Genomic DNA, 54,865 nt, shown 5'->3' with positions numbered 1-54,865 from the left:
TGCTCACCCACCTCGGCATCGACACCGTGCAGCTCAACGGCGAGGGGTTCGAGCTGCTGGTCAGCAAGGGCGACCAGGTGAAGCGCGGTCAGCCGGTGGTCAAGTGGAACCCGGCCGCGGTGGAGGCCGCGGGCAAGTCGCCGATCTCCCCGATCGTGGCGCTGGAGGCGTCGGCGGACGCGCTGAGCGGCGTCGCCGAGGCCGGCGAGGTGGCCAGCGGCGGCGAGCTCTTCAACTGGAACTGACCAGCCCGACCGAGTGATTGGCCGGACAACGCCCCGCCCGCCGTGCTTCGGTTGGGCGGGGCGGCAGTGCCGGGTCGAGAGGATTTGAGAAAGACATGGAGAAGACGCTGCGCGGCGTGGGTGTCAGCCACGGGGTCGCGATCGGCCCGGTCCGGCACATGGGCACCGCGGTGCTGGAGCCCGCGGCCACCCAGATCCCGGCCGGGGAGGCCGAGCGGGAGCAGGCGCGGGCCAAGCAGGCGGTGGACGCCGTCGCCGCCGACCTGGTGGCCCGCGGCAACCTGGCCGGCGGTGAGGCCCAGGCGGTGCTGGAGGCCCAGTCGCTGATGGCCCAGGACCCGGAGCTGATGGCCGACGTGGAGCGTCGGATCGCCGTCGGCAGCAGTGCCGAGCGCGGCGTCTACGACGCGTTCGCCGCCTACCGGGCGCTGCTCGCCTCGGCCGGCGAGTACCTGGCCGGCCGGGTCGCCGACCTGGACGACGTGCGCAACCGGATCGTCGCCCGCCTGATGGGCGTGCCGATGCCGGGCCTGCCGGACAGCGACGAGCCGTACGTGCTGCTGGCCCGGGACCTGGCGCCGGCCGACACCGCGCTGCTCGACCCGACGCTGGTGCTCGGCTTCGTCACCGAGGAGGGCGGCCCGACCAGCCACTCGGCGATCCTGGCCCGGGCGATGGGCGTGCCGGCCATCGTCGCGCTGCCCGGGGCGACCGGGCTGGCCGAGGGCACCGTGGTGGCGGTGGACGGCAGCAGCGGCGAGGTGCTGCTGGACCCGAGCGCCGAGCAGCAGGCCGAGCTGCGCCGGGTCGCGGCCGAGCGCAAGGCCGCGCTGGCCGCCTCCTCCGGCCCCGGTCGGACCTCGGACGGCCACCTGGTGCCGCTGCTGGCCAACGTCGGCGGCCCGGGCGACGTGCCGGCCGCGGTCGCCGCCGGCGCCGAGGGCGTGGGCCTGTTCCGCACCGAGTTCCTCTTCCTGGACGACTCGAAGAAGGCGCCGAGCGAGGACGCCCAGCTGACCGCCTACCGCCAGGTGCTGGAGGCCTTCCCCGAGGGCCGGGTGGTGGTGCGGGTGCTGGACGCCGGCGCCGACAAGCCGCTCGACTTCCTCACCCCCACCGACGAGCCCAACCCGGCGCTGGGCGTGCGGGGCCTGCGCACCCTGCTGGAGCACCCGGACGTGCTCCGGACCCAGCTGCGGGCGCTGGCCCGGGCGGCCGAGGGCCTGCCGGTGCACCTTGAGGTGATGGCCCCGATGGTCGCCGACCGGGCGGACGCCAAGGCCTTCGCCGAGGCCTGCCGGGCGGCGGGTCTGGCGGCCAAGTTCGGCGCGATGGTGGAGATCCCGTCGGCCGCGCTGCGGGCCCGGGCGATCCTGGAGGAGGTCGAGTTCCTCTCGCTGGGCACCAACGACCTGGCCCAGTACACCTTCGCGGCCGACCGCCAGGTGGGTGCGCTGGCCCGGCTGCAGGACCCGTGGCAGCCGGCGCTGCTCGACCTGGTGGCCGCGGCGGCGGACGCGGCCAAGGCGGCCGGCAAGAGCTGCGGGGTCTGCGGCGAGGCGGCCGCCGACCCGCTGCTGGCCTGTGTGCTCACCGGTCTGGGCGTGACCAGCCTGTCGATGGGCGCCGCCTCGATCCCCTACGTGCGCAGCACGCTGGCGAAGTACACCCTGGCGCAGTGCCGGCGGGCCGCCGAGGCGGCCCGGGCCGCGGACAGTGCCGAGGAGGCGCGGGCGGCCGCGCAGCAGGTGCTGTCGGGCGAGTGAGCCGACGGTACGTCAGCTGAGTGAGGGCCCCGCCGGACGGCGGGGCCCTCACTGCGTGTCAGGCGCGGCGGTCGCGGCCGAGCTGCTCGAAGAAGCGCAGGTGGTCGAGGTTGTCGACGGAACCGGGGTTGACCGCCTGCACCAGCGGGGTGCCGGCCAGCAGCCGCTTCACCGGGACCTCGATCCGCTTGCCGGTGAGGGTGTGCGGCAGGCCGTTCACCGCGATCACCTCGTCGGGCACGTGGCGCGGCGAGAGCTGCTCGCGCAGGGCGCTGCGGATCCGGCCGCGCAGCTCGTCGTCGAGCACCGCGCCGGGGGCGAGCACGACGAAGAGCGGCATCCAGTAGCCGCCGTTCTCCTCCTCCAGGCCGATCACCAGGGATTCGGTGATCTCCGGGAGGCGCTCCACCACCTCGTAGATGTCGGCGGAGCCCATCCGGACACCCTGGCGGTTGAGCGTCGAGTCCGAGCGGCCGTGGATCACCACGGTGCCGCGGGAGGTGACGGTGATCCAGTCGCCGTGCCGCCAGGTGCCCGGGTAGGTGTCGAAGTAGCTGTCCCGGTAGCGGGTGCCCTCGGGGTCGTTCCAGAAGCCGGTGGGCATCGAGGGCAGCGGCTTGGTGACGACCAGTTCGCCGACCTCGTCGGTGTGCGGCTTGCCGGAGACGTCCCAGGACTCGACGGCGGCGCCCAGGCACGGGGCCTGGATCTCGCCGAGGTACACCGGGAGGGTGGGCACGCCGCCGACGAAGCAGCTGCACACGTCGGTGCCGCCGCTGACCGAGGCGAGCCAGACGTCCGGCTTGACCTCGTCGTAGATCCACTGGAAGCCGTCGGGCGGGAGCGGGGAGCCGGTGGTGCCGATGCAGCGCACGGAGCTCAGGTCGAGGTCGCGGCCGGGGTGCAGCTCGGCCTTGCGGCTGGCGATCACGTAGGCGGCGGAGGTGCCGAGCACGGTGGCCCGGGTGCGGGCGGCGACCTCCCAGAGCGCGCCGGTGGTGGGGTGCCCCGGGCTGCCGTCGTAGGTGACGACGGTCGCCCCGACCAGCAGGCCGGCGACCAGGAAGTTCCACATCATCCAGCCGGTCGAGGTGTACCAGAAGAACCGGTCCCCGGGGCCGAGGTCGACGTGCAGCGCGGCCTGCTTGAGGTGCTCGACCAGGATGCCGCCCTGGCTCTGCACGATGGCCTTGGGCAGGCCGGTGGTGCCGGAGGAGTAGAGCACCCAGAGCGGCTGCTCGAACGGCACCTGGGCGTAGTCCGGCTCGACCTCGCCGGCGGTGGCGGCCGCCCAGTCGAGCGCGCCCTCGGGGGCGTCGCCGCCGAGCAGCGGCACGTGCACGAAGGTGCGCACCGAGGGGAGCTCGCGGCGCAGCTCCTCGACCACGGCGGTGCGGTCGTGGTCCTTGCCGCCGTAGTGGTAGCCGTCGACGGCGAGCAGGGCGGTGGGCTCCAGCTGCTGGAACCGGTCGAGCACACTGCGGGCGCCGAAGTCGGGGGCGCAGGAGGTCCAGATCGCGCCGATCGAGGCGGTGGCGAGCAGGGCGACCACGGCCTGCGGGATGTTCGGCAGGTAGCCAGCCACCCGGTCGCCGGGGACGACGCCCTGGGCGCGCAGGGTGGCGGCCAGGGCGGCGGTCTGGCGGCGCAGTTCGGCCCAGCTGACCGCGACCGGCTCGGCGGTGGTCTCGTCCAGGTGCAGGATGGCGGGCCGGTCGGCGTTGGCCGGGTCGTCGGCGAACCGCAGGGCGTGCTCGGCGTAGTTGAGGCGGGCGCCGGGGAACCACTGGGCGCCGGGCATCGCCGGGTCGGGCAGCACGGCGGTGGGCGGGGTGCTGAAGCGGACGTCGAAGTACTCGGTGACGGCGGTCCAGAACCGGGTGAGGTCCTCGGTGGACCAGGCGTGCAGGTCCGCGTAGCGGGTGGCCGCGGCGGCGTCGTCCGGGGCCGGGGCGAGCGGCGCGGCCGGGGCGCCGTAGCCGGCGGCGGCCCACTGCTGGAAGGCGACCAGGCGGGACGCGGCGGCCCGCGCGGGGTCGGGGCGCCAGAGCGGCTCGGTGGGGTCGGTGCCGTTGTGCGGGGTGGTCACGGTGTGGTCTCCCGGCCGGAAGGTGCGCGGGATCTTCGCTTCTGGCGTGGCCCGCGACGCTGCGTGCTGACGGTGCAGACCCTGCCACGTGATCTGCTGCCGCGCCAAGGGGGTCCCGACCCACTGCGGGTGGATAACCTGACCGTATGTCGAATTTCGCACGGCGTGAGCGGGCCCGGCTGGCCGAGCTGCTGACCGCGGCCGGACCGGACGCGCCGACGCTCTGCGCGGGCTGGCTGACCAAGGACCTGGCGGCGCACCTGGTGCTGCGCGAGGCCAGGCCGGACGCGGCCGCGGGGATCGTGCTGCCGTTCCTGGCGGCGCGGACCGAGCGGGTGCAGCGGCAGTACGCGGCGCTGCCCTACCCGGAGTTGCTGCGCCGGTTCCGCACCGGGCCGCCGCGGTTCTCGGCCTTCGCGCTGCCGGGGGCGGACGAGGCGGCGAACACCGTCGAGTACTTCGTGCACGCCGAGGACGTCCGGCGGGCGGCCGACGGTCCGTCGGATCCGGCGCCGGTCGACCCCGGGCTGGCCCGGGTGCTGTGGCGGCGGCTGGGGCTGACGGCCCGGATGGAACTGGGCAAGCGCACCCCGGTGCGGCTGGTGCTGGAACTGCCGGACGGCCGCAACCTGCTGGCCGGGCGGGGGCTCCCCGGCAGCGTGCGGGTGGTCGGCGAGCCGGGCGAGCTGATGCTGTTCGCCTTCGGCCGGGGTGCGCGGGCCCGGGTGGAGCTGCGCGGGCCGGACGCGGAACTGGCGCGGCTGGCGGAGCGGGTGGCGGTGCCGGTCAGCTCTTGAGGTGGTGGTCGTACCCGCCGGCGAACCAGGTGGCGCAGACCTTGGTGTGGAAGGGGAAGGCCAGCGGGATCGCGGTGTCGACGAGCTGCCAGCCCTCGGTCTCGTCGGTGGGGACGGAGGGCGGCAGCGCGTCGAGGTCCTGGGCGGGGAGCAGGGCGAACAGGCACAGGAAGGCGCCGCGGGTGTCGCTGGCGGTGTCCACCAGGGTGACCTGGTCGGCGCGGGCGTGGATGCCGGTCTCCTCGCGCAGCTCGCGGACGGCGGCCTCCTGCCAGCTCTCGCCGAGGTCGATGTAGCCGCCGGGCAGGGCCAGCTCGCCGTAGCCGGGCTCGATGGTGCGGCGGATGACCACCAGGCTCTGGCCGCCGTCGGGCCGGTTGACCGGCAGCAGCGCGACGGTGACCGGCAGCGGGTTGCGGTAGCTGATCTCGCCGCAGCCGGGGCAGGTGCGCGGCCAGCCGTGGGTGTCGGCGGGGTAGGCGGTGCCGCACCAGTGGCAGTGCCTGCCGGGGCCGAAGGTCGCGGGTCGGGTGGCCTGGTCGGTGCTCATGGGGTGGATGGTAGTGGTGGAGGCGGACGGTGGTGAGGGCCTTGGAGGATTTCCCGGCGGCGCTGACCGCGCGGCCGCTGGTGCTGGACGGCGGGCTGTCCGACCAGGTGGCGGCGGCCGGGCTGGACCTGTCGGACGAGCTGTGGACGGCGCGGCTGCTGGTCGAGGACCCGGGGGCGCTGGTGGCGGCGCACCGGGCGTACGTGGCGGCGGGCGCGCAGGTGGTCACCACCGCGAGCTACCAGGCGAGTTTCGAGGGCTTCGCGCGGCGCGGGATCGGGCGGGCGGCGGCCGGGCGGCTGCTGGCGTCGAGTGTCGGGCTGGCCCGGGCGGCGGGCGCGCGGTGGGTGGCCGCCTCGGTCGGGCCGTACGGCGCGGTGCTGGCGGACGGCTCGGAGTACCGGGGGCGGTACGGGCTGACGGTGCGTCAGCTGGAGCGGTTCCACCGGCCCCGGCTGGAGGCGCTGGCGGCGGCCGGCCCGGACGTGCTGGCGCTGGAGACGGTGCCGGACGTCGACGAGGCGGAGGCGCTGGTGCGGGCGGTGCGCGGGCTGGGGGTGCCGGCCTGGCTGTCGTTCACGGTGGCGGGCGGGCGGACCCGGGCGGGGCAGCCGCTGGCGGAGGCGTTCGCGGTGGCGGCGGGGGTGCCGGAGCTGGTGGCGGTGGGGGTGAACTGCTGCGCGCCCGGGGAGGTGGGCGGGGCGGTGCGGATCGCGGCCGCGGTGACCGGGCTGCCGGTGGTGGCGTACCCGAACAGCGGTGAGGAGTGGGTGGACGGCGGCTGGCGCGGGCCGGCGGCGGGGCCGGCGCGGTTCGCGGGCGACTGGCTGGCGGCGGGGGCCCGGCTGGTCGGCGGGTGCTGCCGGGTGGGGCCGGCGGGGATCGCCGGGGTGGCCGAGGTGGTGGCGCGGTGCGGCGGCGCCGGCGGGTAGCGGTGCTACTGCCAGGTAGCCGTGGGGGGAACGACCGAGAACAGGTGGGCGACGTGCACTTTCGGCGGGGCGCCTGGCAGACTCAGGGCGATAGCCCCCCGTCGGCATGACCATGAATCGTGCGACATTGTCGAATGGCCATCCCGATAGCCCATCCCGATTAGCACTGTCGTCAGTGGAGGTCCCCATGCCCGGCCCGATCCAGTCGCTCTCCCGGGCCGCCGCGATCCTGCGCCTGCTGGCCGGCGGCGAGCGTCGGCTCGGCCTCTCCGAGGTGGCCAGCTCGCTCGACCTGGCCAAGGGCACCGCGCACGGCATCCTGCGCACCCTCCAGCTGGAGGGCTTCGTCGAGCAGGACCCGGAGAGCGGGAAGTACCAGCTGGGCGCCGAACTGCTGCGCCTGGGCCAGAGCTACCTGGACGTGCACGAGCTGCGGGCCCGCGCCCTGGTCTGGGCCGACGACCTGGCCAGGGCGTCCGGCGAGACGGTCTACCTCGGGGTGCTGCACCAGCACGGCGTGCTGATCGTGCACCACGTCTTCCGGCCGGACGACACCCGCCAGGTGTTGGAGGTCGGCTCGATGCAGCCACTGCACAGCACCGCGCTGGGCAAGGTGCTGCTGGCCTACGACCCGGTGGCCCGGGGGCAGTTGGGCGAGGGGCCGCTGGAGTCGTTCACGCCGCGCACGCTCACCTCGGTGGACGACATCGACGCCGAGTGCGCGCTGATCCGCGAGCGCGGCTGGGCGGACGTGATCGAGGAGACCTGGGAGGGCGTGGCCTCGATCGGCGCGCTGATCCAGGACCGGCGGCGCAACCCGGTGGGCGCGGTGTGCATCAGCGGCGCGGTGGAGCGGGTCTGCGAGGACGGCTTCGTCCGCCCGCAACTGGTCGCCTCGGTGCGCGACGCGGCCCGGGCGATCTCCCGCGACCTGGGCGCCAACCGGTTCTGACCAGCCCCGGGAGGGGCGCCGAACGGCGGGCAGCGTTGCTGCCCGCCGTTCGGCGTTTTGTCCATATTTTCAGCCATTTGCTTGTTAGCGTCGCCAACCACCACCCCAGCCCGGGCGAGGGGAGGGTCACAGCCAGGTCACCGGCCTTGACGTGGGCACCTGCGGGGGTGAAAACTCCCGCATAGCGGACGACAATGTCGAACGGTGGTTGAGGGAAGAGCCTGGACGGGCCGATCCACCGCCCAGCGGTCGCCACCACCGCCGCAGGGACACCTCCCAGAGACGGGAACCGCCTGCTCACGCCGGCCGCTGTCCCCCCAAGGCCGGTTCTCCCCCACCCGCCTCTGCCAACGGGCGCCACGCACCAGGCAAACGGCCATACGGACAAAGGAGTCTTTGTGTCCGCCATCTCCAACGGCGACATCTTCGTCGGTGAAACGCTCGGCACCGCCGCACTGATACTCCTCGGCGGTGGCGTCTGCGCCGCCGTCACGCTGAAGAAGTCCAAGGCCCAGAACGCCGGATGGCTCGCCATCACCTTCGGCTGGGGCTTCGCGGTGCTGATCGCCGCGTACATCTCCGCGCACAAGTCCGGTGCCCACCTGAACCCGGCCGTCACCCTGGCCCTCGCCGTCAAGACCGGCGACTGGAGCCACGTGCCGCTCTACATCGGCTCCCAGCTGATCGGCGCGATGATCGGCGCCGTCCTGGTGTGGCTGACCTACCTGGGCCAGTTCCAGCAGAACGAGGAGCCGACCCTCGGCATCTTCTCGACCGGGCCCGAGATCCGGAACCCGATCCAGAACCTGCTCACCGAGATCATCGGCACCATGGTGCTCTGCCTGCTGATCCTCACCTCCGGGCTCACCCTCGGCGACCAGCTCTCCGGCATCGGCATCCTGATCACCGCCTTCACCGTGGTCGGCATCGGCCTCTCGCTCGGCGGCCCGACCGGCTACGCGATCAACCCGGCCCGCGACCTCGGTCCGCGCATCGTGCACTCGCTGCTGCCGATCCCGAACAAGGGCACCTCGGACTGGAGCTACGCCTGGATCCCGGTCGCCGGCCCGATGATCGGCGGCCTGCTCTCCGGTCTGCTCTACAAGGGCCTGTTCTAGGTCGACACGGCCAGCCCGTCTTCCCCTCCCCCACCTCAGAGCCGAGGATCACCGCATGACCGCCAACGTGACCGCCAATTACATCGCCGCGATCGACCAGGGCACCACCTCCAGCCGCTGCATCATCTTCGGCGCGGACGGCCGGATCGTCTCCGTGGACCAGCAGGAGCACCGGCAGATCTTCCCGCAGCCGGGCTACGTCGAGCACGACGCCGGCGAGATCTGGACCCGGGTGCAGTCCGTGGTCCGCGGCGCGCTGGAGAAGGCCGGCCTGACCAAGGACGACATCCGCGCGATCGGCATCACCAACCAGCGCGAGACCACCGTGCTGTGGGACAAGAACACCGGCGAGCCGGTGCACAACGCACTGGTCTGGCAGGACACCCGCACCGAGGCACTCTGCCGCGAGCTCGGCCGCAACGTCGGCCAGGACCGGTTCCGCCGGGAGACCGGCCTGCCGCTGGCCAGCTACTTCGCCGGCCCGAAGATCCGCTGGCTGCTGGACAACGTCGAGGGCCTGCGCGAGCGCGCCGAGGCCGGCGACATCCTGTTCGGCACCATGGACACCTGGGTCATCTGGAACCTGACCGGCGGCGTCAACGGCGGCAAGCACATCACCGACGTGACCAACGCCAGCCGGACCATGCTGATGAACCTGTCCACGCTGGCCTGGGACGAGAAGATCGCCGACTCGATGGGCGTGCCGCTGAGCGTGCTCCCCGAGATCCGCTCCTCCGCCGAGGTCTACGGCCACGCGGTCGGCGACCTGGAGGGCGTGCCGGTCGCCTCGGCGCTCGGCGACCAGCAGGCCGCGCTCTTCGGCCAGACCTGCTTCAACGTCGGCGAGGCCAAGAGCACCTACGGCACCGGCACCTTCCTGCTGCTGAACACCGGCGAGAAGGTCGTGCACTCCTACAACGGCCTGCTGACCACGGTCGGCTACCGGATCGGCGACCAGAAGCCGGTCTACGCCCTGGAGGGCTCGATCGCCGTCACCGGCTCGCTGGTCCAGTGGCTGCGCGACCAGTTGGGCATCATCTCGACCGCCGCCGAGATCGAGACCCTGGCCTCCACGGTGGAGGACAACGGCGGCGCCTACTTCGTGCCGGCCTTCTCCGGCCTGTTCGCCCCGTACTGGCGCTCCGACGCCCGCGGCGTGATCGCCGGCCTGACCCGGTACGTGACCAAGGGTCACCTGGCCCGCGCCGTGCTGGAGGCCACCGCCTGGCAGACCCGCGAGGTGGTGGACGCGATGGAGAAGGACTCCGGCGTCGAGCTGACCGCCCTCAAGGTGGACGGCGGCATGACCTCCAACAACCTGCTGATGCAGAACATCGCCGACGTGCTCAACGCCCCGGTCGAGCGCCCGTTCGTGGCCGAGACCACCGCGCTGGGCGCCGCCTACGCGGCCGGCCTGGCGGTCGGCTTCTGGCCCGACCTCGACACCCTGCGGGCCAACTGGCACCGCGCCGCCGAGTGGACCCCCCGGATGGACGAGGCCACCCGCGAGCGCGAGTACAAGAAGTGGCTCAAGGCGGTCGAGCGCACCATGGGTTGGGTGGAGGAGGACGACCAGGAGAGCTGAGCAGTAACCGGCCGGGGCAGCGCTGCCCCGGCCGGACGCATTGCCCCGGCCGCCCGCAGCGGCCGAACCGGAATTCTCGAGAGGAGACCCGGCGCCGCCCGCACCGCGGCCCGGAACACACACCATGGCAACCATCCCGACCCTGGGCGCCGAGCGCACCCCCGGCCGCACCGCTTCCCGCGCCGAGACCCGTGAGCTGCTGGGCAAGGCGACCTACGACCTGCTGGTGATCGGGGGCGGCATCCTCGGCACCGCGGTCGCCTGGACCGCCTCGCAGGCCGGTCTGAAGGTGGCCATGGTGGACGCGGGCGACTTCGCGGGCGCCACCTCCAGCGCCTCCTCCAAGCTGGTCCACGGCGGTCTGCGCTACCTGCAGACCGGCGCGGTCAAGCTGGTCGCGGAGAACCACAAGGAGCGCCGGGCGCTGGCCACCGACGTGGCCCCGCACCTGGTCAACCCGCTGACCTTCTTCGTGCCGGTCTACAAGGGCGGCCCGCACAGCGCCCCGAAGCTCGGCGCCGGTGTCTTCCTCTACTCCGCGCTCTCCGCCTTCCGGGACGGCATGGGCCGGGTCTCCACCGCGGCGCACGCCGCCCAGCAGGTGCCCGCGCTGAAGACCGAGGGCCTGCGCTCGGTCGCGGTCTACGGCGACCACCAGATGAACGACTCCCGGGTGGCCGTGATGACGGTCCGCGCGGCCGTGGACGCGGGCGCCGTGGTGCTCAACCACGCCGAGGTGACGGGCCTGCGGTTCACCGGCACCCGGGTGACCGGTGCGGAGCTGAAGGACCGGCTGGACGGCACCGAGTTCGGCGTGAGCGCCCGCCTGGTGCTGAACGCCACCGGCCCGTGGGTGGACCACCTGCGCAAGATGGAGGACGCCGGCGCGGCCCCGTCGATCCGGCTCTCCAAGGGCGCTCACGTGGTGGTCAAGCGGCGCAGCCCGTGGCGGGCCGCGCTGACCATCCCGATCGACAAGTACCGGGTCTCGTTCGCCATCCCGTGGGAGGACCACGTCCTGCTCGGCACCACGGACGAGGAGTACACCGGCGACCCGATGGACGTGCGGGCCACCGAGGCGGACATCGACCAGATCATGGGCGAGGCCGGCCACGCGATCCGCGACGAGCACCTGGACCGCGACCTGATCACCTACGCCTTCGCCGGCCTGCGGGTGCTCCCGGGCGGCCCGGGCGACACCGCGGCGGCCAAGCGCGAGACCGTGGTGACCGAGGGCCGCGGCGGCATGCTGTCGGTGGCCGGCGGCAAGTGGACCACCTACCGGCACATCGGCCGCACCGTGCTGGAGAAGCTGGCGCACGTGCGCGGCACCGGCATCGGCGAGGACATCTCGCCGATCGCGGCGACCGTGCCGCTGCCGGGCGTGGGCGCGCCGAACGCGGTGGCGCACCGCCTGCTGGTGGACCGCGAGCCGGGCTCGCGGATGGAGCCGCTGGTGGCCAAGCACCTGGCCAGCCACTACGGCACGCTCTCCTTCGACATCGCCCGGCTGATCGCCGACGACGCGGCGCTGGGCGAGCCGATCCACCCGGACGGCCCGGACGTGTGGGCCCAGGTGGCGTTCGCGGCCGACAACGAGTGGGCGTACACGGTGGACGACGTGCTGCGCCGCCGCACCACGATGACGGTGCGCGGCCTGGACACCCCCGAGGTGCGGACCCGGGTCGAGGAGTTCCTGGGCAAGCGCTCGCACGGCTGATCAACGGCTGGTCAGCTGACGCGGCGTAACATGAGGGACGGTCACCCCGTACGTGGGGTGGCCGTCCCTTTCGCGTCGACACCTGGGGAGAGTTCCGCCACCGTGACCAGGCCCCCGCTCCCGCACGACCACCAGCGGCCGGTTCCCGGCCTCGCCGTGACCAGCACCGACGTGCCGGACGGCGGCACCCTGGGCCAGGCCCAGGTGCTGGCCGGCGGCAACGTCTCGCCGCAGCTGAGCTGGTCGGGCTTCCCGGCCGAGACCCGCAGCTTCGCGGTCACCTGCTTCGATCCGGACGCGCCGAGCGGCAGCGGCTGGTGGCACTGGGTCGTCTTCGACATCCCGGCCACCGTGACCTCGCTGCCCACCGGCGCGGGCAGCGGCGAGTTCGCCGGGCTGCCGGCCGGCGCGGTGCAGGCGCGCAACGACTACGGCTCCAGGGACTTCGGCGGCGCGGCCCCGCCGCCCGGCCACGGCCCGCACCGGTACGTCTTCTCGGTGACGGCGCTCGGGGTGGACCGGCTCGGCCTGGACGCGGACACCTCGGCGGCGGCGATCGGCGCGACCGCCGGCTTCCAGGCGGTGGCCCGCGGCACGATCGTCGCCGAGTACGAGGTCAAGTAGCCGGGAACGGCGCGAGCCCGCCGGTCCCCCGCTTCGGGGGCCGGCGGGCTCGCGCCGCTTCAGGGGTGTTTCGTCAGTGCGGCTGCGCCGCGGGCTCCAGGACGAAGACCGGGATCACCCGGTCGGTCTTCTCCTGGTACTCGGCGTAGTCCGGCCAGGTCTCGCAGGCCCGCTCCCACCAGAGGGCGCGCTCGGCGCCGTGCACCTCACGGGCCGTCATGTCCTGGCGGACCGCGCCGTCCTGGAGCTCGGCCCGGGGGTCGGCCGTCAGGTTGTGGTACCAGACCGGGTGGGTCGGCTTCCCGCCCTGGGAGGCGACCACCGCGTAGTGGCCGTCGTGCTCGACCCGCATCAGCGCGGTCTTGCGGATGTTCCCGCTGCGCGCGCCGATGGTGGTCAGCACGATCACCGGCCGGCCCCGCAGGGTGGTGCCCTCGGTGCCGCCGGAGGACTCGTACAGCTCGACCTGGTTGCGCACGAACTCGCTGCTGCTGGGGACGTACTCGCCGGTCAACGGCATGTCGGTCTCCGTCCGTCGTGGGGAAGCTGGCAGGGCCCCATCATGCCCCGCCGGCCGACAGTTCGTCAGATGACGGAGCTGCGTCAGACGACCAGGCTGAGCGGCAGGATCAGCGCGATCGCGACCACCGAGATCACCGTCTCCATCATCGACCAGGACTTGACGGTCTGGCCGACGTCCATCCCGAAGTACTCCTTCACCAGCCAGAAGCCGGCGTCGTTGACGTGCGAGAAGAACAGCGAGCCGGCGCCGACGGCGAGCACCAGCAGCGCCGAGTGGGTGCTGCTCATGCCGTGGGCGAGCGGGGAGACGATGCCTGCGGCGGTGATGGTGGCGACCGTGGCGGAGCCGGTGGCGAGCCGGATCAGCACCGCGATCAGCCAGCCGAGCAGCAGCGCGGAGACGTGCAGCCGGCCGGCCCAGTGGCTGACCGCGTCGCCGACGCCGACGTCCACCAGGGTCTGCTTGAAGCCGCCGCCGGCGCCGACGATGAAGACGATGCCGGCGATCGGGCCGAGCGCGGCGGCCGTGGTCCGCCCGATCCGGTCCTTGTCGAAGCCGGCCGCCCGGCCGAGCGTGACCATGGCCACCAGCACGGCGGCCAGCAGGGCGATCAGCGGCGAGCCGACGAAGTCGAGCACCCGCTGGAGGTGGTCCTTGGGGTCGTCCACCACCACGTCGGCCAGCGCCTTGCCGAGCATCAGCACCACCGGCAGCAGGATGGTGGCCAGCACCGCGCCGAACCGGGGCGCGTGCTCGGGGCGCTCGCCCTGCTCCTCGACCACCGGCGGCAGCTCCAGCGGGCCGACCCAGCGCTCGGCGACCTTGGCCCACAGCGGGCCGGCGACGACCAGGGTGGGCACGGCGACCAGCAGGCCGAGCGCCAGGGTGGTGCCGAGGTTCGCCTTCAGCGCGTCCACCGCGACCAGCGGGCCCGGGTGCGGAGGCACCAGGCCGTGCAGCACGGACAGGCCGGCCAGCGCGGGGATGCCGACCCGCAGCACCGGCAGGTTCCCGCGCCGGGCGACCACCAGCACGATCGGCACCAGCAGCACCACGCCGATCTCGAAGAACAGCGGCAGGCCGAGCACCGCGGCGATCAGCGCCATCGCCCAGGGCAGCGACCGCTTGGAGGCCTTGCCGAGCACGGTGTCGGCGATGATGTTCGCCCCGCCGGAGTCGGCCAGCAGCTTGCCGAGCATCGCGCCGAGGCCGATCAGCAGCCCGACGCTGGTCACGGTGGCGCCGAAGCCGGTGGAGAAGCTGGCGGTCAGCTGGTCGAAGGGGGCGCCCGCGGCGGCGGCCAGCAGGCCCGAGCCGACGGTCAGGGCGAGGAACGGGTGCAGCTTGAACTTGCTGATCAGCAGCACGATCACGCCGATGCTGAGCAGCACCGACAGGAGCAGCCGGCTGTCGCTGTGGCTGTGCTGGAGCGCGGGGGCGGCGGCCAGCAGGGTGGGGGACGGGGTCACGCGAGGTCTCCATTGACGGGCCGCAGCAGGGCGGCGGCCTTCTCGACGAGGTCGTGGGGGGTGTCCCGCTCGCCGACCGGGAGCACGGCGCCGGGCTCGTCCGCCTGGAGCGGTTCGAGCAGCGCGTACTGGGAGTCGAGCAGCGAGGCGGGCATGAAGTGGCCGGTGCGGGCGGCGATCCGGGCGGCGATCAGGTCGTGGCCGCCGTCCAGGTGCAGGAAGCGGACGTCGGCGCAGCCGGCCCGCAGCAGGTCGCGGTAGCCGCGCTTGAGCGCGGAGCAGGTGACGACGCCTCCGGTGCCGGCCCGGCCGCGTTCGTGCAGCCAGCCCGCGATGGCGCGCAGCCAGGGGGCCCGGTCGGCGTCGTCCAGCGGGATCCCGGCGGACATCTTGGCGATGTTGGCGGCGGGGTGGAAGTCGTCCGCCTCGGCGTAGGGGAGGCCGAGGCGGTCGGCGAGCAGTCGGGCGACGGTGGTCTTGCCGACGCCCGCCACTCCCATCACCACGATCAGCTGGTTCTCGGCGTTGAGAGCCATGGGTTCGCTCCTTGTACTGGCTGCGGTGACGTCACTATCGCCGGAAAGGTATGACTTATTCAAGACAGCGACATTAAATCGTCATACTTATATGTGAGGGCCCGGCGGGGCCCTAAGCTGGCCCGATGGAGATCCAGGGGCTGCCCGGCAAGCTGCTCGCCGAGTTGGGGCCGGCCATCGCCGCCGGGGAGCTCGCCGAGGGGGCGGTGCTGCGGATCGAGGAGCTGGAGGCGCGGTTCGGCGTCTCCCGCACCGTGGTCCGCGAGGCCGTCCGGGTGCTGGAGTCGATGCGGCTGGTGGCCTCCAAGCGGCGGGTCGGCATCACCGTGCAGCCCAAGGCCGACTGGGACGTCTTCGACCCGCTGGTGATCCGCTGGCGCCTGGCCGGCGCCGACCGGTCCGCCCAGCTGCGCTCGCTCGGCTCGCTGCGGGTCGCCGTCGAGCCGGCCGCCGCGGCCCTCGCCGCACAGCACGCCTCCCCCGAGCAGTGCCGCGAACTGGCCTCCCTGGCAGCCGAGTTGACCAGCACCGCGCGGGCCGCCGACCTGCCCGCCTTCCTCGCCCACGACATCGCCTTCCACGCCCTGGTGCTGCGCGCCTCCGGCAACGAGATGTTCGCCCACCTGGGCGACACGGTGGGCGCGGTGCTGACCGGCCGCACCGAGCACAACCTGATGCCGCACCAGCCGCGCGAGTACGCGGTGCGGCTGCACCGCGAGGTGGCGGACGCGATCTGCGCCGGCACGCCCGAGCAGGCCGAGCAGGCGATGCGCACCATCGTCAGCGGAGCGGTGGCGGAACTGGCCGAGGAACTGGACCGGACCGCCCAGCGCCCCGTTTGACCGGGCGCTGCCTGGGCAGGCAGTGGGCGCGGGGATGAGCGGTCCCCGCCGACCAGCCCCGGGAGTTCCGCCGATGCCCCGTGACCGCCGCCGGATGCCGGACGAGGTGCGCTCGGCCAGCGTGCGCACCGTGATCTTCCTGGCGATGACCACCGTCTTCCTGATGTACTCCACGATGGCCTCGCTGGACCACGCCAGGAAGGCGCTCACCTTCGGCCTGCTGCTCACCGGCCTGGGCGTCTTCGGCATCGTCTGGTGCCTGCTGGAGATCGTGATCTCCCGTCAGATCGCCGCCCAGCGACGGCGCGGGCCCGGGCGGGACGCGCCGTTGACGGGCAGCCGTCAGCCCCGGCGCTGACGGACGGCGCCGGGGCTGACGGGTGGTTCGGTGAAGCCGACGGACCGACGGGTCAGCGGCCGACCGCGTAGCCGTACTGCACCGGCCAGCGGGGCTGCGCGCCGAGCTGCGCGGCGGCCTGGTTCGCCCAGTGCGGGTTGCGCAGCAGCTCCCGGCCGAGCAGCACCACGTCCGCGCTCCCGTCGGTCAGCACCTGCTCGGCCTGCTCGACCCCGGTGATCAGGCCGACCGCGGCCACCGGCAGGCCGGAGCCCTCCCGCACCGCCCGGGCGAACGGCACCTGGTAACCGGGCGCGGTCGGGATCCTGGCGTCCGGCACCAGGCCGCCGGTGGAGACGTCGACCAGGTCGACGCCGGCCGCCGCCAGCTCCTTGGCCAGGCGCACGCTGTCCTCGCCGGCCCAGCCGGTGCGCGGGTCCTCGGCGTTCTCGGTCAGCCAGTCGGTGGCCGAGGTGCGGAAGAAGACCGGCAGCCCGGCGGGCCAGGCGGCGCGCACCGCGGCCACCACCTCCAGGGCGAACCGCGCCCGGTTCTCGAAGGAGCCGCCGTACTCGTCGGTGCGCCGGTTGCTGTGCGGGGAGAGGAAGGAGTGGATCAGGTAGCCGTGCGCGCCGTGGATCTCGACGGCCTGGAACCCCGCGGCCAGCGCCCGGCCGGCGGCGGCCCCGAAGTCGTCGACGATCCGGCGGATCTGGGCCACGGTCAGCTCGTTCGGCTCCGGGTGGTCGCCGAAGGCCTCACCGGTCGGGCCGACGGTCGGCCAGCCGCCGTCGGCGGTCGGGATGCCGGCGCCGCCCTGCCACGGGCGCTTCGAGGAGGCCTTGCGGCCGGCGTGCGCCAGCTGGATCGCCGGCACCGCGCCCTGGGCGGTGATCGCGGCGGTGATCCGGGCCAGCGCCTGCTGCTGGCGCTCGTTCCACAGGCCGAGGTCTCCGGGGCTGATCCGGCCCTCGGGCGCGACGGCGGTGGCCTCCATGATCAGCAGGCCGGTGCCGCCGGCCGCCCGGGCGGTCAGGTGGGCGAGGTGGAAGTCGGTGACGACACCGGTGTCCGGCCCCTCGACGGGCGCGGAGTACATGCACATCGGCGCCATCCAGACCCGGTTGGGGACGGTCAGCTCGCGCAGGGTGATCGGCTCGAACAAGGCGGACACGGGGACTCCCTCGAAAGGCTCGGTGCGGGGCCGGGCTCGTTGATACGGGAAGCATCGTACTACGGGAATCGTCGTACTACGACGATCGCCGTAGAATCGCCTGGTGACCGAATCCGCACCGACCCTGCTCCCCGAGCCGGCGATCGAGGAGATCCGCCTGGCCGCCGTGCTGCACGCCCTGGCCGACCCGATGCGGCTCCGGATCGCACTCCAACTCGCCGACGGGCACCAGGACATGGCGTGCATCGCGTTCGACCTGCCGGTGAGCAAGTCGACCACCACGCACCACTTCCGGGTGCTGCGCGAGTCCGGGGTGATCCGCCAGCACCGGCGCGGCACCTCGCGGGTGAGCACCCTGCGCGCCGCGGACCTGGAGCAGGTGCTGCCCGGGGTGCTCGACCGGGTGCTGGCCGCGGCCCGCACCGAGGCCCGCGCCGAAGCCAGGGGTACCAGCGGCGACGCGCCCACGATGGAGTGACCGGCGCTGGGCGCGGCGACCCGGCCGGTGGTAGCCCTGTCCGGGTGATCTCCCTGCGCATCCGCGCGACGCTCGGCGCCGCCGCACTCGCCCTGCTCGCCTTCCCCACCCCGGCCCAGGCCCGCCCGGCCGCCCCCGACTCGCAGCTGCGGCTCACCGTGGTCTCCGCCAACGGCTCCCCGCTCGGCAGCGCCGAACTGCGCTGCCACCCCAGCGGCGGCGACCACCCGCAGGCCGCGGCCGCCTGCGCGGCCCTGGACCGCTCCGGCGGCGACCTCGACCGCCTCGCGGGCACCACCGGGACGCTCTGCTATCAGCTCTACGCACCGGTAACCGCCTCGGCGAGCGGCCACTGGCTGGACCGCGAGGTGCGCTGGCACCAGCAGTTCGGCAACATCTGCGAGCTGCACAGCAGGACCGACCCGGCGTTCCGGCTCTGACCCGCCCGACTCTGACACGCCCGAATCGGTGTCGCCTGGGTCACATCCGAAAATTTCATCTGACGGACCGTCAATTCGACTGACGGTTCGTCATGAGCGTGACGAGGCAACGGTCTTGTCGCCTGACGCTCAGTCAGTTATCGCCCGAACGGCCCAAGTTGGCCCGCCGAGGCACCCCTGCCGTCAACCGCCGACCGGTCTAGACTCGATCGGGTTGTTGTGACCCGGCTCCGTCGCGGCCCCCGACCCGCAGGAGAAACCGCAGGTCGGCGCGGCCCCCAGGCAGCCGGGCGGGATCGAGGGACGAGGGTCCGATGGCTGTCATGACGCAGATCACCACGGGGGACGAGCGGCCCGAGCCGGTCGGCCGGCCCGCGGTCTTCGCGGCCCGCCCGGCCGCGCCACCGCGCACCCTGGTGGACGTCCTCGCGGCCAGCGCGGCCGCCCACCCGCACGAACCCGCCCTCGACGACGGCCGCACCCGGCTCAGCTACCAGCAGCTCACCACCGAGGTGGCCGCGCTGCGCCACCGGCTGGCCGCCTTCGGCGTCGGGCGCGGCGACCGGGTCGGCATCCGGGTGCCGTCCGGCGGCAACGACCTCTACGTCGCGATCCTGGCCGTGCTGGCGGTCGGCGCCGCCTACGTGCCGGTGGACTTCGAGGACCCGCAGGAGCGGGCCGACCTGGTCTTCGGCGAGGCCGCGGTGACCGCCGTGATCGGCGCCGCCCGCGAGGTCACCGTGCTGGCCCCGGGCGGCGCGGCCGCCGCCGCGCCGCGCCCCGAGGACGACGCCTGGATCATCTTCACCTCCGGCTCCACCGGCAAGCCCAAGGGCGTCGCGGTCAGCCACCGCTCGGCCGCCGCCTTCGTGGACGCCGAGGCCGCGCTCTTCCTCCAGGACGACCCGATCGGCCCGGGCGACCGGGTGATGGCCGGCCTCTCGGTCGCCTTCGACGCCTCCTGCGAGGAGATGTGGCTGGCCTGGCGGCACGGCGCCTGCCTGGTGCCGGTCCCCCGCTCCCAGGTGCGCGGCGGCGCCGACCTCGGCCCCTGGCTGGCCGAGCAGGAGATCACCGTGGTCTCCACCGTGCCGACGCTGGCCGCGCTCTGGCCCGCCGAGTCGCTCGGCGACGTCCGGCTGCTGATCTTCGGCGGCGAGGCCTGCCCGCCCGAGCTGGTCGAGCGCCTGGTCACCGAGGGCCGCGAGGTGTGGAACACCTACGGCCCGACCGAGGCCACCGTGGTCGCCTGCGCCGCGCTGATGGGCGGCGCCGGGCCGGTGCGGATCGGCCTGCCGCTGGACGGCTGGGAGCTGGCCGTGGTCGACGAGGCCGGCCGGCCGGTGCCGATCGGCGGCAGCGGCCAGCTGGTGATCGGCGGCGTCGGCCTGGCCCGCTACCTGGACCCGGCCAAGGACGCCGAGAAGTACGCCCCGCTGGACTCGCTCGGCTGGCAGCGCGCCTACCGCAGCGGCGACCTGGTCCGGGCCGACCAGGAGGGCCTGGTCTTCCTCGGCCGGGCCGACGAGCAGATCAAGCTCGGCGGCCGCCGGATCGAGCTGGGCGAGGTGGACGCCGCGCTGCAGGCGCTGCCCGGGGTGCAGGGCGCCGCCGCGGCCGTGCGCACCGCCCGCGGCGGCAACCAGCTGCTGGTCGGCTACCTGGCGATCACCGAGGACTTCGACCGCGAGCAGGCGGTGGCCCGGCTGCGCGCCGAGCTGCCCGCCGCGCTGGTGCCGCTGCTCGCCGTGGTGGACGACCTGCCCACCCGCACCTCCGGCAAGGTCGACCGCAACGCGCTGCCCTGGCCGCTGCCGGACGCCGAGCCGACCGGCCCGGTCGAGCAGCTCTACGGCACCGAGGCCTGGCTGGCCGAGCAGTGGACCGAGATCCTCGGCGTGCCGGTGACCAGTGCCAAGGACGACTTCTTCGCGATCGGCGGCGGCAGCCTGGCCGCCGCCCGGCTGACCACCCTGCTGCGCACCCGCTACCCGTCGGCCGCCGTGCTGGACATCTACCAGCAGCCGGTGCTGCGCAAGCTGGCCCGCCACCTGGAGCGCTCGGCGCAGGGCGACGGCGCCCGGCGCAGCATCGCGCCCACCCCGCTGCGGGCCAAGCTGGTGCAGTTGCTCGCGCTGCTGCCGCTGTTCGCCGTGGTCGGCCTGCGCTGGTCGGTCGCGGTGCTCACCCTCGGCAACCTGCTCCACCTGGCCGGCGGCTACCCGTGGGCGCCCACCGCCTCCTGGTGGCTGCTCGCGGCCGGCGCGCTGCTCCTCTACAGCCCGCCCGGTCGGCTCGCGCTGGCCGCCGGCGGCGCGCGGCTGCTGCTGCGCGGCGTCGGGCCGGGCGAGTACCCGCGCGGCGGCTCGGTGCACCTGCGGCTCTGGGCGGCCGAGCGGCTGACCGAGGCGATCGGCGCCGGCGAGCTCTCCGGCTCCTGGCTGAACCGCTACGGGCGCGCGCTCGGCTGCCGGATCGGCGACGACGTGGACCTGCACTCGCTGCCGCCCGTCACCGGCCTGCTCAGGCTCGGCCGCGGCTGCGCCGTGGAGGCCGAGGTGGACCTCTCCGGCTACTGGCTGGACGGCGACCGGCTGGTGGTCGGCCAGGTCCGGGTCGGCTCCAACGCCGTCGTCGGCACCCGCAGCACGCTGCTGCCCGGCGCCCGGGTCGGCAAGCGGGCCGAGATCGCGCCCGGCTCCGCCGTCACCGGCCAGGTGCCGACCGGCCAGCGCTGGGCCGGCGCGCCGGCCGCCAAGCTCGGCAAGGCCGAGCACGGCTGGCCCCGGCAGCGCCCGGCGCACACCTGGTACTGGTCCGTCGCCTACGGCCTGTCCGGCCTGGGCCAGAGCCTGCTGCCGCTGGTCGCCGCCGTCCCCGCGCTGCTGCTGGCCACCCTCTTCGTGCCCACCGGCGCCTCGCTGGGTGCGGCGCTGACCGGCGCACTGCTCGCCGTGGTGCCGGCCGCGCTGGTCTTCGGGCTGGTCTACGCGGGCCTGCTGGTGGCGGCGGTGCGGCTGCTCAGCCTGGGCCTGCGGCCGGGCTACCACGCGCTGCACGGGCGGCTCGGCTGGCAGGCCTGGACGGTCAGCCAGCTGATGGACGAGGCCCGCGAGCGGCTCTTCCCGCTCTACGCCGGTCTGGTCACCCCGTTCTGGCTGCGGCTGCTCGGCATGAAGGTGGGCCGGGGCGCCGAGGTCTCCACGGTGCTGGCGCTGCCCAGCCTGACCACCGTCGGCGACGGCGCCTTCCTGGCCGACGACACCCTGATCGCGCCGTACGAGCTGGGCGGCGGCTGGCTGCGGGTGGGCCGGGCCGAGGTCGGCCGCAAGGCCTTCCTGGGCAACTCCGGGATGACCGCGCCCGGCCGCTCGGTGCCCGACAAGGGCCTGGTCGGGGTGCTCTCGGCGACCCCGAAGAAGGCCAAGAAGGGCAGCTCCTACCTGGGCCTGCCGCCGGTCAAGCTGCCCCGCGCGGCCGAGACCGGCGACCAGAGCAAGACCTACGACCCGCCGGCCCGGCTGCTCTGGGCCCGCGGCGCGGTCGAGCTCGCCCGGCTGGTGCCGGTGTTCTGCTCGGTCGCGCTGGCGGTGCTGACCGCCGCCGCGTTCTGCGCGCTGCGCGACCCGCTGGTGATGGCGCTGCTGGGCGGCCCGGTGCTGCTGGCTGCCGGGCTGCTGGCCGCCGCCGTCTCGGCCGTGGCCAAGTGGGTGCTGGTCGGGCGGTTCCGCCCGGTGGAGCACCCGCTGTGGAGCGGCTTCGTGTGGCGCAACGAGCTGGCCGACACCTTCGTCGAGGTGCTGGCGGTGCCGTGGCTGGTCGGCGCGGTGCCGGGCACGCCGGTGATGACGGCCTGGCTGCGCTCGATCGGCGCCCGGATCGGCCGCGGCGTCTGGTGCGAGAGCTACTGGCTGCCGGAGGCCGACCTGGTCACCCTGGAGGACGGCGTCACCGTTAACCGGGGCTGCGTGCTGCAGACCCACCTCTTCCACGACCGGATCATGCGCCTCGATAGTGTGGTCCTCCGCGCGGGGGCCACGCTGGGCCCCGGCGGGATCGTGCTGCCCGGCAGCACCGTGGGTGCCCGCAGCACCCTCGGTCCTGCCTCGCTGGTGATGCGGGCCGAGTCCGTCCCGGCGGACACCCGCTGGCTGGGCAACCCGATCGAGGCCTGGCAGGCGTGATGGTGGTGACGGTGCAGGGAGTGGACCGAGCGGTGAGCCCGAAGCAGTTGGACCCGTACTTCCCCGACCACGGCGATCCGCGTTACCGGGTGCACCGCTACGAGCTGACGCTGGACTACCGCCCCGGTCCCAACCGGCTGGGCGGCACCGCCCGGCTGTCCGCGCTGGCCGGACCGGAGCCGCTGCGCGAGTTCGTGCTCGACCTGGCCGAGTTCCGGATCGGCCGGGTGCTGGTGGACGGCAAGGCGGCGCACTACGCGCACCGGGCCGGCCGGCTGCGGGTCAAGCCGGCCCGGCCGCTGGCGGCGGGCGCCGCGTTCACCGTCGAGGTGCACTACAGCGGCAATCCGCGGCCGGTGCGCAGCCAGTGGGGCGGGCTCGGCTGGGAGGAGCTGACGGACGGTGCCCTGGTGGCCAGTCAGCCGATCGGCGCGCCGTCCTGGTTCCCGTGCAACGACCGGCCGGCCGACAAGGCCTCCTACCTGCTGTCGATCACCACGCCCTCGCCGTACGCGGTGGTGACGGGGGGTCGGCTGCTCACCCGGACCACCCGGGCCAGCTCCACCACCTGGGTGTACGAGCAGGCCGCGCCGACCGCGAGCTACCTGGTCGGGGTGGCGATCGCGCCGCTGGAGCGGGTGCTGCTGGTGGACGGCTCGGTGGGCGGGGTGCCGCAGTCCGGCCACGTGCCGGCCGAGCTGGTGGACCGGTTCGCCGCCGACTTCGCCAGGCAGCCGCAGATGATGCGGTTCTTCACCGAGCTGTTCGGCCCGTACCCGTTCGACGGCGGCTACACCGTCGCGGTGGTGGACGAGGAGCTGGACGTGCCGGTGGAGGCCCAGGGCATGGCCGTCTTCGGCAGCAACCACGTGGACGGGGTGCGCGGCAGCGAGCGGCTGGTCGCGCACGAGCTGGCGCACCAGTGGTTCGGCAACAGCGTCACGGTGGCCGACTGGCGGCACATCTGGCTGAACGAGGGCTTCGCCAAGTACGCCGAGTGGGCTTGGTCGGAGCACTCCGGCGGGCTGCCGGCGAGCACCCATGCGCTCCGGGCGCACACCCTGCTGACCGGCCTGCCGCAGGACCTCCGGCTGGCCGACCCGGGCCGCCGGCTGATGTTCGACGACCGGGTCTACGAGCGCGGCGGCCTGGCCGTGTACGCGCTGCGGCGGGCGCTGGGTGACGGGGCGTTCGGCGCCCTGCTGCGGGACTGGACGGCCGCCCGGCGCGGCGGGGTGGTCACCACCGCCGACTTCCTGGCCCACGCGCAGCGGTACGGCGCGGTGCTGGAGCTGCTGGAGGCCTGGCTGTTCGAACCCGCGCTGCCCCCGCTGGTCTAGCTTCTAGGAAACAGGTTCCTGCGGTTCCGTCAGGTGGGCGGTGAAGCTGAACCGGTCGCCGCGGAAGAGCGAGCGCACGCACTCCACCGGGGTGCCGTCGCGGTCCCGGGTGACCCGGGTGAGCAGCAGCATCGGCAGGGCCGGGCTGGTGCCGATCAGCTGCACCTCGCGGGGTGAGGCGAGCACGGTCTCGATCCGCTCGTCCGCGTCGGCGAAGACCACGCCGGCGGCCCGCAGGTAGGCGTAGAGCGAGGTGGCCGGGTCGAACTCCTCGATCAGGGCCGGGAACCGCTCCACCGCGAGGTAGGTGGACTCCAGGCCCACCCGCTCCTCGTCGGCGAGCAGCAGCCGCTCCAGGTGGAGCACCGGCGCGCCCACGTCCGTCCGCAGGCCGGTGGCGAGCGCCGGGGTGGCGGCCAGCCGTTCGAAGACCACCAGCTGGCGGCCGGGGCGGCGGCCCTGGCCGCGCATGCCCTCGGTGTAGCTGGCGAGGGTCAGCGGCTGCACCAGCTTGGGCTGGCCGGCCACCGAGGAGCGGCCGCTGCGCTGCACCCGGCCCTCCAGGCGCAGCTCCCTGATCGCCTGACGGACCGTCATCCGGGAGACCCCGAACCGGTCGGCGAACTCCCGCTCGGTGGGCAGCGTGGCGCCCGGGCCGAGTTCGTCGAGCACGGCGTCGATCTTCTGCTTGACCTGGAAGTACTTGGGCGGCGTCCCGTGCTCCGGCACCCCGTCGCGGGCCGCGGCCAGCGGGCCGGGGGCTGGTGCGGGTTCGATCGGGTCTCGGAGAGGACGCTGCACGGGGGTGAGCGTAGCCGAGGCCGCCCGGTGGGCGGCCCCGGCCATGGTACTAACGGATGATCAGCTGCCGAAGGTCATCGACAGGTCGTCGAGGTAGCCGTCGTCGTCGGTGCCGGCCTGGCGGGTGAAGTTCGCGGTGAAGGTGACCGCGGTGGTGCCGGTCGGCACGGTGCCGGTGGCCTGCTCCTGGAGCAGCTCGGTCTGGTTGCCGCGCTGCGCCGGGGTGACCGGGTTGAGGGTGGCGGTGCCGAGCGAGTTGCCGTTGGCGTCCTGGAAGGTGGCGACCACGCCGACGTTGTCACCCTGGGTGCTGTAGCCGCCGATCCAGCCGGACAGGTCGTACGGCAGGGTGCCGGTGGCGATCTGGTCGGCCTGGCTCGACACGTCGACGGTCTGGGTCATCTGCGAGGAGGCGTACGGGCCGCCGTCGAAGAAGGCGTTGCCCGGGGTGGCCGGGGCCTGCGGGCCCTGGGCGGTGGTCGGGTAGCTGGGCGCGCCGTAGCAGACCTGCTGCGGCTGGTTGCTGGTCGCGGTCCAGCCCTGGGCCGGGTAGCCGCCACCGCCGGTGCCGCAGGAGCCGGTCTCGGCGCCGGGGTTGGCGATCGGGAGGGTGTAGGCGGTGCCGCTGGAGCTGACGGTGTATCCGAAGCTCGCCGAGCCGGTGGCGCCGGTGGAGTCGGTGGCGGTGACGGTCACGGTGGAGCTGCCGGCGGTGGTCGGGGTGCCGGAGATCAGGCCGGAGCTGCTGACGGACAGTCCGGCGGGCAGGCCGGTGGCGCTGTAGCTCAGGCTCTGGCTCGGGTCGGAGTCGGTGGCGGAGAGCTGGAGCGAGGTGGCGGTGCCGGCGGTGGCGTTCTGCGCGCCCGGGTCGGCGACGCTGACGGTGTTTCCGGTGCCGCCGGTCTGGGTGCCGGTGAAGACCTCGTTGTACGGGGTCGCCCACTTGTCGTTGTTGGTCATGGTGGCGGTGAGGCCGAGCGCGCCCTCGATGGTGCGGGCGGTGCTGTAGTGGTCGTACCGGTTGTTGTCCTGGTAGCCGGCCTTCACGGTGCCCTGCGAACCGATCACGATGGTCGGCACCTGGTTGGTCTGGCCCGGGCCGAAGCCGCCGGGGGCGTTGCTGCCGTCCTCGTCCCAGCTGACGATCAGCAGCGACTTCTGCTGGGTCCAGGCCGGGGAGTTGAAGAGGGTCGGCAGGGTCTGGGAGAGCCAGGTGTCTCCGGCCGCGATGCCGCAGTCCTCCATGTCGTTGCAGGAGTCGGCGTCGGCCCAGACGAAGGCCGGGGTGGTGGCGGTGGACTTCAGGTCGGTGTTGAGCAGCTGCGGCAGCGGCTGCCAGTGCGCCTGGCAGTAGGCGTTGTCGTTCTTCATCTTCGCGGCGTAGTAGAACGGCGCGTCGTCGTTCTCGTACTCACCGCTGGTGGTGGTCTGGCAGTTGCTGGTCTGCGACTGGACGTACTCCTTCCAGCTCTTGCCGACCGCGTCCAGGTTGTCGCCCAGGCCGTTGTTGGTCGCGGTGCAGGTCGGGTCGGTGATGCAGTTCGAGCCCGGGGTGGAGTGCGCGCTGCGGCCGTAGGAGTTGCCGAAGGCGATCTGCTCGTAGTTCGGGTCGGAGTTGTGGGTGCCCGCGTGGTAGTTGGTGAGCAGGCTGCCCATCGGCACCATGGTGTTGTTGATGTACGGCGCGGCCGAGTTGCCGATCACGCCGGCGCCGCCGTCCACCGTGTTGGAGGTGGCGGAGTAGTTGTTGTTCTCCATCATCACGAAGAACACGTGGTCGTAGCCCGGCACCGTGGAGGCGGGCACGGTCAGCGTCGGCGCGGTGACCGGGGTGTCCAGGGTGAGCGACAGGTCGTCGGCCATGCCGTCGTTCTGGGTGCCCGTCATGGTGAAGTCGACGGCGGTGGTGATCGAGCGGGTGCCGGCGGGGAGCGCGGCGGTGGTGCTGCGCTGCAGGAACTCGGTGGTGTTGCCGCGGGCGGCGGCCAGCACGGGGGCGATGCCGGCGGTGCCGAGCGAGTTGCCGCTCGCGCCGCGGAAGGTGACGGTGACGGCGGCCGCGTCGTTGTAGCTGCCGACGCCGCCGAGCCAGCCGGAGACGGTGGCGTGCACGCCGCCCGCGTCGATCGCGCTCGCCGCGGAGGAGACGTCGGTGGTCTGGGTCATCTCCGAGGAGCCGCGCGAGCCGCCCTGAAAGTAGGCCTTGCCCTTGGTCGGCGAGCCCGGGGTGGTGGTGTTGGCGCCGTTCGTCGAGTTGTAGCAGTTGATCACCGGGTCGCCGCTGGTGAGCTGCCAGCCGGGAACGGTGGTCTCCTCCCAGCCGCCGGGGCTGCACTGGGAGGTCTCGGCGCTGCCGTTGAGCAGCAGGTTGGCGCTCTGGGTGGCGGCGCCGGCGGACTGCGGTGCGCCCAGCAGCGCCGCGACCACGGCGGCTGCTGTGCACAGGAGAGGGGCGGATCGTCTCATGGCGGTTCGTCCTTCTGGCAGAGGGGGGAAGCCCGAGCACGATTGGGCTAGCCCAATCGCACAGCCGTGATTGTCCGGACGCCGGTAGGACTTGGCTATACAGCTGGTTGCACAGCGGACGACGGAAAAGCGAACGCGGGGGTTGGTCGGATGCGGACCGACCCCCGGCGCCGCCGCGGGCTAACGCCCCAGTACCGCCCCGCCGTTGAGGCCGACCACCTGGCCGGTCAGGTAGCCCGCCGCAGGTGAGGCGAGGTAGCCGACCGCCGTCGCGACGTCCTCCGGGGTGCCCGCGCGGCCGACCAGCGTGTCGGCGACCTTCTGGGCGTGGAACTCCTCGCTCCAGCGGTCGCCGAAGATCTCGGTGTCGGCGACGTAGCCGGGTGCCAGCACGTTCACGGTGATCCCGTCCGGGCCCAACTGCCGGGCCAGGCCGAACGCCCAGCCGTGCAGCGCGGCCTTCGCGGCGGCGTACGAGCCGGCCGAGTGCGCACCGGCTCCGCCGCGCTGTGCGGCGGCGGAGCTGATCACGATCAGCCGGCCGCCGGGCCGGGCCAGCTGCTCGGTCAGCGCGGTGGTCAGCAGCACGGCGGTGAGCAGGTTGGTGTCCAGGTCACGGCGCCAGGCCTCGGCCAGCGCGGCGAGGCTGTCGTCGGCCGGCGGGGTGATCACCGCGCCGGCGTTGTTGACCAGGACGTCGACCGGGCCGACTTCCGCGATCGCCTTGGCGGCCTTGGTCACCTGGTCCGCATCCGTGAGGTCGGCCGCGACGGCCACCACCCGCGCCGGGTCGATCTCCGCCCGCGCCGCCGCCAGCACCTCGGGCCGCCGACCCAGGATCACCACCCGACAGCCGTCCGCCACCAACTGACGGGTGATCGCCTTGCCGATCCCCGTCCCGCCCCCGGACACCACCGCTACCCGCTCGCCCATTGCCATGGCGAGACCCTACTGCGGCCCCTGCGCCTCACTGGCGGCGGCCACCGCGAGCAGCTCCTCGGCGTTCCAGGCCAGCGCACCCGAGCGCAGGTCGGCGATCACCGAGGCCAGCCAGGCGGCCTCCGCCCGGGCGACGGCGAGGCTGTACTCGGTCTCCAGCAGCGCCACCCGCGGCACCCCGAACTTCGCGGTCTCGGCGATCCCGCCCTCCAGCGCCGCCACCGTGCCCTCGACCGAGGCCAGCCGGGCGCCCAGCGCCTCCTCGATCTCGGCCGGCGCGAGCAGCATCAGGTTGGAGAGCGCGACCGGGAACTCCGGGAACTCCTGCTTGGGCGTGCGGAGCATCTGCAGCAGCCAGGTCCGGGTGGTCTCGCGGCCGGCGTCGGTGAGCTCGTAGACGGTGCGCTCCGGGTACTGCTGGTCCCGCTCGGTCTCCCGCACGGCGATCAGCTCCGCCGCGAGCAGCCGCTCGATGGCGCGGTAGAGCCCGGTGCGCTGGCCGACGTTCACCACCTGCTCCTTGCCCCACTGCTTGAGCAGCCGCTGCATGCCGTAGGGGTGCAGCGGCTTGAAGTGCAGCAGGGACAGGACCGTCAGCCCCATGGGGGTGCTCTTCACCGCGGTACTCATGGCGCCGATCCTACGCGCAACGGAACTAGTTTCAATGCAACTAGTCTAGGACCGCGCTCCTGGTTCCCTGGCGGTACGTCAGTACACGACGCTACGCCGCGAGTTGGACCGCGAGCCCATCCCACCGCCGTACGCGACACCCCGGCGGCCGCCGGAGACTGGAGGAAACCACCCCCTGCCACCCGGAGGACCGCCGTGCCGCCGCGCACTCGACCGACGACAACCCTGCTCGCCCTCGGCGCCCTGGCCGCCCTCGTCTCGGCGCTCACCCCCGGCACCGCCGCCGCGGCGGACCCGCTCCAGCGGTACGCGCGGCAGCAGCCCCACTGGCAGCGCTGCGACCCGAGCCGCCCGGCCGCCTTCCAGTGCGCGACCGTCAAGGTGCCCCTGGACTACGCCGATCCCGGCGGCCGGACCCTCGACCTGGCGATCTCCCGGATCGCGGCGGGCAGTGCGACGGAGCGCCACGGCGCCCTGCTGCTCAACCCCGGCGGCCCGGGCGGCGCGGGCCTGGACATGCCCGAGTCCGTCGGCCCCCTGCTGCCCGCGCAGGTGCGGCAGCAGTTCGACCTGATCGGCTTCGACCCGCGCGGCGTCGGCCGGAGCTCCCCGCTCGGCTGCGGCCTGACCGACGACGAGCAGAACTGGGAGCGGCCCTACGCCGCGAGCAGCTACCCGAAGGACGTGGCGCGCGCCCGCAGCGTGGCCGACAAGTGCCAGGCGGCCGAGGGGGACGAGCTGGCGCACATCACCACCCGCAACACCGCGCGCGACCTGGACGTCGTACGCGCCGTGCTGGGCGAGCCGAAGATCTCCTACCTCGGGTACTCCTACGGCACCTACCTGGGCGCCGTCTACACGCAGATGTTCCCGCAGCGGGCCGACCGGATCGTGCTCGACAGCTCGGTCGACCCGGCGGCGGTCTGGCGGGGCACCTTCCAGGGCTGGGCGAAGGGCGCCGAGCAAGCATTCACCCGGTGGACCGCGTGGGCCGCCGAGCGCAACGCCACCTACCGGCTGGGCGCCGCCCCGGACGAGGTCCGCAAGGCCTTCTGGGATCTGGTCGCCCGGGCCGACCGCACGCCCGTCCCCACCGACGGCGCGCCCCTCACCGGTGACGACCTGCGCCTCGGGTACGACGCGTTCGTGCACGTCGAGACGGCCACCCCCTGGATCGTCGCGCTGCGGGTGGCCGCCGCGGGTGGCAAGCCCGCCCCGGCCACCCCGACCGAGGCGACCCCGCACCCCGGTCCGCCGGCCTTCGACCGGGGCGTGCCCGCGGACAACTACAGCGCCGCCGCCTGGGCCGTCTTCTGCGACGACACCCGCAGCTGGCCGCGCGACCCCGAGCAGTACCGGCGCGACGCGATCCGCGACGCGGCCCGCTACCCGCTGTTCGGCGACGCCGGGTCGACCATCCAGCCGTGCGCCTTCTGGAAGTCGGCGGGCAGCGAGCCCACCACGGTGGTGGACAACCACGTCGGCGCGCTCATCGTGCAGAACCAGTGGGACTCGCAGACTCCGCTGGCCATGGCCCAGGGCATGCGCCGGGCGATGCACGGCGCCCGGATGGTCACCGTCGCCGGCGGCGAGGGGCACGGCGTCCTCGGCGTCAGCGCCTCCTGCGCGGACGCGCCCGCCGTCCGCTACCTGACCACGGGTCGGCTCCCGGCCGCCGACCAGACCTGCTCCGGCTGACGGCTGACGGCCGGGGCGCCCCGGCGCCCGAAGAACCGCAGGCTAGGGTGTCCGCCATGACGCGCACCCGGCTGTACCACGACGGCTCCCTGAAGCTGGAGGACTTCCCGGTCGGGGACATCTCCGACTACATAGCGGAGCCCGGCTCCACGGTGTGGCTGGACGTGCGCGACCCGGAGTCCGCCGACTTCGAGATGATCGCCGAGGAATTCGGCCTGCACGCCCTCGCGGTCGAGGACGCGCGCAACGACCACCAGCGCCCCAAGCTGGACCGCTACCGCACGCACCTCTTCCTGGCCGCCTACGCCGTCGACGTCGACCCGCAGACCGGCGCGATGAGCACCGGCGAGGTCGCCGCGTTCATCACCCACAACGCGCTGATCACCATCCGCAAGGGCCCGCACTGCGACATCGACCACATCGTCGAGCGCTGGGACGAGAACCCGGACCTGGCCAAGCACGGCGTCGGGTTCCTGGTCCACGGCCTGCTGGACTACCTGGTGGACACCCACTTCAAGGCCGTCCAGCTGCTCGACGAGCGGATCGAGGACCTGGAGGACCTGCTCTTCGAGGACAGCGCGAAGGAGATCAGCCAGGTCCAGCGCACCTCCTACGAGCTGCGCAAGAGCCTGGTCAAGCTGCGCCGGGTGGTGCTGCCGATGCGCGAGGTGGTCAACTCGCTGATCCGGCGCGACGTGCAGGTGGTCAACGAGGGCCTGATGCCCTACTACCAGGACGTCTACGACCACGTCCTACGCGCCACCGAGTGGACCGAGTCGCTGCGCGACCTGGTCACCACCGTGATGGAGACCAACCTGACGGTCCAGGGCAACCGGATGAACATGATCATGAAGAAGGTGACCAGCTGGGCCGCGATCATCGCGGTGCCGACAGCGGTCACCGGCTTCTACGGCCAGAACGTCCCGTTCCCGGGCTTCGGCAGCCACGTGGGCTTCTGGACCTCGACCAGCCTGATGATCGTGCTGTCCGTGCTGCTCTACTTCAGCTTCAAGCGGCGCGACTGGATCTGACGGGCCGTCAGGAGCCAGCGGGATCCGCCGGCCCGGAACGCGACAGCCCCCACGCCGAAACGGCTGGGGGCTGTCGCTCGTCAGGGTCGAGTCAGGAGCCGCTGGGAAGGCCGCCCATGTGCAGGTCAGCCACGAAGGCCCGCCACGCCTCGGCTCGGAACACCAGCGCCGGCCCGTGCGGATCCTTGGAATCCCGGATCACGGCATCACTGCCCAGCGGAGCGAAGGCGCATTCGACACAGTTCTCCTGGCCGTTGCTGTAAGAGGACTTCCGGAAGTTCAGGCTCGTTGCGGAGGTCTCGGGAGTGTGGGTCATGTGGTGGTCAGCCTGTCTTTCAGATCAGTGATGAATTCGAACGACTTCTCCAGAGACATAGCCTCGGCGGTGACCTTCTGGAAGATCGCCTTGTAGCGCCCCACGTCAGAGCGGTCCTCGATCCAGAGGCTGCTGGCGGCGGTCGGGACGAGAACAACGTCGAGATCGCTCTGATGCGGGAAGTTGATCACGGTGAACGCGCCATCCATGCCCGGATGCACGGCAGCCTCGATCGGCATGACCTGGATGTTCACATTGGGCAGGCGGGTCAGGCTGGCAAGTCGCTCCAACTGACCGGACATCACTCCTGCCGCACCCACCCGTGCACGCAACGCCGATTCGCACACCACTGCCCAGACCTCCGGAGGATTCGGCCGGGTGAGGATCGACTGTCGAGCCATGCGGACTTCGACTTGGGCATCGACCCCAAGGGCCGGATTCCCGAGGTGCGTGATGACCGCACGCGCGTAGTCTGCGGTCTGGAAGAGCCCGGGGATGAAGAAGGTCTCATAGAGCTTGATCTCCGAGGCCTCGGCTTCGAGGGCGATGAGATCACTGAGCCGTGGAGTCAGGACTTCCCGATAGCTCTGCCACCAGCCGCGCTTGGCAGCGTTCCGAGTGACCTCCAGGAGAACCTTGGTCAGCTCCGGGTCGGCGTCGTAGAACTCGAGAAGCTCGGCAACCTCCTTCTCCCGTACGGCGACCTTGGCGTTCTCCATTCGACTGATCTTGGAAACGCCCCACTTGGGCAGGCTCTGGCTGACTTCCTCCGCCGACAGGCCCTTCGCCTCTCGAAGTCGGCGCAGCTCCGCGCCAAGTTGCCTACGCCGAACGGTCTGAGCGAGTGCCAAGGCGCCTCCCTCCCTCTCCTGTAGCTGTCGCCGGATCAGTTTGCCTGGCCACAGGCCGCCTTCGCCACCAGCAAGCGTGAGCCCGGGCGGCCGAATCGGGGTTCGATAAGCAAATTTGCAGACTCTATCGAATGACTTGCGCTCTCTATCCAGAGAGGTCCACTCTGTAAGTAACGAGATGCTCTCGGTGAGTGATTATTTGCCAGGCCCACCGGCGGCATCTCCATGCCTGCACGTCGTCCGCGATCTTGACGGTCCCTCAGCCCGGGCATCTCCGCGCCCTGGGCGGGCCGTCCTCGGAGCGCTGTCATCGCGCTCACTTCTTTCAACAACCACGCCACAAAGGGAGCTTCGCCATGCCTGATGCCACCATCAGCACGCCGTCCCCCACCGCGAAAGGCCACTGCTGGCTGCCCAACAGCGAACGCTCCCCGAGGATGGCCAGGAAGGTGCTGCGAGACCTCCTGGAGTCCGTCGCTGGCGGCGAACGCTACGCCGACATCGGCGAATTGCTCATCAGCGAGCTGGTCACCAACGCCGTGCTCCACGGCACCGAGACCGGCAAGCTGATCAAGCTGGTGCTTGAAGTGACGCCGGGACAGTTGCTGATCGCGGTGGAGGACGCCTCCGACGCCCCTCCCAAGCTGTGCATCGCATCCGACGGAGTGAGGGGCCGTGGCCTGCTGCTGGTCGCCAAGCTCTCCAAGGACTGGGGCTGGGGTCCGCGCGAGGGCATCGGCAAGCGCGTGTGGTGCATCTGCACCCCCGGGCCGGTGCCGTTGCCGCGGTAGGACCTCGGCCCTATGCAGACTGAGCCCAGCCCAGTCAAGGCGAGTTGACAGTCCATCAGGTCATCGAGCTGACAGGATGGCGGCATGGAACGTGTGCTTGGCATCGGCGGGTACTTCCTGCGGGCCGCCGACCCTGCCGCCCTGACCGCCTGGTACCGCGACTGCCTGGGCCTGGACGCCGACGAGCACGGCCTGTGGCAGCAGGAGAGCGGGCCGACCGTGTTCGCGGCGTTCGAGGCCGGGACCGACTACTTCGGCTCCCCAGGCCAGCGGACCATGCTCAACTTCCGGGTCCGGGACCTGGACGCGATGCTCGCGCAACTGCGCGCGGCAGGCGCCCAGGTGGCCGGGGAGCCGCAGGAGATGGACGGCGTCGGCCGCTTCGGCTGGGTCACCGATCCGGAGGGCACCCGGATCGAACTCTGGCAGCCCGCCTGACGGCAGGCTCAGCGGCGGCCCACCCGGTCGGTCGGGCGCACCCGCATCGCCGACCAGGTCTCGTCCAGCGCGACCAGCGTGACGCCGGTGACGCCGTGGTCGGCCAACCTGGCCTGGAGGATGTCGCGGTTCAGGTCGGTGCCCGCCTTGGCGCCGCCCTTGCGGTAGGCCACCCAGGCCAGCCCGTCATGCGGGACCGCCGCGAGCGCGCCGTCCAACTCCCGCTCCAGGGCGGCGGCGTCGGGTGCGAAGAGCAGGACGGCGTCCGCCTCCCCCGCGACCGGCGGCTCCCCGGCGCCCAGTGACCACCCCTGCGGCGCACCGAGCACCAGCACCCGGGTGCCCTCCCGGACCAGCAGCTTCTCCGCGACAGTCTTCGCCATGCCGGGCATCCTATGCGCCGACCCGGCCCTCCCCCGGGACCGCCCGCCGCCAGATGTCGGGCCAGCGGTACGGCGACTCCTGGGCGAGCGGGTGCCACTGACCGCACGAGCACGGCGCCGTGACGAACCGGCAGCGGCCGCACCGCTCGACCCAGCCGTGCCCAGTCGAGGTCGACTGCGACGGCCCCTCGTCACCGCAGGCCGGGCAGCCGGGCAGTTCGGCGCCGGCGTCCAGCGCCTGCTGCCGCCGGACGTAGTCGGGCAGGCGCAGCCACGGGTGGTGGAGCGGGTCCTCGTACCAGGCTCGGTCCGGCCCCTCCCACCAGCTCCGCAGCCACCACGGCCGGGGGCTCGGCACGGCACGCCGGCCGGCCCACTTCTCCGCCCGCCGCCGGGCCGCGAACTCCCGCGTCTCGACCAGCCAGAGCTCGCGGGCCTCGTGCAGTTCCTCCACGGCCCGCACCAGCGCGTCCGGGTCCGCGTCCAGGCGCTGGGGGATCCGGGCGCTGAGCGTGAGGTGGTGGTAGGTCGCCCGGAGCCCGTAGGGCGCGAAGGCGGTGAGGCAGGTGCGCAGCGCGCTGTGCCGTCGGTACGCGGGGAGCCGGGCGTCGTGCACGCGCGCCCGGTGGGTCAGGAAGCTGGTCACCGCGCGAGCCTATCCACAAGGGAACTAGTTGCACTGAAACTAGGTTCAGTGCAACTATGGAGGAGCCGACAGAGCGCCGGCCCCGAACCGGAGGAGCGATTCCGCCGTGAACACCCTCAGCACCCCCACCGAGCGCATCCACGCCGACCACGCCAGCACCAAGCGGCTCGGCCGCTGGACCACCGCCGACACCTTCGAGATCAAGGCCCGCAGCGCCGCCGTCGTCCTCGACCTGCGCTCGCCCGAGCTGCCCGCCGAGCTGGAGCTCCGGATCGACCTGCACCGCGCGATGGTCAAGCTGCTGGTCCCCGACGGTGCGGTGATCGAGCACTGGGACGTCGCCTGGCCGGCCCGGGGCCGGGTCAAGGACCTGCAAGGCCCCACCGGCGGGCTCGCCGGACCGCGCGTCCGCCTGATCGGCACCGCCGACAACAGCGAGGTCCGGGTGCACCGCGGCGGCATCGCGATCCTCTCCGCGATGTGCAGCCGCGAGTACGTCGACGACGTCCGCCGGGCCCACCGCACCGGCACCCGGCCCACCATCGACGACCCCGCCCGGGTCTGACGAGAAATAAAAGGAGAGGCAGTCATGGCAAAGCAGATCAAGCACGCCCTGGTCATCGGCGGCGGCGTCGCCGGCCCCGTCACCGCGATGGCCCTGCAGCAGGCGGGCATCGAGGCGACCGTGCACGAGGCCTACCAGGGCGACGCCGTCGGCGTCGGCGCCGGGCTCGGCCTGGCGCCGAACGGGCTGGCCGCGCTGGACGTGATCGGCGCCGGCGACCTGGTCCGGGCGCTCGGCGACCCGATGCAGTCGATCGTGCTGCAGAGCTGGAACGGCAAGCGGCTCGCCGAGTTCGGCAGCCCCGGCCGACTGGAGCCGACCCGGCTGGTGATGCGCAGCGACCTGTACCAGGCGCTGTACGACGAGGCGCTGCGGCGCGGCATCCGGATCGAGCACGGCAAGAAGCTGGTCGGCGTGGACGAGCAACCCGGCGCCGTGACCGCCAAGTTCGCCGACGGCACCACCGCCACCGGCGACCTGCTGATCGGCGCGGATGGCATCCGCTCCACGGTGCGCGGCCTGATCGACCCGGCCGCCCCGAGCCCCCGGTACGCCGGGCTGCAGGGCTTCGGCTCGATGTACGCCGCGGCCGGGGTGGTGCCGGACACCGGCGGCAAGATGTACATGACCTTCGGCAAGCGGGCCTTCTTCGGCCTGCAGGTGATCGACGGTCAGGCCGTCTGGTTCGTCAACCTGCCCTGGGCCGAGCCGCTCAGCCAGCCCCAGGCGGTGGCGCGCGGCGCCGAGCGGTGGTTGGCGGAGCTGGCGACCGCCTGCGCGGGCGACCGCACGCCCGCCGCCGAGCTGATCCGGCGCACCGACCCGGCGCACCTGATGATGACCGGTCCGATGGAGAGCATGCCGGTGGTGCCGCACTGGAGCCGCGACCGGCTGGTGCTGGTCGGCGACTCGGCGCACGCGCCCTCCTCGTCCTCCGGCCAGGGCGCCTCATTGGCGATCGAGAGCGCGGTCGAACTCGCCCACTGCCTGCGGGACCTGCCGCTGCGTCAGGCGCTGGCCCGGTACGAGGCGCTGCGCCGGCCCCGGGTCGAGCGGATCATCAAGGCGGCCGAGCGGACCAACAGCAACAAGGCGGCCGGCCCGGTCGGGCGGGTGCTGCGGGACGCGCTGATGCCGATCGGGATGCGGCTGATCAGCCCGGAGAAGATGGCCTGGCAGTTCGAGCACCGGATCGACTGGGCCTCCCCCGCAGCGGCCTGACGATCAGTCAGAACCAGTTCAGCAGGCGGATCCTGGGCGCCAGCGCGGAGTTCAGCTGGAGCAGCACCAGCAGTGCGACGCTCAGGTAGGTGCTCACCGCGCCGAGCAGCACGGCTGCGACGTACAGCAGTTGGGGCACCACGATGCGCCGCCGGGCCGCCGCTACCAGGCCCTCGGGCGCCTCGTCCTTGATCAGCCCGGCCGCGCCGGCGTGGCGCAGGCTGGCGAGCAGCAGCAGGCCGAGCAGCAGCAGGTGCAGCCAGTAGACCAGCAGGGCGACCCGGTAGGCCTCGTACTCGGCCAGCAGCGAGGTGGAGAACGGCATCAGGCAGACCCCGCCGAGGAAGGCGAGGTGGATCCAGGTGAGGTGCCGGTCGCTGCGCTCGAAGTGCGAGAGCTGGACCTGCTGGCCCAGCCAGAACATGCCCAGGGTGAGGAAGCCGAGCAGGTAGACGCCGAGGCGGGCGGCCAACGGGAGCAGGGCGTGCAGGAGTTGGCCCTCCCCGTGCAGCGCGCCCGGGGCCCAGAGCGGTTCGCCGGAGCGCAGCCGGCCGAGCTCGGGCACGTGCAGGTCGAGCACCAGCAGGGTCATCGCCACCGCGAAGATGCCGTCGCTGATCGCGGCGAGGCGCTCCAGGCTGTTCCCGGCTATCCGGTGGTAGGTGGTCGGCATGGACGGTTCCCCCCGTTTGCTGTCCAGATGTGGTGGCGACGCGGCGCCGGACGGCCCTACGCCTCGACCTCCGCCGGGCGCTTGAACATCCGGGTCGCGGTGATCTCCCCGTGGATGGCCGGGCCGTCCGGGTCCTGCGGCGCGGGCAGGCCCGGGCGCAGGTGCTCCTCGACCGAGATGTACTTCAGCCCGGCCCGCAGGTCGGCGTCGTTGCGCAGCCGGATCACCAGCGGGAACTCGGCCAGCGCGGTGGTGTCGAACAGCCCGGTGGTGTAGATGAGTTGGACTCCCAGCGCGTCCGCCACCGCGCGCTGGAGCTCCAGCAGGTAGGTCGCGTTGGCCCGGCCGATCGGGTTGTCCAGGAAGAGCGTGCCGGCGTGCCGCAGCTGCGACTGGCCCCGGTCGTTGGCCCGCAGCGCCGCCATCGTGCAGTACAGCGCGATGGCGGCGGTGAGCAGCTGGCCGCCGGAGAACACGTCGGACATCTGACCCACGCTCACCCGCTCGGCCCGCAGCACCGCGTCGGGCTTGAGGATCTCCACGCTCACCCCCTTCGGCCCGATCGCCGCCGCGACGGCGCGCAGCAGCAGTGACATGCCGTCACGCCGCAGGTCGCTGTTCTTCCTGACGGCCGCGCTCGTCGCCTCGTCGATCACCTCGCCGAGCCGCTCGGCCAGCACGGTCTGGTCCGGGTCCTCGAAGCGGATCCGCAGGAACTCCTGCCCGGACCACTCCCCCAGTCCCTCGGGCAGCCGGGAGAGCCGCTGGGCGGCGCGCAGCGTGGCCAGCGAGGACTCCACCAGCCCGCGCAGCCGGTCCACGATCGAGCCCCGGTTGCGCTCCAGCTGGCTGAGCTCGTCGGTGAGCACCCGCAGCCGGGGCGCGAAGGCCTCGGCCCAGGCGGCCGCGTGCTCGGGCAGCAGCGCGGCCGGCAGCTCCCGGATCTGCTGCCGGGCCGGTGTGCGCACCGCCTCGTAGCGGGCCGCGTTGGCGTGCCGGACCAGCGCGTCCGAGGCGTCGCGCACCGCCAGGTCGGCGGCGGAGAGCTCGGCGGCGGCCGCGCGCAGCGCCCGCCGGGTCTCGGTGGCCGCCGTCCGGGCCTCGGTGAGCGAGTCCAGGTAGGCGTCGACGGCCGGCTCGCCCTCCTCCGGCGCGTGGTCGCGCAGGCCGTCCCGCAGCTGGGCGGCCGCCTCGTCGAAGTCGGCGGCGGCGGACTGCGCGGACTGCAGGGTGCGCAGCAGCTCGGTGTGCTCGGTGCGGGCGCCCTCCAGCAGGTCGCGCCGCTCGGCGAGTTCGCCGGTGGCCACCCGGAGCAGCTGCTGGGCGTGCTCGGGATCGGTCGGGACCAGCTCCTCGGGCAGCTCGGTGTGCGCCTCGCCGCTCACGGGGGCGGACCGCTCGACGTCGCCGCGCAGTCGGCCGAGCAGCTCGCTGGCCGCCTGGGAGCGGGCCTCGATGGTGGCCACCAGCTCCTCGGCGCGGGCGGCGGCGGCCTGCCGGGCCGGGCCGTCGGCGCCGTCGGGGCTGGCCAGCAGCTCCTCTGCGCGCAGGCGCACCTTGTTGGTGAGCCGGTCCAGCTCGGCCTGCGCCGCCGTCTGGTCGCTCTCCGCGCGGGCCTGCTCGGCCCGCAGGTCGGCGCCGACGCCGACCTTCTCGTAGAGCTGGGCGGCGGCCCGGTAGGCCTCGCGCAGGGCGGGCAGCGAGGCGGTCGGCGGCTCGTCGGTCAGCGCGACGGCGCCGGAGAGCTCGGCCCGCTCGGCGCGCAGGGTGCGGGCGGTGCGGCGGGCGTCGTCGGCGGCGCGCTGGGCGGCCCGGCGGTCCTCGTCGCAGGCCCGGGCCCGCTCGGCGCAGGCGGCCTGGCGGCGCTCGCACTCCACCGCGTCCTCGGCCAGCTCGCGCAGCGAGCGGTGCCAGGCCGGGCGCTCGCGCAGCCGGAAGGCGAGGCCGGCCAGCGCGTCGGCCCGGCGGCGGGTCTGCTGGGCGGCCTCCCGGCGCTCCTCGTAGACGGCCGCGGCGGCGGCCCGCTCCTCCTCGGCCTCGGTGTGCTCGGCGCGGGCGGCGGCCAGCTGGGCGGCGGCGATCTCGGCCTGCTCCGCGGCTGCTGACGCCGCGTCGGCCAGTTCGGCCAGGGTGCCGGGCGGGCAGCTGGACTGCCAGGAGGCGAGCCGGGCGGCCAGCGCGCGGTCGCCGCCGAGCCGGGCGGCCAGTTCGCGGATGTGCTCGTCCCGGGCGCCGGCCCGGGTGCGCAGCTCGCGGCGCTCCTGGTCGGCGGCGGACTCGTCGTGCATGGCGGGGTTCGGCGGCACCAGGAAGAAGGCCGGCTCGTCGGTGATCGGCGCGATCAGCGCGGCGGCCGCGCCGACGGCGACGGTGGAGCGCGGCAGCAGCGCGGCGGCCTGGAGCACCTCGCGGGCCCGCTCCAGCGAGGTCGGGTCGGTGACCACCACGCCGTCGACCAGCTCGGGGCGGGCGGCCAGGATCCGCTCGTGCTCCTGCGGGTCGACGGACTGCGCGAGGTAGCGCCAGCCGGGCAGCGCGGGGATGCCGTGCTCGCCCAGGTACTCGACGGTGGCGAGCACGTCGGGGCCGGGCGGCAGCAGTCCGCCGTCGCCGAGCGCGGCCAGGATCCGGGAGTCGTCGGCGGCGGCGGTGCGCAGCTCGAACAGGGTGCGCTCGGCGCTGGCGACGGCGGTGTCCAGCAGCTCGGCCAGGTCCTCGGCGGCCCGGTCCAGCACCACCGGGGTCAACCGATCGGCCTCGTCGTCCTGGGAGTGGTACGAGGCCAGCCCCAGCAGCTCGGCCAGCCGGTCCTCGCCGGCCAGCTGCGCGGCGGTGCGCTGCTCGGCGGCCAGCGCCCGCTGGGCGGCGCCCCGGGCGTCGGCGGCGCGGGCGGCGGCGAGTTCGGCGCGGCCCTCGGCGGCGGCGGCCTCCCGGGCGCGGGCGGTGGCCTGCTCGGCGGCGGCCCGCGCCTGCTCCAGGCCGGCGGTGGCGGCCTGCTCGGAGTCGGCGGCGTGCAGCGCGGCGCGGGCCGGGTCCGGGTCTTCGGTCGGGTCGATCCAGCCGGCCGCGACGGCGGCCTGGAGCTCCTGCTCCACCTCGGTCAGCCGCTGGCGCAGGTGCTCGGCCTCGGAGCGGGCCTTCTGGCCTGCGGTGGCGGCGGCCAGGCCGTCGGCCTGCACCTTGGCGCCGTCCTGCTGCAGCCCGGCGGCCCGCTCCTCCTCGGTCTCGGCGCGCTCCTCGGCGGTGCCGGCGGCGGCCTCCAGGGCCTGCGCGAGCGCGCCGGCGGCCTGCGCCCGGGCGGCCAGCGCGGGTGCGGCGTCCAGCTCGGCCTCGCGGATCGCGACGGCCACCCGGGCCGCCCGGTCGGCGGCGGCGCGGTGGCGCAGCACCGCCTCGGCGGCCTGCCAGGCGGAGTGCAGGGTGCGGGCGTCCAGCAGTTCGCGGCGCAGGCCGGCCGCCTCGGTGGTGGCGGCGGCCAGCGAGAGGGTGGCGTGACGGTGGGTCAGCTCGGCGGTGATCAGCGAGTGCCGGGTGCGGTCGGCCTCGGCGGCGGTGACGGCCGAGGCGGCGGCGGCCACCTCGATCGCCAGGTCCTGGGCCCGCCCGCGCTCGGCGCCGGCCCGGGCGGCCAGTGCCTGGGCCAGCCGGCGGGTGCGCCGCTCGGCGCCGCGGTGCGCCTCGCGGACGCTCTCGCGGGCGGCGGTGGCCTGCACGATCCGTTCCAGCAGGTCCAGCGAGCCGGCGGTGAAGTCGCGTTCGGCGGTGAGCTCGGCGCGCCGGCCGAGCTTGGCGGCGAAGCCGTGCACCAGGTCGGCCAGGCCGTCGGTGTCGCGGGTGTCGGTGACGGCGCGCAGCAGCAGGTCGGTGAAGTCGGCGTCGTGCTTGACGGCGAAGAGGCCGGCGGCCTCGCCCTCGTCGGCGTTCATCTCGCGCTGGTAGCGGAACAGTTCGGGGTCGAGGCCGAGTTCGTTCAGGTGCTCGGTCCACCGGTCGTGGCCGTCCTCGAAGGTCAGGTCGAGGTGGGGGGAGGCCTTGGCGGCCTCGGTCATCGCGTCCCGGAAGCCCTTCATGGTGCGGCGGCGGCCGCGGGCGCGGGCGTTCGGGTCGCCCAGGTTGGCCCGCTCGGCGACCGGCAGCGCGTCCAGGGTCAGGCCGGGGCCGGGGCGGAAGGAGTACCAGGCCTCGGCGAACTTGCGCGGGTCGGAGGAGACCTGCCGGCCGCGCCACTCGCTGACCTTGCCGACCACGATCAGCTCGCCGGTCACGGTGTGCTGCCACTCCAGCGCCACGTGCCCGCAGTCGTCGGCCAGCAGGAACTTGCGCAGCACGCCGGAGCTGGCGCCGCCCAGGGTGTTGCGGTGGCCGGGCAGCATCACCGAGAAGATCAGCTTGAGCAGGACCGACTTGCCGCCGCCGTTCTCCAGGAAGAGCACGCCGGCCGGGGCCGGGCGGCGCTGCGGGCCCTCCGGCTCCTCGCCGAACATGCCCAGCTGGCGGGGCGCCGGGTTGGCCACCGGCTCGCCCACGTCCCGCAGGTCGAGCACGGTGTCGGCGTAGCGCGCACCGGCCGGACCGATGGAGTAGAGGCGGATCCGGTTGAGCTCGTACATGTGCTGCCTAACGAATGATCAGATGACGAGTGGTCGGATGGCGGGGAGGTCTCGGATGACGGGGGGTCAGAGCGAGTGGAACGGCAGACCGGCGTCCGCCACCAGCTCCTCGCTGTGGTCGGCGGGCAGCAGGCTGGCGCTGCCGTCGCTGACCGGCACCACACCGAGCTCCAGCAGCTCGGCCATCGCGGCGCTGCCGGCCAGGTCGCGGACCTGGAGCTGGTAGCGGGCGGTGGTGCGGTAGGTGCCGCCGGCGTCGTCCGAGGCCTTCTGCAGGAAGCCGGAGTCGACCAGGAACGCCACCGCCTTGCCGGTGATGCCGATGGTCGAGCCGGCGAGGCGCCGGGCGTCCTTGGTGGCGCCGGTGGTGGAGCGGCGGGCCCAGACCCGCCAGGCGGCCTCCAGGCCCGGGGCGTCGCTGGCCGGGTCGGTGTTGGCGCCGTCCGCCTCGGCCCGCTCCTCCAGCCGGCGGCAGGCCTGGCGGACGAAGGCGTCCACGCCGTTGACGGTGATCCGGCCCAGGTAGCCGTCGTCCGCCAGGTCCTCGGGGCGCGGGAAGGCGAGCGCGGCGACCGCCAGGTGGGCCAGGCCGTGCAGGAACCGGTCGGTGGCCTCGGAGGCGGCGCGGCGCGAGTAGTCGCCCATCCGGACCGCGAAGACCGAGTCCTCGGCGCCGGCCAGCGCCATGCCGGCCCGCGGCGAGACCTCCAGCACCACCAGGCCGAGGCCGGTCGCGACGGCGTCCGCGAGCCGGGCGAACGCCGGGTCCTCCCGGTAGCGGCGGACCAGCTCGGTGTACTCGGCGTCGCGGGCCGGCAGCAGCTTGGCCTGCAGGCCGAAGGAGACCAGCCGGGCGCCGTCGGCGACGTCACTGGGCGTCAGCGGTGCCGCCTCGGCGCCGTCCTGGGGGCTGGTCATGGATGCCGCTCCTAGCTGGGTGTTCGTCACTGCGCGTCCTGCCGGTCGGACGCCATGCCGGCGGCGTCCAGCAGGGCGCTGCCGAGGATCAGGTCGGCGCCGCCGTACTCCGGGTCCTGCAACCGGGTGCCGTCGTCCACCGCGAAGAGCAGCCGCTGCTCGCCCTGCCGGTAGGCGGTGCCGACCGGCGGGCTGGCCGCGTGCACGGCCAGCAGGGCGACCAGGTGCGGCAGTTCCGGGTCGCGCCGGCGGGCCTCGGCGAGCAGGCCGGAGAGCCGGCGGGGCGCGTCGGCGGGCAGGTCGAGCAGTTGCAGCGCGGACTCCAGCTGGGCCTCGGAGAACCGGCTGTCGTCCGGGGTGGCGACCAGGTCGGGGTCGGGCAGTTCGACGCCCAGGTGCTCGCGCTCCACCGGCGGGGTGAGCAGCAGCTCCACCAGGTCGCCGAGCCGGACGGCGGACGGGCTGCGCAGGCCGGCGCCGTTGGCGAAGAACGCGTCGGTGGGGCGGATCGCCTGCTCCACCGGCAGTCCCAGCACCGGGGCGAGCAGCTGGCCGTAGAGGTCGATGCCGGCCCGGGCGGCCGGCGCGGCGAAGGCCTGCCGGTCCTGCTCGGCGCGGAACAGCGGCCCGGCCTCCAGCAGCCGGGTCTGCAGCTGGGTGTGCCGGCGGATGCAGTCCTTGACGATGTCCACCAGCTCGGCGGCCTGGCGCTTGTGGTCGGCGCCCTCGGCCTCGTCGCGGGCCTTGCGGATGTTGGTGAGGATGGCGTTCTCGTGCCGGTAGCGGTCGGCGATGTGCTCCAGCGCCTCGTCGATCAGGTCGGGCACGGCCTGCATCCAGTCCACCGCGCGGACGTTGCGCCGGGTGGCCTCCAGGGCGCGGCGCAGCGTCTCGGCGTACTGGACGGTGCGGTAGCGGGCCTGTTCGGCGGCCAGTTGGGCGTCGGCGAGGCGGCCGCGGCGGATCAGCACCTCCAGCTTGACCTCGGCGGCGATCTGGGCCGAGGTGACGTCGGTGTCCAGCGCGCCGACCAGCACGTTGACGGCCTCGTCGGTGGTGCGCAGGTAGACGCCGCCGTCGGGGCCCGGCACCTCCTCGATCAGCTTGAAGTCGTAGTCGCGGCGCAGGTAGCCGCCGTCGGCGCCGAAGGTGCCGTAGACGGCGCGGAAGCCGCGGTCCACGCTGCCGACGTTGATCAGCGAGTCGAGCACCCAGCGGGCCACCCGCTGGTGCTCGCCGCTCGGGCGCTCGGGGTGCTGGGCGGCGACCCGGGGCAGCATCCGGCCGAGCACTATCTCCCGGTCGGCGCCGGTGTCGAAGTCCATGTTGAGGGTGACCAGGTCGATGGCGGAGAGCCCGACCTCGGCCATCGCGTAGCCGCCGTACTCGCCGGCCAGGTTCACCTTGCGGTTGTCCAGGTCGTGCAGCGGGGCGGTGCAGGCCAGCGCCTTGAGGCGGCGGGCCAGCCCCTCGTCGGCCGCCGGGCCCGGCGCGGGGCGGGCGGCGGCCGGGGCGGACGGCCGCAGCGCGGGCTCGGCTGGCTGGTCGGCGATGACGGTCACGGGGGACAAGCCTAGGGCCAGCCGGGGACAGGTCCGAAACGGGGCCACTTGTCCGCTTCGTCCAGCGACGGAAGGGAAGTTGAACGCGTTCAAAAATGCGTCTAGAGTCGGGCCGACCGATCGAGGGAGGGGGCCGCGATGCGCGGTACCGAGACCGAGCTGCGCCGGGTGCGCCGCTGGCTGTGGATCTTCATCGTCTGCCTGGTGCTGAGCGGGCTGACCGCCTTCCCGCTCGGCACCGAGACCGGCTGGGCGCTCACCGCAGCCCACCGGCTGCCGGTGCCCGGCGGGCTGCTCGGCTGGCTGGAGCGGGTGCACACCGGGCTCACCGAGACCGACGCGAGCTACCCCTTCCTCGCCTACGGCACCGACTGGCTCGCCTTCGCCCACCTGGTGATCGCCGGCGCGTTCTGGGGTCCGCTGCGCGATCCGGTGCGCAACGTCTTCGTGGTGCGCTGGGCACTGGCCGCCTGTGCCGGGATCCTGCCGCTCGCGCTGGTCTGCGGACCACTGCGCGGGATCCCCTTCTTCTGGCAGTGCGTCGACATGTCCTTCGGCGTGGTCGGCGCCGTCCCGCTGCTGATCGTGCTGCGCGGCATCCGGCGCCTCGCCGACCCCGCGGTGAGCACCCCCGGATCGGCCGGCCGCACCGCGGCGCCGGCCTGACGGTCCGCCAAGGGGGTGGCCGCGGCGGTCCGCCGGCGGACGGAAGCCCTACCATCCCCTCAGGCGATCCGCAGCATCAGCTCTGGGAGGCAGTCGGCCGTGACCGGTTCGGTGATCGATCTCAACGCGGACCTCGGCGAGGGGTTCGGACGCTGGACGCTGACCGACGACGAAGCCCTGCTGTCGGTGGTCACCAGCGCCAACGTGGCCTGCGGCTTCCACGCGGGCGACCCCTCCACGATGCGCCGGGTCTGCGCGCTGGCCGCCGAGCGCGGGGTGCGGATCGGCGCCCAGGTCTCCTACCGCGACCTGGCCGGCTTCGGCCGCCGCGCGATGGACGTGCCGCCGGAGGAGCTGGCCGACGAGATCGCCTACCAGATCGGCGCGCTCCAGGTCTTCGCCCGGGCGGCCGGCTCCCGGGTCAGCTACGTCAAACCGCACGGCGCGCTCTACAACCGGGTGGTGGCCGACGGCGAGCAGGCCGAGGCGGTGGTGGCCGGGGTGCTGCGGGCCGGCGCGGTCTGCGACGGGCCGCTGCCGGTGCTCGGCCTGCCGGGCTCCCGACTGCTCCAGGTCGCCGAGGGGGTCGGGCTGCCGGTGGTCACCGAGGCCTTCGCCGACCGCGCCTACACCCGGGCCGGCACCCTGGTGCCGCGCCGGGAGGCCGGCGCCGTGGTGCACGACCCGGAGGCGGTGATCGCCCGCGCGGTAGGCATGGCCAAGGACGGGCTGGTCACCGCGCTCGGCGGCGAGCCGGTCGCGGTGGACGCCCGCTCGCTGTGCGTGCACGGCGACACCCCGGGGGCCGCCCAGCTGGCCTGGCGGGTGCGCGGGGCGCTGGCCTCGGCCGGCGTGCGGGTGGAGGCGTTCACCTGATGGGCGACGGTCTGACGGTCCGTCGGGTCGGCGAGGGCGCGCTGCTGCTGGAGGTGGCCGGCCCGGAACGGGTCGCCGCGCTCTACGACCGGCTGCTGGCCGCCCGGGCCGCCGGCACCCTGGGCGAGCTCACCGAGATCGTCCCGGCCGCCCGCACCGTGCTGCTGGACGGGGTGGCCGAGCCGGCCGCGCTGGCCCGCCGGCTCGCGGACTGGACGGTGGCCGCCGTGGCCGCCGCCGACGGCCCGCTGGTGGACCTGCCCACCGTGTACGACGGGCCGGACCTGCCCGAGGTGGCCGCGCTCTGGGGCGTCACCGTCGCCGAGGTGGTCCGCCGGCACAGCTCGCTGGAGCACCGGGTGGCGTTCTGCGGCTTCGCCCCGGGCTTCGCCTACCTGACGGGCCTGCCGACCGAGCTCGCCGTGCCGCGCCGGGCCACCCCGCGGCCGGCCGTGCCGGCCGGCTCGGTGGCGGTCGCGGGCCGCTACACCGGGGTCTACCCGGGTGCCTCCCCCGGCGGCTGGCAGCTGCTCGGGCGCACCGCCGTGCCGCTGTGGGACACCGACCGGGAGCCGGCCGCCCTGCTCGCGCCGGGCGTGCGGGTCCGGTTCACGCCGATCCAGGGGGGTCCTGATGCCTGAGCTGCTGATCACCCGGGCCGGGCCGCTGACCACCGTGCAGGACGCCGGCCGGCGCGGCGTCGCCCACCTCGGGGTGCCGCGCGGCGGGGCGCTGGACGAGCCCGCCCGGCGGGCCGCGAACCGGCTGGTCGGCAACGCCGCCGGGGCCGCCGTGCTGGAGACCACGCTGGGCGGGGTCGCGGTGACGGCGCTCGGCGGCCCGCTGCTGCTCGCGGTGGCCGGCGCCCCCGCGCCCGTGCGGGTCGACGGCCGCCCCGCCGCCTGGGGCGCGGCCGTGCTGCTGCCCGAGGGCGCGACGCTGGACGTCGGCCCGGCCGACTCGGGGGTCCGCGGCTACCTGGCGGTGCGCGGCGGCATCGCGGTCCCGCCGGTGCTGGGCAGCCGCTCGGCCGACCTGCTCGCCGGCCTCGGGCCCGCCCCGCTGCGCGGCGGCGAGCGGCTGCCGGTCGGCCGGGAGTGCGGGGCGCCCGCCGCCGCGCTGGTGCCGCTGCCCGCGCCGCCCGCCGAGCTGGTGCTGCGGCTGCTGCCGGGGCCGCGCGCCGACTGGTTCCTGCCGGGCACCCTGGCCGCGCTGGCCCGGGCCGGATACCGGGTGGCCGCCGCGAGCAACCGGATCGGCCTGCGCACCGAGGGTCCGGCGCTGATCCGGCGTCAGCACGGCGAGCTGGAGAGCGAGGGCATGGTGCTCGGCGCCGTCCAGGTGCCGCCGGACGGACGCCCGGTGGTCTTCCTCGCCGACCACCCCACCACCGGCGGCTACCCGGTGCTCGGCGTGGTCCCCGCCGCCGACCTGCCCGCCGCCGCCCAGGCCCGCCCCGGCACCCCGGTGCGGTTCGTCCCGGCGGGCCGCTGACCGTGGAGCGGCTGACCATCGGGGCGTTCGCCCGGGCCTGCGGGCTCTCGCCGAAGGCGCTGCGGCTCTACGACGAGCTGGACCTGCTGCGCCCGGACCGGGTGGACCCGCTCTCCGGCTACCGCTACTACCGGCCCGAGCAGCTGGAGCGCGCCCGGCTGGTCGCCCACCTGCGGCGGATCGGCGTGCCGCTGGCCCGGATCCGCCACCTGGTCGAGCTGACGCCTGCTCAGGCGGCGGACGAGCTGACGGCCCATTGGCACCAGGTGCTCGCCGAGACCGCGGCCCGCCAGGAGCTGGTCACCCTCCTCACCGACCACCTGCGAGGAAGGCCACCCGTGCTGGCCGAGGCCCTGACCCTGCGCTGCGCCGCCCGCTCCGACCTCGGGCTGGTGCGCGAGCGCAACGACGACCACGCCTACGCCGACGCCGGCCTGCTCGCGGTCGCCGACGGCTTCGGCAGCCCGGCCGCCGGCAGCGCCGCGATCGCCGCGCTGCGGGCGGTGGACCCGGCGGCGATCGGCCCGGGCGGGCTGCTGACCGCACTGGACCGGGCGGTGCGCGAGTCCGTCGCCGACACGCCCGAGGACATGGGCACCACGCTCACCGCGCTGCTGGCCCACGGCGACCAGCTGGCCCTGGTGCACATCGGTGACTCCCGGGCCTACCTGCTCCGGGAGGGCGAGCTGTTCCGGATCACCCACGACCACACCTGGGTCCAGTCGCTGGTGGACGAGGGCCGGCTGACCGCCGAGGAGGCGGCCTCGCACCCGCAGCGCACCCTGCTGATCCGCGCCCTCACCGGCGGCACCCCCGGGAGCCCGGACCTCAGCCTGCTCACCGCCCGGTCCGGCGACCGCTACCTGCTCTGCTCGGACGGCCTGAGCAGGGTGGTCCCCGAGGCCCACCTGCACACCGTGCTCAGCACCGTCGCCGACCCGGACCGGGCGGTCGAGCAGCTGGTCGAGCTGGCCAACCGGGCCGGCGGACCGGACAACATCGCCTGCGCCGTCGCCGACGTGCTGCCCGCCGCCTGACACGACGGTGCCCCCGACCGGCTCCTGTGATCGAAGGAGTCGGTCGGGGGCACCGTGCAGTGGAGTGGGGAGCTACCGCTCCCGGGAGGTGAGCCGGCCGCGCACGGCGGCGTGCACCTCGGCCTCCTCGGCCGGGTCGGCGGCGAGCCGGCGCAGGCGCTCCAGCACCCGGGCGTCGCCGGTGGTCTTCACGTGCCGGGCGGCGAGTTCGCGGGTGCTCTCCTCGCAGTCCCACAGGCACTCGACGGCCGGCCCGGAGCCGAAGTGGCGGTCGGTGGCGGCCAGCGCGCGGGCGGCCCGCCCGCGCAGGTCGGAGGAGGCTGACTCGCCGTAGATGTGACGGAGCATCGGCACGGCGTCGGCGGCGGCCAGCCGCCCCGAACCGTCCACCAGTCCGCCCAGCGCGGCTCCCCGCACCCCGTGCTCCTGCAGCCAGCGCCGCAGGCCGGCCACCACCACGGGCGCGTCGCACGGCTCGCCGATGTCGGCCAGCAGCAGCGCGGCGGCCTCGCCGAGCGCGCTGTCCGCGCCGCCGGTGGCCGGGTCGGCCCAGCGGCGGGCGGCGGCCAGCGCGCGGGCCCCGCGCAGTCGGGCCACGGTGTCCAGCGCGGCCCGGACCGCGGCCGGGTCGGCGTCGGCCGCGGCGGCCTCGACCAGCCCCGGCAGACCCGGGTCGTCCTGGTCGGCCAGGTGGCGCAGGGCGGCCCGGCGCGGGCCCTCGGCCCCGTCCCGGGCGGCGTCCAGCAGGGTCTGCCGGTCCTCGGGGCGGGCGACGGCGGCCAGGCAGCGGGCCGCGGCGGCGGCCCGGCGCTCCACCGCGCCGGGTTCGGTGCCGTCGGCCTGCTCGGCCCAGGCGAGCACGTCGGCCACGCTCCAGCCCGGGGTCACGGCCGGGCGCTGGAACTGGCGCTGCCACAGGTCGAAGGGCGACTGCTCGCTCGCGGCCGCCACCCTCGGGTGGTGCGCGGCCCACAGGCTCCAGGGCCGGGGTTCGTAGGCGGCGCGGATCGCGGCGCGCAGCGCGGCCTCGCCGCGCTCGTCCTCGGGGAACCGGGCCAGCACGGCGGGGGCCAGCGCGAGCAGCGCCGCGTCCTCGTCGCGCAGCGCCAGTTCGTCCAGCGCCCACGCCCAGTTGGCGCCGGTCGCGGTGTACTCGCGCAGCAGCAGCAGCGCGTCCCGCCGCCCGTAGCCGGCCAGGTGGCCGAGGACGGAGAGGGACAGGCCGGTGCGCCGGTCGTCGGTGTCGATCAGGTCGTCGGGATGGGTCAGATGCCGCTCGATGCCGACCAGCGGCGCCTCCAGGTCCATGTAGACCCGCGCGTAGTAGAGGGAGCGGTTCTCAACCTGCCAGTCACTGCGCGGATCGCTGGTGACGCACTCCTCCAGGGCTGCGATGGCTTCGTCGCGGTCGGCTGCGAGCGCATGCAGCTGCCCGTCGCCGCGTCCTCTTTGCAGTAGGCCGAGGAGGCTGGCACTGGGGGCTATCACGGGCTCGAACATGAGGTCAGCATCCGTTGCGGCGATCGTCGTGGCAACGGGATTTCCGTCGCCGGGGGTCTGGTGGTCAGGTGGTGCGGGCGCCCGGGCGCCGGAATCACCGTAGGTTACCGCCTGCCCGCCGGTGATGCACGCAGTGCCGCCGAGCGCCTCCCGAACCGGCTTCTGGCATATGCCAGTGAAAAGTACCGACGAAATCTGTCATTCTCTCCACACCCTGCGTGAGGTTGTGCGACAGTCGTCTCACAAGCACGCGTCCAGACCCCCACCGACGGGACGGCCGATGAGTCACTCGCTGCCCGGCACCGCGACGGCCCCGGACCCCGCGCTCCAGGGCTGGGGCGCGGCCGTCGAGTGGGACCTGCTGCGGGACACCGTCCAGTGGTCCCCGGCCGCCTACCCGCTGCTCGCCCGCGACCCCGGACTCGGCCCGCTCACCCTGGACCAGCTGCCCGCGCAGCTGGTCCCGCAGGACCGCCCGGTGCTCCGACGGATGGTCACCGAGGCGCTGGTGCACGGCCGTCCGGTGGAGGGCGTGGTGCGGGTGGACCGCGGCCCCGGCCAGTCCCCGGTGCACTGCGCCGGCCGGGCCCGCCGCGGCCCGGACGGCCAGGTGGTCTCGCTGCGGCTGGTGCTCAGCCCGCGCTGAACCCGGGCCCCGGCGGCGCCGCCGCGCGCCGTGACGAACCCCACCGGAGCCCTTTCGTCCGTCCGGCCTCCCCGTCGGCTTATGCTGTCGGCCGCAGCGTCGGCACAGGGCGGACCTGCAACGAGGGAGGACCGTTCCATGGACAAGCAGATCCTGCACAAGGCCGCGTTCCTGCTGCACGAGTGCCACGAGCCCGAGCAGCAGGTCGTCGAGCGCCTGAAGGAGTACTTCCCGGCCCTGACCCTGGTCGAGCGCGAGCGCTACGTCCAGGAGGCCTGGGACCAGGTGCACACCGCGAGCGTCGACAACCTCTGATCAGCCGCTGAGCTCGCTCAGGCCCGCCGGGGCGGCGGCACCGCCGCCCTGATCTGGGCCCGCAGCTCGGCCACCGCCGGCTCCCCCGCGTACCGGTCGGAGAGCCGGTACATCTGGCGCAGCCGGTCCCAGGTGCGGTGCGAGGAGGTGTAGCCGATCTTCGCCAGCGCCGCCCGGGCCTGCTCCACCGCCGCCTCCGGTTCGCCGTCGATCCAGTGCACCGAGGCGAGCGTCACCATGTCGAGCAGCGTGGAGCGCTCGTGGCCCCGCCGGGCCCGCTGCGCCATCGCCGCCGCCGCGTGCGCCAGGGCCGGCCGCACCGCGCCCGGGTCCCGCTCGGCCAGCGTGCGGTAGACCAGGAACTGCATGCCGTGCAGCTCGGCCTCGTCGAAGGTCGCCATCCAGGCCGGCTGCGGCTCCCCGCCGTCGCGCGCGTAGAGCTCCTCCGCCTCGCCGAGCAGCCGCGCCACCTCCTCCCGGTCCCCCACCGTGGCCTGCGCCCAGGCCTCCACGGTGTTGAGCATCGCCCGGGCGCGCGGCGCCATCGCGTCCCCCGCGCCGGCCCGGGCCAGCCGCATCAGCTCCAGCGCCTCCGCGCCCCGGCCGTGGTGCAGCAGTTGCCGGGCGGTGCGGGAGATCGCCTCGCCGGCCCGCGGCCGGTCGCCGGCCTCCCTGGCCGCCTGGGCGGCGATCACGAAGTACCGCTGGGCGGTGCTCTCCAGGCCGACGTCGTGCGACATCCAGCCGGCCAGCACCGCCAGGTTGGCCGCCACCAGCCAGAGCCGGCGGGCCAGCTCGGGCGGATGACGGTGGGTCAGCAGGCCGCCGACCTCGTTGAGTTGGCCGATCACCGCCTTGCGCTGCAGCCCGCCGCCCCGGGAGGCGTCCCAGGACCGGAACACCTCGAAGGACCGCTCCAGCGCCTCGACCTCCTGCGGGCCGACCGGGCCGGGTTCGTAGACGTCGACGATCGGGCGGGCGGCGCTGCCGGTGATCAGCTGCCGGGGGCCGGGGCGGGCCGCGGCCACGGCCACGTCCGCGCCGGACAGCCAGGAGTAGAGGGAGTCGGGGATGACGGCCGTGCCCGGCAGTGCCGGGCCCTGGTCGGCCTGTCCGCGTCGGTTGAGCATGAGATCCATCCCGGTGAAGTCGGTGAGGATCTCCGCCGTCCGCTCCGGTTCGGGGGGCGCCGCCCCCTGCGCGGGGGCCGGCGTCGCCCGCCGGTGCCGGACCAGGCCGAGGTCCTCGATGGAGACGACACGGCCGAGCCGCTCGGTGAACACGGCTGCCAACAGCATCGGCACCGGATCGCGCGGGACCTCCCCGTGCTCGATCCAGCGCCGCACCCGCGAGGTGTCGGTGGACAGCTGCTGCTGCCCGATCGCCGCACCGCGCCGGTTGACCAGCCGGGCCAGCTCGCCCTTCGACCAACCGGTCAGGGCGAACAGGTCCGCGAGTCTGGTGTTGGGTTCCTTGTTCACTCTCAAGCCCCCAGGGTCCTCGGCTGTGTTCGAGCCTAACGACCTGTCACATGCCAAGCGAGCATTCGCCAGGGTTCGCCAGGGTGCGCCAACTGGCGAGCCAGACCCGCCGGGGTGTCAGGTAGAGATGCGCCACCTCACCCCGGGCCGTCCGACCCGGTGGGGACCGGCCTCCCGGGCATCCGGGGGGTCGTCGCCGCCGGACCGGACGATGCGGGCAGGGGGTGGCGAACCGGGGTGGCGCGCCTGGCGCCGAGCCCGGCCGACCGGTCCGACCGGCGCATTTCCCCAGGATGCGCTGTTCGGTCAGTTCGGCCGGGGTCGGTACCAGGCGGGTCCCCCGGTGCGCCCGCCGGCCGGCCACCCACCGACGGCCGACGGGCGCACCGAGCCGCACCCCTGGTGCGCCGGAGCACGCCCCCGTGGTTCCGACGCCCCCCACAGCACTCACCGTGCCAGGGCCGCCGCCTTGGCTGACATATGCCGTCGGCAAGGAAGGGACTCCCGCCCCCTCATGTACTCCTCTGCGACTTCCCCCACCGCGTCCCGGATCGGCACCGCGCAACGGCCGCCGTCCACCGGGACGGTCCGCCGGCCCGGGCCGAAGCCTGCCCTGCCCGCCCGCCCCGCCGGGCGCATCGAGGCACCCGGGTTCCTCCCGCGCCCCGGCGAGCGCCTGCTGCGCCCCCGCACGCCCCAGGCCGCCCCCGTGTCCGAGGGCTGGAGCCGGGTGGACAACACCGCCCTGGCCGCCCCGGCGGTGCGCGCCGCGCTGGCCCACATCACCCGGATATGTCCGGCGTTCTCCGCCCGTCAGGTGCTGCGCGAGGACGCGGCGCACATCCTGATCACCGGCCTGATCGGCCGCACCCCCGTGGTCGCCAAGTGCCTCTCCCCGCAGGCCGTGCAGGGCGAGAGCCGGGCCGTGCTGGTGGAGCGGTTCCGCCGCGAGGTGTCGGTCTACCGGGCCTTCGTGCGGCACCGCCCGCCGGTCCGGATGCCCCGGCTGGTCGCCGCCGACCACGACCGCTGCGTGCTGGTGATCGAGCGGATCCCGGGCCGGATCGCGGCCACCGAGCGGCACCCGGCCAACGCGCCGACCCCGGGCGAGGTGCGGGCGATCCTCGGCTCGGTGCGCTCGCTCAACCTCTGGCGCCCGCCGACCGACGTCTTCCAGCAGCCGCTCGACTACCAGTTCGAGATCGGCCGCTACCACTCGGTCGGCCAGCTGACCGACCGGGACGCTGGCGACCTGCGCCAGCTGCTGCACGGGCTCCAGCACACCGGCTGGCAGCTGTGCCACGGCGACGCGCTGCTCGGCAACATCATGCTGGCCCCCTCCGGCCCGGTGCTGCTGGACTGGGAGCAGGCCGGCTGGTACCTGCCGGGCTACGACCTGGCGGTGCTGTGGAGCGTGCTCTCCGGGGACACCGCGGCCCGGCGGCAGATCAGCCAGCTGGCCCAGGTCGGCGGCACCATGGCCCGGGACGCCTTCCTGGTCAACCTGACCCTGGTGCTGATGCGCGAGCTGCGGCTCTACGACGTGCCGGGGGCCGGCGAGGAGCAGCGCCTGATGATCCGTCGGCTCTACGACGACGCCGCGCTGGCCCGCCGCGCCGTCCGGGCCGCGGTCGGCACCCGCTGAGCCGCCCCGGCGCCGCCCGCCGCCTGAGCGGCCGTCAGGACACCCGTCAGGAAAGCCCTCAGGAGCGCCGGCCCGCGCGGCCCAGCGCGGCGCGGCCGGCGGCCGCCAGCACCGCCTGGGCGGGGCGCCCGTGCGGCCGGCCGCTGAGCGCGTCGCGCAGGTGGCGCTCCAGCGGGTGACGGCGGCTCAGCCCGGGCCCGCCGGCCAGCTCGACGGCGCCCTGCACCGCCCCCAGCACCGCCCGGGTGGCGAGCAGGTGGGCCGCACCCGTCCGCTCCAGGGCCGCCCGGTCGCCCGCGTCGATCCGCCCGGCCAGCCCGGCCAGCAGTTCCTCGACCCCGATCAGCGCGGTCTCCAGCTCGCCCAGCGCGGCCTGCTGATGGTCCGCCAGCGCCTGCGGGCGGGCGGCCAGCCAGTCCCGCGCCGCCCGGCCGACACCCAGCTGCACGGCGGCCAGCGCCAGGTCCCGCCAGCCGGCGGCCAGCACGGCGCCCGCCCCGGGGGCGGCGTCCAGCGGCCGCAGCCCGACCGCGAGTTCGGCCGGCACGGCCACCTCGGCGAACCGCAGGTCGTGGCAGGCGCTGGCGCGCAGTCCGAGCTGGTCCCAGACCGGCTCGACCTCCATCCCCGCGCTCTCCGCCCGGACCAGGAAGGTGCCGGCCCGCGGCACGGCCTCGTCGGTGCGCACCCGCACGGCGAGCCAGGCCAGCGCCTCGGCACCCGGGCAGCCGGTGAGCAGTCCGCTCAGCCGCCAGCCCTGCGGACCGCGGCGGGCCACCAGCGGTTCGGCGGTGGCGTCCAGCGCGGCGACCAGGGCCGGGCCGCGCCGGGACTCGGTGAGCAGTCGGCGGTAGAGCGCGGCCGGCCAGCCGCCGGCGCCGGCCTGTTCGGCGTGCTGGAGCAGGGTGCCGGCCGCGAGCAGGGCCACCGAGGCGTCGCCGCGCCCGAGTTCGGCCAGCACCCGG

The 54,865-nt window shown here is 74.3% G+C and carries 50 protein-coding genes (2 of these 50 only partly in view); 29 read left to right on the top strand and 21 right to left on the bottom strand.

The window, feature by feature from the left end:
- Together FHX73_RS25125 and ptsP are read left to right on the top strand one after the other, a co-directional pair.
- Positions 1–245, top strand: the 3' portion of a protein-coding gene (locus FHX73_RS25125; RefSeq protein WP_145907207.1) for a PTS sugar transporter subunit IIA. The gene continues 205 nt to the left of window position 1, outside the view; the window shows 245 of its 450 coding nt (coding positions 206–450); its start codon lies off the left edge, out of view; the stop codon is at positions 243–245.
- A gap of 95 nt (positions 246–340) precedes the next feature.
- Positions 341–2,011: a phosphoenolpyruvate--protein phosphotransferase gene (gene ptsP, locus FHX73_RS25120; RefSeq protein ID WP_145907205.1), complete on the top strand. Its 1,671-nt coding sequence runs from the start codon at positions 341–343 to the stop codon at positions 2,009–2,011.
- 58 nt (positions 2,012–2,069) lie between these two features.
- Here ptsP and FHX73_RS25115 read toward each other — a convergent pair whose 3' ends face one another.
- Positions 2,070–4,100, bottom strand: a complete 2,031-nt coding sequence (locus FHX73_RS25115) for an acetoacetate--CoA ligase (protein ID WP_145907203.1) — start codon at positions 4,098–4,100, stop codon at positions 2,070–2,072.
- 146 nt (positions 4,101–4,246) lie between these two features.
- Here FHX73_RS25115 and FHX73_RS25110 point away from each other — a divergent pair, with 146 nt between their 5' ends.
- Positions 4,247–4,897 (top strand): TIGR03085 family metal-binding protein, encoded by a 651-nt coding sequence (locus tag FHX73_RS25110; RefSeq protein WP_145907201.1) that lies wholly within the window; start codon positions 4,247–4,249, stop codon positions 4,895–4,897.
- On the opposite strand, the gene FHX73_RS25105 is transcribed toward FHX73_RS25110, so the two are convergent.
- Positions 4,887–5,447, bottom strand: coding sequence for an NUDIX domain-containing protein (locus FHX73_RS25105; protein ID WP_145907199.1), 561 nt, complete (start codon positions 5,445–5,447; stop codon positions 4,887–4,889). The two genes, FHX73_RS25110 and FHX73_RS25105, sit on opposite strands and share 11 nt — an antisense overlap.
- Before the next feature lie 41 nt (positions 5,448–5,488).
- On the opposite strand from FHX73_RS25105, the gene mmuM reads away from it, so the two are divergent.
- The 6 genes from mmuM to FHX73_RS25075 all read left to right on the top strand — a co-directional run bounded on the left by mmuM (position 5,489) and on the right by FHX73_RS25075 (position 12,378).
- Positions 5,489–6,379 carry a homocysteine S-methyltransferase gene (gene mmuM, locus FHX73_RS25100; protein WP_170305022.1) on the top strand — a complete coding sequence of 297 codons (891 nt, stop codon included), beginning with the start codon at positions 5,489–5,491 and terminating at the stop codon, positions 6,377–6,379.
- A gap of 187 nt (positions 6,380–6,566) precedes the next feature.
- The gene (locus FHX73_RS25095; RefSeq protein ID WP_145907198.1) at positions 6,567–7,331 is read left to right on the top strand and encodes an IclR family transcriptional regulator; all 765 of its coding nucleotides are present in this window, start codon (positions 6,567–6,569) and stop codon (positions 7,329–7,331) included.
- 407 nt (positions 7,332–7,738) lie between these two features.
- Positions 7,739–8,449, top strand: coding sequence for an MIP/aquaporin family protein (locus tag FHX73_RS25090; protein ID WP_145908510.1), 711 nt, complete (start codon positions 7,739–7,741; stop codon positions 8,447–8,449).
- 55 nt (positions 8,450–8,504) lie between these two features.
- Complete coding sequence (glpK, locus tag FHX73_RS25085) at positions 8,505–10,034, top strand: glycerol kinase GlpK (protein WP_145907195.1); 1,530 nt, start codon at positions 8,505–8,507, stop codon at positions 10,032–10,034.
- Positions 10,035–10,158: 124 nt separating this feature from the next.
- Entirely contained in the window at positions 10,159–11,754 is a 1,596-nt protein-coding gene (locus tag FHX73_RS25080) for a glycerol-3-phosphate dehydrogenase/oxidase (protein ID WP_145907192.1), read from the top strand.
- Positions 11,755–11,856: 102 nt separating this feature from the next.
- Complete coding sequence (locus tag FHX73_RS25075; protein ID WP_246213702.1) at positions 11,857–12,378, top strand: YbhB/YbcL family Raf kinase inhibitor-like protein; 522 nt, start codon at positions 11,857–11,859, stop codon at positions 12,376–12,378.
- A gap of 73 nt (positions 12,379–12,451) precedes the next feature.
- On the opposite strand, the gene FHX73_RS25070 is transcribed toward FHX73_RS25075, so the two are convergent.
- The 3 genes from FHX73_RS25070 to FHX73_RS25060 all read right to left on the bottom strand — a co-directional run bounded on the left by FHX73_RS25070 (position 12,452) and on the right by FHX73_RS25060 (position 14,906).
- Positions 12,452–12,898, bottom strand: coding sequence for a nitroreductase family deazaflavin-dependent oxidoreductase (locus FHX73_RS25070; protein WP_145907189.1), 447 nt, complete (start codon positions 12,896–12,898; stop codon positions 12,452–12,454).
- Between the two features lie 83 nt (positions 12,899–12,981).
- Entirely contained in the window at positions 12,982–14,370 is a 1,389-nt protein-coding gene (locus FHX73_RS25065) for a GntT/GntP/DsdX family permease (protein ID WP_145907187.1), read from the bottom strand.
- Positions 14,367–14,906: a gluconokinase gene (locus FHX73_RS25060; RefSeq protein ID WP_145907185.1), complete on the bottom strand. Its 540-nt coding sequence runs from the start codon at positions 14,904–14,906 to the stop codon at positions 14,367–14,369. Before FHX73_RS25060 ends, FHX73_RS25065 begins: the two co-directional genes overlap by 4 nt.
- Before the next feature lie 125 nt (positions 14,907–15,031).
- Here FHX73_RS25060 and FHX73_RS25055 point away from each other — a divergent pair, with 125 nt between their 5' ends.
- Both FHX73_RS25055 and FHX73_RS25050 read left to right on the top strand, forming a co-directional pair.
- Positions 15,032–15,748: a FadR/GntR family transcriptional regulator gene (locus FHX73_RS25055; RefSeq protein ID WP_145907183.1), complete on the top strand. Its 717-nt coding sequence runs from the start codon at positions 15,032–15,034 to the stop codon at positions 15,746–15,748.
- 73 nt (positions 15,749–15,821) lie between these two features.
- The gene (locus tag FHX73_RS25050; RefSeq protein ID WP_145907181.1) at positions 15,822–16,106 is read left to right on the top strand and encodes a hypothetical protein; all 285 of its coding nucleotides are present in this window, start codon (positions 15,822–15,824) and stop codon (positions 16,104–16,106) included.
- 52 nt (positions 16,107–16,158) lie between these two features.
- Here FHX73_RS25050 and FHX73_RS25045 read toward each other — a convergent pair whose 3' ends face one another.
- Positions 16,159–17,259, bottom strand: a complete 1,101-nt coding sequence (locus FHX73_RS25045) for an NADH:flavin oxidoreductase/NADH oxidase (RefSeq protein ID WP_145907179.1) — start codon at positions 17,257–17,259, stop codon at positions 16,159–16,161.
- A 100-nt stretch (positions 17,260–17,359) separates the two neighbouring features.
- Between FHX73_RS25045 and FHX73_RS25040 the strand changes: the two genes are divergently transcribed.
- The 4 genes from FHX73_RS25040 (at position 17,360) to FHX73_RS25025 (ending at position 23,701) form a co-directional block, all read left to right on the top strand.
- Positions 17,360–17,737 (top strand): ArsR/SmtB family transcription factor, encoded by a 378-nt coding sequence (locus FHX73_RS25040; RefSeq protein WP_211786342.1) that lies wholly within the window; start codon positions 17,360–17,362, stop codon positions 17,735–17,737.
- A gap of 44 nt (positions 17,738–17,781) precedes the next feature.
- Entirely contained in the window at positions 17,782–18,177 is a 396-nt protein-coding gene (locus FHX73_RS25035; protein WP_170305021.1) for an SSI family serine proteinase inhibitor, read from the top strand.
- Between the two features lie 323 nt (positions 18,178–18,500).
- A complete protein-coding gene (locus FHX73_RS25030) occupies positions 18,501–22,361 on the top strand; it encodes a Pls/PosA family non-ribosomal peptide synthetase (RefSeq protein WP_246213701.1) in 3,861 nt (1,286 codons plus the stop codon).
- Complete coding sequence (locus tag FHX73_RS25025; RefSeq protein ID WP_145908508.1) at positions 22,361–23,701, top strand: M1 family metallopeptidase; 1,341 nt, start codon at positions 22,361–22,363, stop codon at positions 23,699–23,701. The genes FHX73_RS25030 and FHX73_RS25025 overlap by 1 nt, the downstream gene beginning before the upstream one ends.
- Before the next feature lie 3 nt (positions 23,702–23,704).
- On the opposite strand, the gene FHX73_RS25020 is transcribed toward FHX73_RS25025, so the two are convergent.
- The 4 genes from FHX73_RS25020 to FHX73_RS25005 all read right to left on the bottom strand — a co-directional run bounded on the left by FHX73_RS25020 (position 23,705) and on the right by FHX73_RS25005 (position 28,537).
- Positions 23,705–24,502: a GntR family transcriptional regulator gene (locus FHX73_RS25020; protein ID WP_425461422.1), complete on the bottom strand. Its 798-nt coding sequence runs from the start codon at positions 24,500–24,502 to the stop codon at positions 23,705–23,707.
- A 60-nt stretch (positions 24,503–24,562) separates the two neighbouring features.
- The gene (locus FHX73_RS25015; RefSeq protein WP_145907171.1) at positions 24,563–26,968 is read right to left on the bottom strand and encodes an alkaline phosphatase family protein; all 2,406 of its coding nucleotides are present in this window, start codon (positions 26,966–26,968) and stop codon (positions 24,563–24,565) included.
- Positions 26,969–27,148: 180 nt separating this feature from the next.
- The gene (locus FHX73_RS25010) at positions 27,149–27,907 is read right to left on the bottom strand and encodes an SDR family NAD(P)-dependent oxidoreductase (protein ID WP_342795315.1); all 759 of its coding nucleotides are present in this window, start codon (positions 27,905–27,907) and stop codon (positions 27,149–27,151) included.
- Positions 27,908–27,916: 9 nt separating this feature from the next.
- Positions 27,917–28,537, bottom strand: coding sequence for a PadR family transcriptional regulator (locus FHX73_RS25005; RefSeq protein WP_145907169.1), 621 nt, complete (start codon positions 28,535–28,537; stop codon positions 27,917–27,919).
- 195 nt (positions 28,538–28,732) lie between these two features.
- Between FHX73_RS25005 and FHX73_RS25000 the strand changes: the two genes are divergently transcribed.
- Positions 28,733–30,235: an alpha/beta hydrolase gene (locus tag FHX73_RS25000; protein WP_145907167.1), complete on the top strand. Its 1,503-nt coding sequence runs from the start codon at positions 28,733–28,735 to the stop codon at positions 30,233–30,235.
- 56 nt (positions 30,236–30,291) lie between these two features.
- Positions 30,292–31,266 carry a magnesium transporter CorA family protein gene (locus tag FHX73_RS24995; protein WP_145907165.1) on the top strand — a complete coding sequence of 325 codons (975 nt, stop codon included), beginning with the start codon at positions 30,292–30,294 and terminating at the stop codon, positions 31,264–31,266.
- A gap of 91 nt (positions 31,267–31,357) precedes the next feature.
- Here FHX73_RS24995 and FHX73_RS24990 read toward each other — a convergent pair whose 3' ends face one another.
- Together FHX73_RS24990 and FHX73_RS24985 are read right to left on the bottom strand one after the other, a co-directional pair.
- The gene (locus tag FHX73_RS24990) at positions 31,358–31,582 is read right to left on the bottom strand and encodes a DUF397 domain-containing protein (RefSeq protein ID WP_145907163.1); all 225 of its coding nucleotides are present in this window, start codon (positions 31,580–31,582) and stop codon (positions 31,358–31,360) included.
- The gene (locus FHX73_RS24985) at positions 31,579–32,433 is read right to left on the bottom strand and encodes a helix-turn-helix domain-containing protein (protein WP_170305020.1); all 855 of its coding nucleotides are present in this window, start codon (positions 32,431–32,433) and stop codon (positions 31,579–31,581) included. Before FHX73_RS24985 ends, FHX73_RS24990 begins: the two co-directional genes overlap by 4 nt.
- Before the next feature lie 356 nt (positions 32,434–32,789).
- On the opposite strand from FHX73_RS24985, the gene FHX73_RS24980 reads away from it, so the two are divergent.
- Entirely contained in the window at positions 32,790–33,224 is a 435-nt protein-coding gene (locus FHX73_RS24980) for an ATP-binding protein (protein ID WP_145907159.1), read from the top strand.
- 84 nt (positions 33,225–33,308) lie between these two features.
- Positions 33,309–33,662 (top strand): VOC family protein, encoded by a 354-nt coding sequence (locus FHX73_RS24975; protein ID WP_145907157.1) that lies wholly within the window; start codon positions 33,309–33,311, stop codon positions 33,660–33,662.
- Positions 33,663–33,670: 8 nt separating this feature from the next.
- Here FHX73_RS24975 and FHX73_RS24970 read toward each other — a convergent pair whose 3' ends face one another.
- Positions 33,671–34,045, bottom strand: coding sequence for a DUF3052 domain-containing protein (locus tag FHX73_RS24970; RefSeq protein WP_145907155.1), 375 nt, complete (start codon positions 34,043–34,045; stop codon positions 33,671–33,673).
- Positions 34,046–34,055: 10 nt separating this feature from the next.
- Positions 34,056–34,691, bottom strand: a complete 636-nt coding sequence (locus tag FHX73_RS24965) for a hypothetical protein (protein ID WP_145907152.1) — start codon at positions 34,689–34,691, stop codon at positions 34,056–34,058.
- A 106-nt stretch (positions 34,692–34,797) separates the two neighbouring features.
- Between FHX73_RS24965 and FHX73_RS24960 the strand changes: the two genes are divergently transcribed.
- Both FHX73_RS24960 and FHX73_RS24955 read left to right on the top strand, forming a co-directional pair.
- Positions 34,798–35,256, top strand: a complete 459-nt coding sequence (locus FHX73_RS24960; protein WP_145907150.1) for a hypothetical protein — start codon at positions 34,798–34,800, stop codon at positions 35,254–35,256.
- A 24-nt stretch (positions 35,257–35,280) separates the two neighbouring features.
- On the top strand, positions 35,281–36,477 hold the full coding sequence (locus FHX73_RS24955) for an FAD-dependent oxidoreductase (RefSeq protein WP_145907149.1): 1,197 nt from the start codon (positions 35,281–35,283) through the stop codon (positions 36,475–36,477).
- A gap of 7 nt (positions 36,478–36,484) precedes the next feature.
- Here the strand turns inward: FHX73_RS24955 and FHX73_RS24950 are convergent, their stop codons facing one another.
- From FHX73_RS24950 to FHX73_RS24935, 4 genes are all read right to left on the bottom strand, one after another.
- Positions 36,485–37,150, bottom strand: coding sequence for a TMEM175 family protein (locus tag FHX73_RS24950; protein WP_145907147.1), 666 nt, complete (start codon positions 37,148–37,150; stop codon positions 36,485–36,487).
- 56 nt (positions 37,151–37,206) lie between these two features.
- Positions 37,207–41,760 (bottom strand): hypothetical protein, encoded by a 4,554-nt coding sequence (locus tag FHX73_RS24945; protein WP_145907145.1) that lies wholly within the window; start codon positions 41,758–41,760, stop codon positions 37,207–37,209.
- A gap of 66 nt (positions 41,761–41,826) precedes the next feature.
- The gene (locus FHX73_RS24940; RefSeq protein WP_145907143.1) at positions 41,827–42,678 is read right to left on the bottom strand and encodes a hypothetical protein; all 852 of its coding nucleotides are present in this window, start codon (positions 42,676–42,678) and stop codon (positions 41,827–41,829) included.
- Positions 42,679–42,704: 26 nt separating this feature from the next.
- A complete protein-coding gene (locus FHX73_RS24935) occupies positions 42,705–44,240 on the bottom strand; it encodes a hypothetical protein (protein ID WP_425461421.1) in 1,536 nt (511 codons plus the stop codon).
- Positions 44,241–44,378: 138 nt separating this feature from the next.
- Here FHX73_RS24935 and FHX73_RS24930 point away from each other — a divergent pair, with 138 nt between their 5' ends.
- The 5 genes from FHX73_RS24930 (at position 44,379) to FHX73_RS24910 (ending at position 48,313) form a co-directional block, all read left to right on the top strand.
- A complete protein-coding gene (locus FHX73_RS24930; protein WP_145907141.1) occupies positions 44,379–44,906 on the top strand; it encodes a hypothetical protein in 528 nt (175 codons plus the stop codon).
- A gap of 99 nt (positions 44,907–45,005) precedes the next feature.
- Complete coding sequence (locus FHX73_RS24925) at positions 45,006–45,782, top strand: LamB/YcsF family protein (RefSeq protein ID WP_246213700.1); 777 nt, start codon at positions 45,006–45,008, stop codon at positions 45,780–45,782.
- Positions 45,782–46,423: a 5-oxoprolinase subunit B family protein gene (locus FHX73_RS24920; RefSeq protein WP_145907139.1), complete on the top strand. Its 642-nt coding sequence runs from the start codon at positions 45,782–45,784 to the stop codon at positions 46,421–46,423. Before FHX73_RS24925 ends, FHX73_RS24920 begins: the two co-directional genes overlap by 1 nt.
- Positions 46,416–47,276, top strand: coding sequence for a 5-oxoprolinase subunit C family protein (locus FHX73_RS24915; protein ID WP_145907137.1), 861 nt, complete (start codon positions 46,416–46,418; stop codon positions 47,274–47,276). Before FHX73_RS24920 ends, FHX73_RS24915 begins: the two co-directional genes overlap by 8 nt.
- A gap of 2 nt (positions 47,277–47,278) precedes the next feature.
- Positions 47,279–48,313: a MerR family transcriptional regulator gene (locus FHX73_RS24910; protein ID WP_145907135.1), complete on the top strand. Its 1,035-nt coding sequence runs from the start codon at positions 47,279–47,281 to the stop codon at positions 48,311–48,313.
- A 72-nt stretch (positions 48,314–48,385) separates the two neighbouring features.
- Here the strand turns inward: FHX73_RS24910 and FHX73_RS24905 are convergent, their stop codons facing one another.
- The gene (locus tag FHX73_RS24905; RefSeq protein WP_145907134.1) at positions 48,386–49,813 is read right to left on the bottom strand and encodes a HEAT repeat domain-containing protein; all 1,428 of its coding nucleotides are present in this window, start codon (positions 49,811–49,813) and stop codon (positions 48,386–48,388) included.
- A gap of 280 nt (positions 49,814–50,093) precedes the next feature.
- On the opposite strand from FHX73_RS24905, the gene FHX73_RS24900 reads away from it, so the two are divergent.
- Complete coding sequence (locus FHX73_RS24900; protein ID WP_145907133.1) at positions 50,094–50,459, top strand: hypothetical protein; 366 nt, start codon at positions 50,094–50,096, stop codon at positions 50,457–50,459.
- Between the two features lie 138 nt (positions 50,460–50,597).
- Positions 50,598–50,774, top strand: coding sequence for a hypothetical protein (locus FHX73_RS44900; RefSeq protein WP_170305019.1), 177 nt, complete (start codon positions 50,598–50,600; stop codon positions 50,772–50,774).
- A gap of 17 nt (positions 50,775–50,791) precedes the next feature.
- Here FHX73_RS44900 and FHX73_RS24895 read toward each other — a convergent pair whose 3' ends face one another.
- Positions 50,792–52,255 (bottom strand): DNA-binding protein NsdB, encoded by a 1,464-nt coding sequence (locus tag FHX73_RS24895; RefSeq protein ID WP_145907132.1) that lies wholly within the window; start codon positions 52,253–52,255, stop codon positions 50,792–50,794.
- A gap of 514 nt (positions 52,256–52,769) precedes the next feature.
- Between FHX73_RS24895 and FHX73_RS24890 the strand changes: the two genes are divergently transcribed.
- Positions 52,770–53,900, top strand: coding sequence for a phosphotransferase (locus FHX73_RS24890; protein ID WP_145907131.1), 1,131 nt, complete (start codon positions 52,770–52,772; stop codon positions 53,898–53,900).
- Positions 53,901–53,958: 58 nt separating this feature from the next.
- Here FHX73_RS24890 and FHX73_RS24885 read toward each other — a convergent pair whose 3' ends face one another.
- Positions 53,959–54,865, bottom strand: the 3' portion of a protein-coding gene (locus tag FHX73_RS24885; protein WP_145907130.1) for an acyl-CoA dehydrogenase family protein. 197 nt of this gene lie beyond the right edge of the window; only the last 907 of its 1,104 coding nucleotides appear in the window; the start codon falls outside the window, past its right edge; its stop codon occupies positions 53,959–53,961.

It is taken from the genome of Kitasatospora viridis (assembly GCF_007829815.1).
In the GTDB taxonomy this organism is placed as follows: domain Bacteria; phylum Actinomycetota; class Actinomycetes; order Streptomycetales; family Streptomycetaceae; genus Kitasatospora; species Kitasatospora viridis.
The sequence above is the reverse complement of the archived record's forward strand: the minus strand, read 5'-3'. Positions and strand labels throughout refer to the sequence as shown.

Excerpts from the sequence above, each read along its gene's own strand:
- FHX73_RS24900 (WP_145907133.1), top strand. The coding sequence starts at position 50,094 with ATGAGTCACTCGCTGCCCGGCACCGCGACGGCCCCGGACCCCGCGCTC.
- FHX73_RS24940 (WP_145907143.1), bottom strand. The coding sequence starts at position 42,678 with ATGACCAGCCCCCAGGACGGCGCCGAGGCGGCACCGCTGACGCCCAGT.
- FHX73_RS24945 (WP_145907145.1), bottom strand. The coding sequence starts at position 41,760 with ATGTACGAGCTCAACCGGATCCGCCTCTACTCCATCGGTCCGGCCGGT.
- ptsP (WP_145907205.1), top strand. The coding sequence starts at position 341 with ATGGAGAAGACGCTGCGCGGCGTGGGTGTCAGCCACGGGGTCGCGATC.
- FHX73_RS25105 (WP_145907199.1), bottom strand. The coding sequence starts at position 5,447 with ATGAGCACCGACCAGGCCACCCGACCCGCGACCTTCGGCCCCGGCAGG.
- FHX73_RS24905 (WP_145907134.1), bottom strand. The coding sequence starts at position 49,813 with ATGTTCGAGCCCGTGATAGCCCCCAGTGCCAGCCTCCTCGGCCTACTG.
- FHX73_RS24930 (WP_145907141.1), top strand. The coding sequence starts at position 44,379 with ATGCGCGGTACCGAGACCGAGCTGCGCCGGGTGCGCCGCTGGCTGTGG.
- FHX73_RS25095 (WP_145907198.1), top strand. The coding sequence starts at position 6,567 with ATGCCCGGCCCGATCCAGTCGCTCTCCCGGGCCGCCGCGATCCTGCGC.
- FHX73_RS44900 (WP_170305019.1), top strand. The coding sequence starts at position 50,598 with ATGGACAAGCAGATCCTGCACAAGGCCGCGTTCCTGCTGCACGAGTGC.
- FHX73_RS24920 (WP_145907139.1), top strand. The coding sequence starts at position 45,782 with ATGGGCGACGGTCTGACGGTCCGTCGGGTCGGCGAGGGCGCGCTGCTG.
- FHX73_RS25050 (WP_145907181.1), top strand. The coding sequence starts at position 15,822 with ATGCCCCGTGACCGCCGCCGGATGCCGGACGAGGTGCGCTCGGCCAGC.
- FHX73_RS25110 (WP_145907201.1), top strand. The coding sequence starts at position 4,247 with ATGTCGAATTTCGCACGGCGTGAGCGGGCCCGGCTGGCCGAGCTGCTG.
- FHX73_RS25080 (WP_145907192.1), top strand. The coding sequence starts at position 10,159 with ATGGCAACCATCCCGACCCTGGGCGCCGAGCGCACCCCCGGCCGCACC.
- FHX73_RS24990 (WP_145907163.1), bottom strand. The coding sequence starts at position 31,582 with ATGACCCACACTCCCGAGACCTCCGCAACGAGCCTGAACTTCCGGAAG.
- FHX73_RS24890 (WP_145907131.1), top strand. The coding sequence starts at position 52,770 with ATGTACTCCTCTGCGACTTCCCCCACCGCGTCCCGGATCGGCACCGCG.
- FHX73_RS25070 (WP_145907189.1), bottom strand. The coding sequence starts at position 12,898 with ATGCCGTTGACCGGCGAGTACGTCCCCAGCAGCAGCGAGTTCGTGCGC.
- FHX73_RS24950 (WP_145907147.1), bottom strand. The coding sequence starts at position 37,150 with ATGCCGACCACCTACCACCGGATAGCCGGGAACAGCCTGGAGCGCCTC.
- FHX73_RS25025 (WP_145908508.1), top strand. The coding sequence starts at position 22,361 with ATGGTGGTGACGGTGCAGGGAGTGGACCGAGCGGTGAGCCCGAAGCAG.
- FHX73_RS24975 (WP_145907157.1), top strand. The coding sequence starts at position 33,309 with ATGGAACGTGTGCTTGGCATCGGCGGGTACTTCCTGCGGGCCGCCGAC.
- FHX73_RS24970 (WP_145907155.1), bottom strand. The coding sequence starts at position 34,045 with ATGGCGAAGACTGTCGCGGAGAAGCTGCTGGTCCGGGAGGGCACCCGG.
- glpK (WP_145907195.1), top strand. The coding sequence starts at position 8,505 with ATGACCGCCAACGTGACCGCCAATTACATCGCCGCGATCGACCAGGGC.
- FHX73_RS25060 (WP_145907185.1), bottom strand. The coding sequence starts at position 14,906 with ATGGCTCTCAACGCCGAGAACCAGCTGATCGTGGTGATGGGAGTGGCG.
- FHX73_RS25015 (WP_145907171.1), bottom strand. The coding sequence starts at position 26,968 with ATGAGACGATCCGCCCCTCTCCTGTGCACAGCAGCCGCCGTGGTCGCG.
- FHX73_RS24980 (WP_145907159.1), top strand. The coding sequence starts at position 32,790 with ATGCCTGATGCCACCATCAGCACGCCGTCCCCCACCGCGAAAGGCCAC.
- FHX73_RS24995 (WP_145907165.1), top strand. The coding sequence starts at position 30,292 with ATGACGCGCACCCGGCTGTACCACGACGGCTCCCTGAAGCTGGAGGAC.
- FHX73_RS24955 (WP_145907149.1), top strand. The coding sequence starts at position 35,281 with ATGGCAAAGCAGATCAAGCACGCCCTGGTCATCGGCGGCGGCGTCGCC.
- FHX73_RS25010 (WP_342795315.1), bottom strand. The coding sequence starts at position 27,907 with ATGGCAATGGGCGAGCGGGTAGCGGTGGTGTCCGGGGGCGGGACGGGG.
- FHX73_RS25055 (WP_145907183.1), top strand. The coding sequence starts at position 15,032 with ATGGAGATCCAGGGGCTGCCCGGCAAGCTGCTCGCCGAGTTGGGGCCG.
- FHX73_RS25030 (WP_246213701.1), top strand. The coding sequence starts at position 18,501 with ATGACGCAGATCACCACGGGGGACGAGCGGCCCGAGCCGGTCGGCCGG.
- FHX73_RS24915 (WP_145907137.1), top strand. The coding sequence starts at position 46,416 with ATGCCTGAGCTGCTGATCACCCGGGCCGGGCCGCTGACCACCGTGCAG.
- FHX73_RS25005 (WP_145907169.1), bottom strand. The coding sequence starts at position 28,537 with ATGAGTACCGCGGTGAAGAGCACCCCCATGGGGCTGACGGTCCTGTCC.